The organism is Virgibacillus subterraneus (assembly GCF_900110695.1).
Classification (GTDB): domain Bacteria; phylum Bacillota; class Bacilli; order Bacillales; family Amphibacillaceae; genus Lentibacillus; species Lentibacillus subterraneus.
This window is the reverse complement of the sequence record NZ_FOEH01000002.1, coordinates 57,672-115,342: the sequence shown is the minus strand read 5'-3', so window position 1 is coordinate 115,342 and position 57,671 is coordinate 57,672. Positions and strand designations below refer to the sequence as shown.

The window sequence follows — 57,671 nt, the reverse complement described above, 5'->3', positions numbered from 1 at the left end:
TGCAGCAGCATTAATACGAGTAATCCATAGTTTACGGAAGTCACGTTTCTTCTGTCTGCGATCACGATATGCATATTGACCTGATTTCATAACTTGTTGTTTTGCTGTTTTAAATAAAGCTCTCTTTGAACCATAATAACCTTTAGCTAACTTTAGTACGCGTTTACGACGTCTGCGCGTAACTGTTCCACCTTTTACACGTGGCATATTAATTCCCTCCTAATACAAATAAAAAATAGTGTAATGTCTTTTTGCGATCCGATGCCTCAATGCTTATTTGTACGGAAGCATTGTTTTAATTCGTCTGAAATCACCAGCAGAAACAACTGTAGATTTACGTAGTTTACGTTTTTGCTTTTGGGATTTATGGGCGAACATATGACTTGTATAAGCGTGTGAACGTTTTAGCTTTCCTGAACCAGTTTTGCTGAAACGTTTTTGAGAACCTTTATGGGTTTTCATTTTAGGCATATTGAGTTCCTCCTTGAGTTGTTATTTTTCAGTTACTGGAGCAAGCATCATGAACATGCTACGACCTTCCATTTTCGGTTTGGATTCGATTGTCGCAATATCTTTTACTTCTTCTGCAAAGCGGTCAAGAACTTCCCGACCAAGCTCCTTGTGTGTAATCGCACGTCCGCGGAAACGAACGGATGCTTTTACCTTATCGCCTTTATCAAGGAATTTTCTAGCATTTTTTAATTTTGTATTAAAATCATGCTCTCCAATCCCTGGTGTAAAGCGCACTTCTTTTACATTGATAACTTTTTGCTTTTTACGTGCTTCTTTTTCTTTCTTTTGCTGTTCAAAACGATATTTACCAAAATCCATGATTCGACAAACGGGTGGTTTTGCATTTGGTGCAACAAGAACCAAATCAAGATTCCTTGTTTGAGCGATATCCAATGCTTCATTACGTGATTTCACTCCAAGCTGATCACCGTTTGAGTCGATAAGTCGTACTTCTCTAGCACGAATTTTTTCATTAACGTTCATATCTTTGCTAATAGCCAGCCACCTCCAAATTATTGTAGTGTTGCAGATCCGTTATTGACAAGTGAATTAAAAAACGTGTAGGTACAATATTGCACCCACACGTCTCCATTAGTCTATTAAAAGAGTTCAAAACCAGTCAACTGCACGAATGCGTCAAACAGGTGAGAAGCGGGTGCTTCTACTTGTCTCAGATCATTTAATTTTATTCAACTTTAATAGAATAGCATGTATTTTCTTCTCTGTCAAATCGATAATATAGAAATTACAAGCTTAAATATAATTTATTATAATTTTACTATACTTAGGTGTATCCGGAAATTAACTTATTTTCTGCGCAGTTCTTTGCTTGCTATTTCATCGTTAATTAATATTTCAAATTTATCATAAGCAATAGTCTCAGACTGTTTCTCACCATAACGACGGAAATTAACTGCATTTTCATCAATTTCATTATCTCCAAGAACTAAGGCAAAGGGAATTTTCTGTGTTTGTGCTTCTCTTATTTTGTAGCCTATTTTTTCATCACGTTCATCAACTGAAACACGGATACCTTGGAACCGTAACTTTTCTTCCACTTTTTTTGCATAATCCATGTGGACCTGAGGTGAGACCGGAATGACTTTCACTTGTACTGGTGCAAGCCAAGTTGGAAACGCTCCTTTATATTCTTCTATTAGGAAAGCAACAAATCTTTCCATTGTTGATACAACACCACGGTGAATAACAACTGGGCGATGTTCATTTCCATCCTCACCTATATATGTCAAATCGAACCGTTCAGGTAACTGATAATCAAGCTGAACAGTGGACAGTGTTTCATCTTTTCCTAAAGCTGTTTTTACTTGCACATCAAGCTTCGGACCATAGAATGCAGCTTCTCCTTCCGCTTCAACATAATCAACATTCATTTCTTCCATAGTTTCTTTGAGCATCGCCTGTGCTTTTTCCCACATTTCATCATTGTCAATGTATTTCTCTTTATCCTCAGGGTCGCGGTAAGAAAGGCGGAAGTAATAATCATTAATTCCAAAATCTTCGTATACTTTTTGCACAAGCTCTACAACACGAATAAATTCAGCCTTTAACTGGTCTGGACGAGCAAAGATATGTGCATCATTCAATGTCATTGCACGAACTCGCTGTAGCCCGGCCAATGCACCAGACATTTCATGACGGTGCATCGTACCCAGTTCAGCAATTCTGACTGGCAGATTACGATAGCTGTATAATTGATTTTTATAAACCATCATATGATGTGGACAGTTCATTGGACGCAAAACTAAATCTTCATTGTCCATTTCCATTGTTGGAAACATATCATCTTGGTAGTGATCCCAGTGCCCGCTTGTTTTATATAAATCAACACTTCCGAGTACTGGTGTATACACATGGTCATAACCTAAACGTTCTTCTAAATCAACAATATAACGCTCAATAATACGGCGAATTGTTGCTCCTTTTGGCAGCCATAATGGCAGCCCTTGTCCAACTTTTTGGGACACCGTAAAGATTTCAAGCTCTTTGCCAAGTTTACGATGGTCACGCTCTTTTCTTTCTTCCAGAATACGTAAGTGCTCGTCAAGCTGTCCTTGCTTTTCAAAAGCTGTTCCATAAATGCGCTGCAGCTGCTGATTATTGCTATCACCGCGCCAGTATGCTCCAGAGATGCTTAGTAGTTTAAATGCTTTTATTTTACTTGTTGATGGTACATGAATTCCCCGGCATAAATCAAAAAACTCTCCCTGCTTGTATATTGTTACTTGTTCATCCTCAGGGATAGCATCAATTAACTCAAGTTTAAGGTCGTCGCCAATTTCCTTAAACATTCGCTTTGCTTCATCCCTTGAAACTTCAACTCGTTCTATTTCAAGGTTTTCATCAACAATTCGCTTCATTTCTTTTTCAATCTTTGTAAGGTCCTCAGGAGTTAAGGATTGTTCCATATCTATATCATAATAAAACCCTTCTTCAATTACAGGACCTACCCCAAAATTGACATTTTCATATAACCGTGTAACAGCTTGTGCCAATAAATGTGCTGTTGAGTGACGCATGATGTCTATCCCATCATCACTCTTATATGTAACAACCTCAATCATACCGCCTTGTTGAAGCTTACGTCGCAGATCATATAATTCTCCATCCAATTTAATCGCCAGTGCTTGTTTTTTTAATCCTGACGAAATAGAACTCGCAATTTCTTCGCCAGTTGTCCCTTGGGGAAATTGTTTGTTTGCACCATCTGGGAAAGTTATTGTAATCTCAGCCATTAGTAACACTCCTTCTGTGTTTTCTATTTGAATATCTCTAAAAATAAGGCTCTTTTAATAAGTTTTGTTGCTCTTAGCTTCGCAGTTCGATATAAAATACGACGTAATGTAAAAAATGCTTAAGTGCTAGGATATCGCTCTGGAAATACACTCCGCTGAATTAGTAACAGTTAGTGAGTTTCTCTGACACACAACTGGATATCGTTAAGAATGAACAGGCGAGGAGTCCTGGTGGATGCCAAGTTTTCAAATCAACAACAAACTCTTAGAAAATAGCCAAAATTAAAAACGCCCATCCCTCTGCATTTAAGCAAAGGGACGAGCGTTGGTAACATCGTGGTTCCACCCTATTTCCCGCAGTTTCTGCGGCTCATAAATCTTTAACGCAGATTGTACGCCACTATTTACTTAAGTTCAATAGCAGAGTTTAAAGGTGGTAATCATTTGCATGGGTACGGAAGTTTTCAGCCGGTGACTCCCTTCTCTTATCTATCCAAAAACCAAATGATCTTGTCCTTATCATTACTTTTAGATTCGTTAAAATTATATATAAGTCGTATTATAGCTTCTGCTGACAATAAAATCAAGCTTTAATAATTATTTTTTAAAATAATATTGAAATGGGAAGCTGCTAACTGGCTGAAATTCAACTCTTTCCTGAAAAACATTAATTACAGTTAATGTTTTTGGTTCAGAAGGATGGTCGCCATAAATTTTTATTTTCTTCGGTGCCATCGCTATTAATGGTGCTAAATTCAACTCGTCAGCATCCAATCCCACAATATAAAGTGGCTCTTTTTGCATGAGCATTCTTAGTTCGAGCTTTGTAAACCGTTTTCCGTTCGTTTTATAAAAAGAAAATTGGTTGCCCTGCATTATATGGACTGTATTGTAGGACGGTTCCCTTTTAACAATGTATTCCCGCAGCATATCAACAAACGCTTGATGATCTTCTTCTCGTTTAAACTCATCTATTGCCAACCCAACAAAGTATATAAGCTGGTCTTTAAATACCTTGAACTGAAATTTAACAACTGAATCAAAATGAATTGTTTCAGTGTTTTTAATATTGGCTATAAATAACGACTGCAATAATTGACTTGGATCTTTGTTTTTCCTAACATTAACACTGTCAGCATCATCACCTGAGAATATCCAGTGAGTTATATCTAATATGCGTTCTATTTCATCCATGTTTGTATAGTAATAATAGTCTTTAATTATTCCGTTTATCATGTTTGTAAGTCGATGTGTTACAAATACCTCAACCATTGATTTCGCTATGGATTCCATTGTCTCATTACCAGGTACCTGATAATCAAGTATTAAATGATTCCCCCATTCCTCACTTGTTTTCCAATGCAATTCAATCTGCTTATTATACTGAAATAAATGCTCACAAAAACTAATCACTTCTTTATCCGATTCAAAATAAACTTCCAGCAAATACATCACCCTCACCCAAGAACCAAACTGTTACATTATATGGACATACATGTGAAAAAATGTATAAACCCATGAAACTAGTAAAGTTAGTAAACAACTGGAAGCAAGTACCTGAAATATATCCTTTCTTCTTCACTATTATAATCGAATCTAAAACTTAAAAAGTGTTATAAAAAATATATTTTATTTTAATGACACCACATGCCCGTCTAGATTCGATAGTGGTTATAAGAAGTACTCATTAGAAAAATGGCTTAATGCCAATCCTTAATAGCGAGAGTCAAAGTGAATCTTATGCTCAGAAAGCGAAAAGGAAGAAATTCGTAAGCTGCCGCACTGAAGGTCATGTGGTACGACACAGGGAGGGGGAGTTCACTAGGCGCTGATGGGTGAAGTCCAGTTATCTGTAGCACCTAAATTTTATAGTACGCTAGACAATAAAAAAACTAGCGTAAAAGAACATAATCTTTCATGCTAGTTTAATGATATTCTAAACATCCCGGCGGTTTTCTCCTGACAGCGGAATTTCTTTACTTACTTGTTTAATACGCTCAATAATTCGCCCTGCTTTTACTGTTTCAACACCGCCACGATTGGATCTGCCAAGCTGCTCTTCCAAATGTTCCAAACTGTAATTGGATGTGAAAAACACTGGCAGCTTTTCCATCATGCGATATTGTAAAATAGACCCTAGTATCTCGTCTCGAAACCAGGCTGATTGTGTTTCAGCACCAATATCATCCAGCATTAGCACATCCGCTTTTTTAAAGTAATTTATCTTTTCATTTATCGAATCATCTTTAATTGAACTTTTTATTTCACGAACAAATTCTGGCATATAAATTAACATGGATGATATATTATATTCTTTTAATGCGTTTGCCAGCGCCCCAAGCAGGTATGTTTTTCCAACACCAAACGGTCCGTAAAAGTAAATACCTTTTGAAGGGAGCCCTGATTTCGTTTGTTCTAAAAAGAGGAGTAACTGCCTGATCCCACTACCTCTTTCAGTATCATGATCGATATCGTCTATAGCTGCATTTAATATTTCCTTTGGCATATACAAACTCTCGATTAACTGCTGCTGTTGCTGTTGTTTTTCATGATCCAGTCGAAGGTGACACTTTTCATATGATAGATGAATCTCATTATCTTTAACATGTAATACAGGTGAATATCCTTGTAGCATATTTTGACATTGTTCAAAGGATTTACATTTATCACACTGCTTAGATTGGGATTTATATTCATATAGCTTTATCAGATTTTTTTCAACTTCTTTTTCCGGCAATGTTGGATGATATGACAAAAATTCTTTTATTTCAGGGTCATTTAAAACTTCCTGTTTGATTCGTATATAGTTTTCTTTAAAATTTTTATTTTCTTGCATCCATTTTTTTAATTCCGATTGTACCGGCTTCATTTTTATCATCCTTATAAATGATTATTCTTCTTTTTAGAGTACTTTCGCAATAGTGTTGCTGTTTCTTCCCATTCTTGTTGTGAATCTGTATTATCTTGAGTTGAATTTGCCTGCTGCTTCTTCTTTTTCCGTTCTTTAAACCATTCAGGAACAACCTCATTAGACTGAGGCTTTTTATAGTTTGGTTTATTTGCTTTTCCTTTTTGATATCGGTCCTTCTCACTCTTTGCGAATGCCATAGCTTCTTTTGCTGTCTTCAGATTAGCACGTGACCAATGACTTGCTATCTTTTCTAGATACGCTCTTGATAGCTTCATATTTGATTGCAGCAAAACATAGTGGATAAGTACATTCATCACTGGAGAAGGCAGTCCTTGGGTTGTCATAACTTCACGAATCACCTTCATATCCTGGGCAGATGCCTGACCACCACTTGATAAATCTTCAAGTAGCTGTTTTGGTGATATTTTTTCCAATTCGATGATAAGCTGCTCTTCTTTCGTAGTTGGGTTACTAACCGGTTCATTTATTGGATGTGCTTCTTTTTCAGTAAGCTTAATATTTATTTGATTGTGTTTGTTCTTAAATAAGTCATGACAAGCTTCTTTAAACTCATTACGATTAAGTGAATTTTCATCAGTCAACGCCCATAACACAGATTTTTCTACTTCATATGTTGCTAAATCATATAAAGTCATCATTTGGGAAATTAATTTCCTGTTTGCCGGAGTCAACACTCTATTTGCTGGGATCATACGCTGTTTCAGCATTTGTTCCATCCAGGTGAAATCAATTGCAGCAGTATCTGTAACCGATTCATGTTGATCTTCAGCCACTTCCATCCCTTCTAGATAGGGTTGAAACGTTTTGAAGACTTCACTGAAGGAGGCCGTTATGTTAGCTCCTTCTCTTTTTTCATGTTGGGTATAGTGTTCCTTCAGTAATTCAAATTTATTTTCACCAACATGATGATATAGTAATTGAGCCAGCATTTCATCCGTAAAAAAATTTGCTGGTGAAAACGGACTTTGTAACTCATATATATATGAAATTTGTTCATCTGTTTGATTCTTATATGTTTTAAGCAGTCCAATGCCCTCAAGTTTTAACCTTGCCCGATAAATATCATCTAATGGTAAATTCATATAGTTCATTATTGTATGGTGTGTTTGGACTAATGATCCATGCTGAAATTCAAGTTCGTTCATTAGGGTTTGATATAATGAATATGCTTGAATACCAATTAAAGGTTGGTACAAGTGAGTTAACGACTTTGCATAATCAACTGGCAAATTTCCTTTAAACAAAACACGATAGCCTTCGACTGGCAAAATTTTTCCTATATGATTCATTACTCTAACCCTTTCTTTGTTCCAAACATGATACTGAATTGGTTTTTCAAGTATTATTCTTATCTGTTTTAATTAAGTCTTTTAATTCATCCAAAAATACAGTTAAATCCTTAAACTGTCGATAAACTGATGCAAATCGAACATAAGCTACTTCATCAACTTCTGAAAGTCGATCCATAACCATTTCACCTATTTCTTTACTATCAATTTCTGATACACCAGTATTACGCAATTCCTTTTCAACATCGATGGCAAGTTCTTCAATTTTTTCAAGAGGAACTGGACGTTTTTCACATGCTTTTATTAATCCTCGTATTAATTTTTCTCGGCTATATTCCTGTCTTGTACCATCTTTCTTCACAACAATTAACGGGACCTCTTCAATCCGTTCAAATGTTGTGAAACGAAATCCGCACTTTTCACATTCTCTGCGTCTGCGGATCGAACGAGCCTCTTCAATTGGCCGTGAATCCAAGACTTTTGTACTTTTATAGTGGCAATTTGAACATCTCATGTCGTTCAACCCCATTCATTTCTGCTACCGCCTATTCGTATTATTAATTATAGGTAGCTCTTTATTTACCTGTTGATATAGTTGCTGGATAATTTTTGTACTATAACCTAAATCAAACGGTAATACTGACTCTGTTGTAACTGAGAAATCAATAGCTGTCTGATAAGGTCTAACCATTATCACAGTTGCAACAACAAAGGCTTTTTTTCCTTTGATAATAGTGGCACTAATTTCACCGTGACCTTTGGAAATAGCATTGATGTGATAGCTTTCGTTATTATTAAAATGATTTTCCAACAAACTTAACCCTTTGTCTCTTGTTGTTTTATAGTAATGTGTTTGGAGCGTCGGATCAATATGATTCTCACTAGTTTCAGCATGATTACTAAAATATTTCGCAGTTTTTTGTCTGAACGACATTTCGTACACCCCATCTGAAAATAATACATATGTATAACTTCTTATCGTACACTATATATCTATTTATTTTAACATGTTTTTTGTAAATCGACTAATTATAGAAAACTTGGCTTATCGTCTAGCCTTAATGGTGAAAACCTTAGTTGCACTTATGCATTAAGAAAGTATTTATAGTATCTTAACCACGAAAAAAGGATTAACCAATTATTCTGGTCAACCCCTTCTGTCCATACTATTTATAACATTTTTTGAAATGGTTTTACCTTAACAGGTCCCTTACCTCGTTTAACTTCAACCTGTTCAAATGTTTTTGCCTCTAATGCCTTTATAATATATTCAACAGCTACATTTGGATCAATTGTATTACTGCATGTATAAACATCAATACTTGCATAGCCATGCTCAGGAAAGCTGTGGACTGTTAAATGTGATTCTGCAATAATAACTACCCCACTAACCCCATGTGGTGAAAATTTATGGAAAGCTACTTCGCGTATTTCTGCTCCAGCCTCTAAAGCTGCATCAACAAAAATTTGCTTGATTTGACTAATATTATTTAAAGTATCTATACTACACTCCCATAATTCAGCAATAACATGTCTTCCCATTGTATCCATTTAAAGATTCCACCTTAATATAAGTTGAGTATCTTCTATCTGCAGCTATAATTCCGCTACTGAGGGAAGTTAGTCCAATAAGATTCTAACCCTTTAAGCAGGTATCATTTAATATAGAAGTCATGAGAAATTATAAACTTATTTTAATGTACTTGCAATATTTTAAGAAATTTTCATTTCTAGTTTATTGATATTATTCCCAACATATTTGGTGAGATCTATGACTCGTTCTGAGTAACCCCATTCATTATCATACCAAGCCAACACCTTAATCTTGTTATCTTCCATAACCATCGTTGATAGTCCATCTATAATTGCAGAATACTCCGATGACGTGTAATCAATTGAAACAAGTGGTTCATCACTATATTTTATAATTCCTGCAAGCTCATTCTCAGCAGCTTTTTTGAATACGCTATTAACCTCTTCAATTGATACGGACTCTTTTACATCAATAACCAAGTCTATTAATGAAACATTAGGTGTTGGTACTCGCAGGGCCATACCATGCAGCTTACCATTCATGTTAGGTATTACTTCGCCTAAAGCCTTAGCAGCTCCTGTTGAGGTAGGAATAATTGATTGTGTACAACCTCTAGCCCGTCGTAAATCTTTGTGCGGATTATCTAAATTCTGTTGATCATTCGTAAACGCATGAACAGTTGTCATTAAGCCGTTTATAATTGAAAAGTTATCATCTAATACCTTCACTACTGGTGCAAGACAATTAGTCGTGCATGAGGCATTGGAGATCACGTTATCCTGTTCTGGATTATATGTGGTCTCATTCACACCCATTACAATTGTTTTGTCAACATGTTTTCCAGGTGCCGTTATGACAACCTTCTTGGCTCCTGCCTGTAAATGTAAACCAGCATCTTCTTTTGTTTTAAATTTTCCTGTTGCTTCTACAACTACATCGATATCAAATTCTTTCCACGGTAATTTCCCGGGTTCACGTGCACTTGTTAAAGAAATTTTCTTCCCATCAACTTCCAAACTTCCATGAAGCGCTTTCACTTCTCTGTCAAAAATACCATGAACACTATCATACTTTATCAAATGTGCAAGTGTTTCTGGAGGATAACTTGCATTTACTGCGACAACCTCTATCTGATTATCTTTAATAGCTTGACGAAAGACCATGCGTCCAATTCGTCCAAATCCGTTAATTGCAATTCGGGTTTTACTCATTTGTAGTCCTCCTATATATGTTATACTCTTTTAGTTTTTTATCATAAATAGTATAACATAATTATATGAAAATGTGCTCAAAAGTTGATAAAAGCCTAGGAAAAATTATTCCTAGGCTTCTTTAGCTTCATTTACATTCCATTTTTTTAGCAGGTCTTCCAGCTGCCGATATGACTCTTGCTTTGTTCCATTGTTGTCAATAACAGCATCGGCAAGGTTTGCTTTCTCTTTAACAGAGATCTGAGCATTAATTCGTTGATATGCCTCTTCCTCTGAATATTCATCACGTTCCATTAGCCGTTGCACTTGAACGTCCTCATCCACGTATACAACAACTGTTTTGTCGACAAAATCAGTTAATTTGCTTTCAAATAGCAATGGAATATCAAGTACAACACATTCCGCTCCAGATTCTACATAGCCATCTCTTCTTACCAGCATCTTTTCTCTGACTGCAGGATGTACAATACCATTTAATTGTTTACGTTTTGATTCATCATTAAAGATAATATTTCCTAATTTTTTTCTATCTAGTGCCTTATCATCACGCAATATTTCTTGGCCAAATGTCTCTACGATTTGCTCATAGGCCTTCTCCCCTGGCATTACAACTTCACGTGATAGTTTATCCGCATCAACTACTGGAATATTAAAATCATCGAACATTAATGATATGGTGCTTTTCCCGCTTGCTATACTTCCCGTTAAACCGAGTACTAGTGCCATTGCTATACCTCACTTAAATTTTTGGCAGGATATACAAACGTGTGTACCACGTCCACCGATTTTCATTTTTACAATTGGCTTTCCGCAATTTTTACATGGTTGATTTTCTTGTCCATAAACAAATAGTTCTTGTTGAAACATTCCCATTTGGCCTTGTCCATTAACATAGGAGCGAATTGTTGTTCCACCTTGGCCAACTGCATCACTAAGTGTGATTATTGCTTGTTCTTGTATTACTTTCACTTCTCTTTTCGTTAACCTGCTTGCTTTTTTCAATGGGTGAATATTTGCTCTGAACAGTGTTTCATCAACATAAATATTCCCTAAGCCAGCAACAATATTTTGGTCCAATAATACCGCTTTAATAACGCGTTCAGTTTTTTTGAGTTTTTTATAAAAATAATCAAGTGTAAATTCTTCATCAAAGGGGTCAGGTCCTAATTGATTCAGTGGTTTATGATTGAATTCGTCACCTTTATTAAAAACATGCATAGTTCCAAATTTACGCACATCATTGTAACGAAGCTCTTCCCCATCCGTAAAGCTAAAAATAACGTGTGTATGCTTTTTCATTGGTTCTTCAGATGAGTGGACACTGTACTTTCCTTCCATACGTAAATGAGAGATAAGCACAGATTCATCAAGCTGAAATAACAAAAATTTTCCTTTACGTTTTATATCATAGATTGTTTGTCCAGTTAATAAATGCTTGAATTGTTCTGCATCATCAGGTCTTTTTATAATATTTGGCCATAGAACAGAAACATCTGCAATGGTTTTATTGATAACAAATCGTTTTAATGTTTTTTTTATTGTTTCGACTTCTGGTAATTCTGGCATGTTCCTGATTCTCCTTATTTTGCATCAAACCAGCTATCACCATATTCATAATCTACCTTCAGCGGGACAGACAATTCTATAGTATTCTCCATTATAGCTGGGACTATTTCTTTTAGTTTTTCAATTTCGCTCTTTGGTGCTTCTATAATTAACTCATCATGTACTTGTAATATTATACGTGCTTCCAATTTCTCGTCCATTAGCTTTTGATGTAAATCAATCATTGCTTTCTTAATAATATCCGCCGCACTGCCCTGGATGGGTGTGTTCATTGCCGTCCTTTCAGCGAAAGATCGCAAATTAAAATTTCTGCTCGTTATTTCTGGCAAATATCTTCTGCGCATCATGAATGTTGTAACATAACCCTGATGCTTTGCTTCCTGAACAATTTCATCCATATACTTTCTTACACCTGGATAACTTTCAAAATAGCGCTCAATAAACTGTTTCGCTTCCTTACGTGTAATGCCCAAACTCTGAGAAAGTCCATAATCACTTATCCCATAGACAATACCAAAGTTAACTGCTTTAGCTTGTCTGCGCATATTTGATGTCACGTCATCCTTTTCCACATGAAAAACATCCATCGCAGTTTGAGTATGGATATCGATATCGTTTTTAAATGCAGCAACTAACTTTTCATCTTTTGCAATATGTGCAAGCACACGTAGCTCAATTTGCGAGTAGTCAGCTGCAAACATTATCCAGTCCTCTTTTGCAGGTATAAATGCCTGGCGAATTTTACGTCCTTCCTCCAACCGGATCGGAATGTTTTGCAGATTTGGATCAATTGAGCTCAACCTTCCAGTTTGTGTTAATGCTTGATTGAACCGGGTATGAATTTTATTACTGTTACGATCCACCACTTTTAATAACCCTTCAATATAGGTTGATTGAAGTTTACCAAGCTGCCTATATAAAAGAAGCTTTGGGATAATTTCATGTTCCGATTCCAATTGCTCCAGGACATCTGCAGCAGTAGAGTAACCAGTCTTAGTCTTTTTGATTACTGGGAGTTCCAGTTTTTCAAATAGTATAGGTCCTAATTGTTTAGGAGAATTTAAATTAAATTCTTCGCCCGCAAGTTCATAAACTTCTTTCTCAATATTCTTCAAGCGCTCCTTAAGCGAAACTCCCATTGCCTCAAGTCTTTCTATATCAACCTGAACACCAGTATGCTCCATCTCACCTAAAATTAGTGCTAGCGGCATTTCTAATTCTTTAAGTAGTTCAAATTGCTCGTTCGCTTTCAATTGTTCTTCCATTTTATCTTTTACATTAAATAGTAAATTTGTTTTGCGGACAACATGTTCTGCCAATACATCCTGTTCCGGCACTTTCATTTTTGCACCTTTTCCGTATACTTCTTCATCAAATGAGACATCCGTTTCACCAGTCCGATGTCCAATAGCAGGGATATCATGGTTATTTTCAGATGGATTGAGTAAGTATGATGTCAAAAGCATATCAAAGGAAATCCCCTGAATATGTACACCTTCGTTCAGTAAAGCAACCAAAGTTTTCTTAGCATCAAAGACTATTTTGGATTTTGTTATATCCTCCGCCCATTTTTTAAACGCATTTGAGTTTAACGCTACAGTTGTTGGTATAAAATAGGCATTTGAACCATCAACTAGACCAAATCCTTCAATTGGAGCTTGGTGATAGTTCTCCTTAAGCATTTCCACTACCAATGCTGCATTTTTCTCAGTAAAAATTTCTTCAGTTACCTCGTTAAGGATGGTATAGTTAATTTCACTAAGACCTTGGGTAATATCATTTTCTTCGGTAGGATCACCAGTAAGTCTAGTTAACAAAGAAAGGAATCCCAAATCTTTAAAAATGGCACTTACATCTGATTGCTGATACCCCTCGTATGTAAGATCATCCGTTGAAACTTTTATCGGAGAATCACAATTGATTGTAACGAGCTGTTTACTCATAAATGCTTCAGATTTATGGTCGACTAGTTTTTCTTTTAACTTCTTTCCACTTACTTCATCCACGTGTTCGTAAACATTTTCAAGTGTGTGGTATTGCTTTATTAATTTTGTCGCTGTCTTTTGACCAACACCCGGAACACCTGGAATATTATCTGAACTATCACCCATTAATGCTTTAAGATCTATAATTTGATCTGGGTCTATTTCCATCTTTTCTTTCATGAACGATGGTGTATAAGATTCAACGTCACTTAGCCCCTTTTTCGTAAGGTTAACAGTAACTTCATCTGATACTAGCTGTAACAAATCCTTATCACCGGAAATAACCGTTACATCCCAATTATTGTTCTTACCCTGTTTTGAAAGTGTTCCGATAATGTCGTCCGCTTCATATTGGTCCAACTGATAATGTGGAATCTGAAAAGCATCCAACACTTCTTTTAATACAGGAAACTGTTCTGATAACTCAGGTGGAGTCTTTTGCCGGCCACCTTTATATTCTTTATATGTTTCATGACGAAACGTTGTCTTTCCTGCATCAAACGCAACTAACATATGTGTTGGCTTCTCATCCTCAAGAATTTTTAGCAACATTGTTGTAAATCCATAAACAGCATTTGTATAGACACCTTTATCATTATTTAATAATGGTAATGCAAAAAAGGCACGATATATAATGCTATTTCCATCAATTAAGACTAGTTTATTTGACATAGTAATCCTCCAATCATACCGTGAAATCACTAAACACATTTTATCATGGTACAAGCTTAAATGAAAAATTTACATCCGTTTTCTCATTTCATTCAATTCATCTTCCAATTTCCGAATTCGCTTCTGCATATTATATATAACAGGCAAGTATGCAATAACTATTATAATGATTACGCCAATATTACTTATGTCCAATTATCATTCTCCTTCACGAATCACTTTATGATAATAGTATAACAAAAAGGGACACGATTGTTCTTTAAATAACTTTTACAGGAAGGCTCAAACTGCTGTTACTTTGGCAAATATACATGAAACGTTGAACCATTGTTCGGTTCACTATCTACCGAAATTTTCCCCTCATGCACTTCTACAATATGCTTAACGATCGCAAGCCCTAATCCAGTTCCACCAGTATTTCTGCTTCGTGCTTTGTCAACACGATAAAAGCGCTCAAATATCCTTGGAATAGCTTCCTGATTGATTCCAATACCTGTATCTGATACCTGAATATGGACTTCATCTTCCGTATCTGTAACCGTTAGCTTTACTTCGCCCTCTTCTGACGTGTAACTTATAGCATTTGTAAGCAGGTTGATTACTATCTGCTTAATCCTTTCTTTATCAGCCTGTAGTGAGATACTATCGCCTACTTCGGCCGTTAACGAAATACCCTTTTGTTCAGCAGATTGTTTTATAATAGGTAATACTTCATCAACTAAATCATTCATATTGAGTGTTCTTCTAACTAACTTAAATTCATCTTTTTCCAGCCGTGATAAAGTTAATAAGTCTTCTATTAAACCCTGCAATCTGGTACTTTCATCGTTAATGATAATTAAGAAATTTTTTAGAGTTTCACTATCATTCATCGCACCATCCAGTAATGTTTCAGCAAACCCCTTAATTGAGGTAATTGGTGTTTTAAGTTCATGTGATACATTTGCAACAAAATCTTTTCGCATCAATTCAAGCTTTTTCAAATGTGTTATATCATATAACACTAGAACAGCACCTTTTAACATGTTACGTTCATTAAATATCGGGGCACCTACAATTTCTATGTATTTTTTATCTACTTCAATTACTTGCGTAAACGATTCCTTTACGTTTTTTTCATACAAAAAAGTTTGCTGTACGGTTTGATGGATTTTTTCGTTATCCAGCACTTCATAATACAGGAATCCATTATAATCATGGGGAACTCCGCCGAACATCGATAGGAATTTCCTATTAACTAAGTGTATATACCCTTTTTCATCAAGTAATACTAGTCCACTTTGTGTATTATCAATTACAGTGGATAATTGTTTTTCCTGCATTTGCTCCTGAATGGCAAATTCACTCAGGTTTCTTGCTAATATATTAATCTTATTACTGAGTTCTGCTACACTTCCACTTGAAGTATGGTGAATACGTGCAAGATAATTCCCTTTTACGAGTTCATCAATTGTATTGGATGCCTTTTTTATTGGTTTCATATATTTGTCGTAAACATGAAGCATAATCAACAATAGGATAATATATTCCACTGTTAAGATAGAACCAAGAATAATATATTCATTTGTAAGTTGACTTAAAACAGCTCCCGAAACAAAAACAAGTATTAAAAGCCCCATAATGTATGCAAATAAAGGTCTTGAAAATATAACTTTCATTACTTCGGTTCCTCCAATTTGTATCCCAGCCCCCGAACTGTTTTAATATATGCTGGTTTTTTCGTGTCTGGTTCAATCTTTTCACGTAAATGACTTACATGAACATCGACAATCCGCGTATCTCCAACAAAATCATAGTTCCACACCGCACTTAGCAGCTGATCTCTTGATAAAACTTTATCTTTATGTGCAGCAAGATAATACAAAAGTTCAAATTCTTTCCTGGTAAATGTTAACGTGGTATCATTCATTTCTGCCTCATAACGATCAGGATATATAAATAATTCTCCAATTCGTATTGAAGTAAAATCAGTTTCTTCGGATTTTTGTGATCGTCTCAAGATAGCCTTGATACGAGCTACAACTTCTTTAGGACTGAATGGTTTTGTAAGGTAATCATCTGCACCTAATTCCAAACCTAAAACCTTGTCAAATTCGTCATCCTTTGCCGTTAGCATTAGAATAGGTGTATCGATTTTATTATTACGTAAATGTCTGCAGACGTCCATTCCGTCCATTTCCGGAAGCATTAAGTCCAGCAGAATGAGGTCATAACTAGATTCCTTCGCTTTTTGAATAGCCTGCAGTCCATCATATGCTTCATCTACTTCAAAGCCTGCTTGTTCCACATTAAATTTTAAAAGCGTAACGATTGATGCTTCGTCATCGACAATAAGAATTTTTTTCCTCATCAATAGTCCCCATTTCTATAAAACGTATAATAAATTAATCATACATTGAACTGACAACAATGTGAATATGTTAGCATGTAAAGAATAATTTACAAAGAGCTGTATTTCATTAGGTTCGTTATTCTATTTGATTTTCTGGATAGGAGCTCTATTAAGTTTCTTTTTGGCTGATAAATCCTTTTCATGTTGAAAAGATTAGCCAATTAGAAAACTTAGCATTGTTAATGGGTTCTTTATGAAAGTGTATTTTGCTTTATTAGAACAGCCCTTATACTTTGGAGTGTAAGCCTAAACGGGGGCACTTATGCAATAAGAAAGAATTTATACTTTTTTAACTGCAAAAAAATACTACCACTACAATAGTGATAGTATTCACCTGTTTAAAAGAAGTTTTCAAGAGAAGCACCTGTTATGGATTCAGGCTCGTATGCCGGACATACATGAAGCTTGCCATGTAAAATTTTATCACCTTCAGTATCATATCCGACTACAGATAATGTTATTTGATGGTTTTCCTGATCAATTGCAATTATTTCCAGCGTAATTTTTACTTCCGAGTAATGAAAAACAGGTTTTGGAAATGTCATTTCATGCTGTGTAATATGACTCCCGGGCCCAGGTAAATGCATTGACACAATGGAAGATACTGCTCCAAATAACATAACTGATGGTACGATCGGCTGTTGATAAGCTGTTTGTGATGCATAATCATGTTGAATGTATAATGGATTTGCATCATTTGTTAATCCTAAATATAATAACAAATCTCTATCTTCTATAATATGTGATGCTGTGTAGGAATCACCAATTTGTAAATCGTTAATTTTCTTGCCAAGCTTTCTCTTTTTACCAATCACGTCATCACCCCCATATATGTAAGCGTTTACTATTATACCAAAAAAAAGAAGTTAACGCCATACTATTATAGTTTAACATGGTATTTATAAAAGCGTATTTCACTTTCCTTAATTGCTTAATAACTTGGCTTCTCGCCAAGCTATAATGGCGAAAAGTCTAGTTGCGCTTATGAGTAAGAAAGGATTTATAGCTTACTTAACTGCTAAAAAAACTTCTTTTTACCTTAATATATGCGTAAAAAGAAGCTTTCATCAGAGATTACTCTAATACATTAAGAACATTTTTAACTGATTCTGCTGATTTATTCAATGCAGATTTTTCCTCTTCTGTTAGGTCTAACTCGATGATATCTTCAATTCCTCTACCACCTAATATCGTTGGAACGCCAAGATAAATATCTTTATAGCCATATTCACCTTCTAAATATGCTATTGATGGGAGTACACGACGTTGATCTTTGAGGATTGCTTCAGCCATTACAGTTAAAGAAGCAGCTGGTGCATAATATGCACTGCCATTACCCAGTAGGCCAACAATCTCCCCGCCGCCTTTACGAGTACGTGCAACTATTTCATCAAGACGCTCTTTTGGAATTAATTTTTCTAATGGAATTCCGCCTGCATAGGAATAGCGGATTAATGGAACCATGTCATCTCCGTGGCCACCAAGAACAAACCCTGTTATATCTTTTACAGAAAGGTTTAGCTCCTCGGCAACAAATGTACGAAAACGACCTGTATCAAGTACACCTGATTGACCAATAACACGTTCTTTAGGGAAACCAGATTCTTTAAATGCCGTATATGTCATCGCATCTACAGGGTTTGACAGTACAACAATAATAGAATCTGGAGCATATTTTGCAATATCGCCGGCAACTGATTTCATAATTTTAGCATTTGTATTTACTAAATCATCACGGCTCATACCAGGTTTACGGGCGATACCTGCTGTAATGATTACAAGGTCCGAGTCTTTTGTTTCTTCATAATTTGCAGTTCCGGTAACCTTTGCATCAAAGCCCTGTACAGGACTAGCTTCAAGCATATCCAATGCTTTACCCTTTGTTGGATCTTCCATATCCGGAATATCAACCAATACTACGTCCCCTAGTTCCTTTTGCGCCATCATCAAAGCAGTAGTAGCTCCAGTAAAACCAGAGCCGATAACAGAAATCTTTTTACGTTTGATAGCCATTGTTATTCCCCTTCCAATAAGAAATTTACAATATAGTTACACTTATACAGTATGACAGCAGTTTTACCTTTACAACTGCCAAAATCTATAAACTGCGAACAATACAATAGCCGTACCCGGTCAATAAATATCTGACCGGGTACTTCAACTATTGTTATTAATCCATATTTTTGATTAGTTCATCACCGAATTCAGATGTTTTAACTTCTTTTGCACCATCCATCATTCTGGCGAAATCATATGTTACAACTTTAGAACCAATTGTTTTATCCATTGCTTTTGTAATAAGATCTGCAGCTTCTCTCCATTCAAGATGTTCAAGCATTAATACAGCTGAAAGAATTACTGAAGATGGATTAACCTTATCCATTCCTGCATATTTAGGTGCAGTACCATGTGTTGCTTCAAAAATTGCATGACCAGTATCATAGTTGATGTTCGCTCCTGGAGCAATTCCAATTCCGCCAACTTGTGCTGCTAAAGCATCAGAAATGTAGTCACCATTAAGATTCATTGTAGCAACAACATCAAATTCTTTAGGACGAGTTAGGATTTGTTGAAGAAAAATGTCAGCAATTGCATCTTTTACAAGCAATCTTCCTGCAGCTACGGCTTCATCCTGTGCCTTGTTTGCTGCATCTTTACCATCTTTTTCAACTATACGGTCATATTCTGCCCAAGTAAATACTTTATCACCATACTCTTGTTCAGCAACTTCATATCCCCAAGCCTTAAATGCACCTTCCGTATATTTCATGATGTTACCTTTATGTACTAGAGTAACACTTTTACGTCCCTCATTTAGCGCATACTCGATGCTTGAACGAACTAAACGTTTTGTTCCCTCTTCAGATACTGGTTTCACACCAATTCCTGAAGTTTCTGGAAAGCGGATATTGTTAACATCCATCTCATTTTTCAAAAAGTTAATTACTTTTTTCGCTTCTGCAGACCCTTTTTGCCACTCAATCCCTGCATAAATATCCTCTGTATTTTCACGGAAAATGACCATGTCAACATCTTCAGGACGTTTAACTGGTGATGGAACACCGTCAAAATAGCGCACGGGACGTAAACAAGTGAATAAATCCAATTCCTGACGCAAAGCAACGTTTAACGAACGAATACCGCCACCGATTGGTGTTGTTAGTGGGCCTTTGATTGCAATTTTATATTTATCAATCATGTCAAGTGTGTCTTGTGGAAGCCACTCACCAGTTTTATCATAAGCTTTTTGACCAGCGTAAACTTCAGTCCACTCAATTTCTTTTTCACCGTTATACGCCTTCTTAACGGATGCTTCGATTACTTTTCGTGCTGCAGCCCAGATATCTGGTCCAGTACCGTCACCCTCGATAAATGGAACTATCGGACGGTTCGGAACACTCATCCTTCCGTTCTCAACTGTAATTTTTTCTCCTTGTGTCATAAAAAAATACCTCCTAGTCATCTTCATACATGATTATTTTATCATAAATACACTATGTCTTGGTAACAGCCGATTAGAGTAGCGACCTGTATGATTCAGACCTGACTTAGGGCGTTCACGTACAGGCCCTTATCTCTATCAAGTTCTAGCGATCTTCAATCGGTTTGTAATCTTGTGTTTTTGGACCAATATATTCAGCTCTTGGGCGAATTAAACGGTTGTTATCATACTGTTCAAGAATATGAGCTAACCATCCGGAAACACGGCTTGTAGCAAAAATTGGTGTGAATAAATCATGGTCAATCCCTAGGCTATGATAAACAGAAGCTGAATAAAAATCAACATTTGCCGGGAGACCTTTTTCTTCTTTAATAAAGTCTTCAATTTTCACAGACATGTTATACCATTTTGATTGTCCACTTGTTTTGGTTAATTCTTTTGACATACGTTTCAAGTGTTTCGCTCTTGGGTCACCATTCTTATATACTCGATGTCCCATTCCCATAATTTTCTCTTTGTTTGCTATTTTTTCTTTAATATGCGGAATTGCATTTCCCTCGTCGCCAATATCAGTTAACATTTTCATAACTCGCTCATTGGCACCACCATGTAATGGTCCTTTTAATGCGCCAATTGCAGCTGTTACACCAGAATAAATATCTGATAATGTTGCTACACATACTCTTGCTGTAAATGTAGAAGCATTTAGTTCATGATCAGCATGAAGTACTAAAGCTTTATTAATTGCTTCAACTTCAACATCTTTTGCTTCTTCACCATTTAACATGTACAAGAAGTTAGCCGCAAAGCCTAATTCTTTTTTGGGTTTAACTGGTTCTTTTCCTTGGCGGATACGAGCAAACGCAGTAACGATGGTAGCGATTTTAGCTTGCAGACGCAGTGCTTTTCGCTTATTTGCTGCTTCCTCCATCACATCTGACTCTTCATCATATAATCCAAGTATTGATACTGCAGAACGCAGTGCAGCCATTGGATGAACTGTTGACAAATCATAGGAACGCAAATGATCGATAACAGCTTCAGGTAACTCCATATTGGATGCTAAGTCAGCTTTAAAAGTATCAAGCTCTGATTTTGTAGGTAGTTTTAGATTCCATAATAAATAAACTACCTCTTCAAAACTTGAATTCTCTGCTAAATCGTCAATTCTATAACCAACATATGTTAGTTGATCATCGATAATAGAACTAACCGACGACTGAGTTGCGACAACTCCTTCAAGCCCTTTAGTGGTTGTCATAACAAACCCTCTCCTTTTTCTATTAATTATTCACTGATTTAGAATAAATTAACTATTAATTACATTTGACAATATTCTTACAATATAACATTGTCATCCCCATGAACAATTATAAAGTATTATGAACTCAATGTGAATTGAAACCGATTAAATTCGCCAATAATTTTATATAAGCAAACTATACATCAGCTCCTTATTCTGTTTTACTACCTTAATTAACTGTTCTATGTCTATTTTTCCATTCTTTATCATATGTAACATAGTAAACGTATGAAATGATGTATATGGAGGGTTTGAATTGTACAAGCATAAACTTTATCAGTTATTAAGGTTCTCCATAGTGATTTTTACCTTTGTAGCTATATATTTTATCCTCCAATTAACAGTTCCATCTTTTTATCCATTCCTTCTTGCGATCGTACTATCATTATTTATGAATCCGTTCGTTACATTTTTGGAAGAAAGAATAAGGATACCACGTGTAATTGCTACTCTTATAGTAATGGCTGTTGCCTTTTTAATTTTGATTGGACTCCTAATTTTTATTATTACGGAATTAATTCAAGGAACAACATACTTAGCAGAGAATATTCCAACTCACTTTCGCACATTTATATTTATTATGGAGGATTTAATAAATGAATACCTCTTACCTTTATATCATAAACTTACTTCATTTTTTCATACATTAAATCCCACCCAGCAGGAAACCATTAGTACTAATTTGAAACAGATTATTAATCAACTTGCTTCATTAGGAACAAATTTCCTGCAGAATATATTATTACAGATTCCAGTCACATTAACTTTATTGCCTGGATCCCTTACTTTATTTATATTTACTATAATTGCAACTTTTATCATCACAAACGATTGGAATAATCTTGTTCAATCATTTAAAAAAATGATACCCGAAACTGTACTTGAAACTAGCATGAACATTTGGAATCATTTGCAAAAAGCCATGTTTGGTTTTTTTAAAGCACAATTATTACTCATCTCGATATCAGCCTTCATCATTTTTGTTGGGCTGATTATTCTGAAGGTTGAATATGCATTAACAATTACATTGATAGCTGCACTTGCTGATATTCTCCCACTCGTTGGTACTGGAATCATATTTATTCCATGGATTCTCTATTTATTTTTAACAGCAAACTACTCACTCACTATTTCAATAACAATTTTATATATGATTGTGGTAGTTCAACGGCAACTTTTCGAACCAAAAATATTATCCAGTAATATAGATTTAAATCCACTTGCAGCACTTGTAGCTTTGTTTGCAGGCATACAAATATGGGGTGTTTCAGGGTTATTTATCGGACCCATTCTATTAATTATTGGCAATGCTTTTTACCAAGCGGGCGTTTTTAATCAGATAGGACAGTTTATAAAAGGTCCATAAATTATTCTACCATTTTCGGTAGATGATTTTTCCTTTGTTTATCCGATCCTTGAAGAATCGTTGAAGCATTAACTTAAAAGGTCCTCTTGTAAACGGAAGAACCAGCGTAAATCCAACAGCATCTGTTATAAAGCCGGGTGAGAATAAAAAAACAGCTCCGACAAAAATACAAATACCATCTACTATTTCATGAGCCGGTACCTGACCATAGCTCATTGACTGCTGTGCGCGATTCCAAGTATCAATTCCTTGATTCTTAGCAATTGTCACTCCTACAACACCGGTAAGTAAAATTAAGCCAACAACCCACCAAGGACCAATAATGCCGCCAATCCAAATAAACACTCCAATTTCCATCGCAGGTAAGATTAGAAGTGCCAGTAACAACCAACGCATAGATTTCACCCTTTCTTACATCCTATGTGTAGAAAAAGAAGGGGTAACCCCTTCTTTTTCTACACTCTATTTCATGTAATTATAATATATAAGACCTGTGAAATAATTATCAACCATTTAAACCCCATTCAGCTTCAACGTACATAACGTACTAGTTCCGATTGCGCCACAAGACGTGGCGTTTTCACGATTCACAGCAACTGATGGACTTCCTTCTTAATTTTTACGATAATTCAACGTCGAATCGATTTCTCTCCTCACATATCCTTTGTCTCATACGGATTTAAAGGAGATCGACTAAAACTGCCACTTTGCGTGGCAATGTCGAGGATCGGGCGCAGTCCATATATTGCTTCACCTCTTCAGCTTTTGAGACTACAGTACACTTGCATGTCCTTTGTATATATCGCCTTTTGCGCCGTCGATCGTAATATCTTCACCATCTTCAATTAGATTGAATACATCTTTAACACCGACAATTACCGGAATTCCAAGACTTAACCCGACAACAGCAGCATGAGAAGTCAAACCGCCTTCCTGCGTCACAATTCCACTTGCTTTTTCAATTGCTTCCATCATGTCACGGTCAGTTCCATAAGTTACAAGTATGTCATTTTCACCCAGTCTTTCTATGGCATCCTTAGAATTTTTGGCGACTATTGCTTTACCATATGCGTTACCACGGCCTATTCCTTGTCCTTTAGCCATAACATCACCTATCACATGCACTTTCATTAAGTTAGTTGTGCCACTTTCACCAACTGGAACACCTGCTGTAATAAGAACTCTGCTACCACGCTCAAAGAGGTTAGTACTTAATCCTCTATCAACTGCAATGTCCAGCATTTCATCAGTGGAGCGTGCTTTTTGTCCCATGATTGAATGAACACCCCACACCAAGGCAAGTTGACGGTTAACTGATTCTGAAAAAGTTACTGCAACTATAGGTGACTTTGGACGATACTTTGATATCATTCGAGCAGTGTGGCCGCTTTCAGTTGGGGTTATAATTGCACCAACAGACAAATTCATAGCTGTGTGTGTGACCGACTGACTAATCGCATCTGTTATTGTCATATCAACGGATTTTGAACGATTAGTTAGTATCATTTTATGATCCAGGCCTGACTCAGCCTTTAAAGCGATGTTACTCATTGTTTGAACAGATTCTACTGGGTAATTTCCTGCAGCAGTTTCCCCAGACAACATGATTGCGTCAGTTCCATCAAAAATTGCATTGGCCACATCAGATGCCTCTGCACGAGTAGGTCTAGGATTACGCTCCATCGAATCAAGCATTTGTGTAGCAGTTATTACCGGTTTACCTGCTGTGTTACATTTCCTTATTAAATCCTTTTGTACTAAAGGAACATCCTCAGGCGGTATTTCCACACCCAAGTCTCCACGAGCAACCATTAATCCATCACTTACTTCAAGGATTGATTCTATATTATCTACACCCTCTTGATTTTCTATTTTAGGAATTATTTGAATCTGTGTAGCATTATGCTTTTCCAATAACTCTCTTATTTCTAGAATATCTGACGGACGACGAACAAATGATGCCGCAATAAAATCTACACCCTGCTCAATTCCAAATTCAATATCCTTTGCATCTTTTTCTGTTATACCAGGGAGGTTCACCTTTACATTTGGAACATTGACACCTTTTTTATTTTTTATCGTACCTGAATTCAATGGTTTAGTTTTAATTTCCTTATTTGAGTAGTCAATTCCGAGTACTTCCAACTCAATTAATCCATCATCCAAAAGTATTTTTGACCCAACATGCACATCATCAATTAGACCTTGGTACGTAACTGAAAAACGCTCTGAATTACCCACTATTTCATCCATTGATACATAAACAGGTTTATCCTCAATTAACTCTGCTTCTCCATTTTCAAAAGAACCTGTTCTGATCTCCGGTCCTTTTGTATCTAAAAGAACAGCAGTTGTTTTCCCTAGCTTTTCCGATGTCTCTTTAACACTTCTAATACGATGCCCATGTTCTTCGTAGTCACCATGGGAAAAATTCAGACGCGCAACGTTCATTCCTGATTCTATCAATTGTTCAAGTATTTCTGTCGACTCAGAAGCTGGTCCAATCGTACAAACAATTTTTGTTTTTCGCATTCTGTTTCCTCCTTCACTGTCGTTATATCGATAATTCTTTCGATAATTGGTACATATCATTATTAATTGTATGTTTTTCTGATAATACTCCTACAATATCATGATCGACAATCTGATTGTTTTGAATCCCGACCATTCTCCCACCTTTACCAGATAGTAGTAAGTCCACTGCCATTGCACCAAGTCGGCTAGCCAAAACTCGGTCAGAGGCTGTTGGGGATCCGCCACGCTGAATATGGCCTAAAACAGTTACTCTTGTTTCCAGATTTGTTTCCTCTTGGATACGTTCTCCATATGCAAAGCCGCTGCCAACACCTTCAGCTAATATGATGATACTGTGTTTTTTCCCTCGTTCATGCCCACGATTAAGCCGTAAGATTACATCTTGAAAGTCATCTGATTTTTCAGGAATAAGAATACTTTCGGCACCATCTGCAAGTCCAGCCCATAATGCCAGATCCCCTGCATCCCTGCCCATGACCTCAATAACATATGTACGTTCATGTGAAGTTGCAGTATCACGTATTTTATCAATTGCTTCAATAATTGTATTCAATGCCGTGTCAAATCCAATCGTAAAATCCGTTCCAGGAATATCATTATCGATTGTACCTGGAACACCTATACAAGGGTATCCTTTCTCACTGAGCTTTTGAGCACCTCGAAAACTGCCGTCACCACCAATTACAATCAACCCTTCGATATCATGCTTCCTCAGCTGTTCAATACCTTTTTGCTGGCCTTCATCAGTTTTAAACTCCTCACAACGTGCAGAACGCAATACAGTTCCTCCACGTTGAATTATATCTCCCACAGATCCAACATCCATTTTATCAATATTACCGTCTATTAGACCTTGAAAGCCGTTTTTAACTCCGTATATTTCCATATCATGAAAAATAGATTTTCTTACAACAGCACGAATTGCAGCATTCATTCCAGGTGCGTCACCACCGCTCGTTAATACACCAATTTTCTTCATTCTTTCACCTCATATATTATTTGTTTATTTTTAGAAAACCTGGTATTCGCCAAGCAATAATGGCGAGTGCCTTAGTTGCGCTTTATGCAGTAAGAATGTATTTAAACTTTCTTATCTGCCAAAGATAATTGGAAATAGAAAAATATCAATTATTTAAGCCATATTAAAACAAAAGCGCAAGCACCTGCTCAGCGCTGCGGGTAGTTCGACGTTGCCGCGCAAAGCGGCGGTCTTAGTCGATCTTCCTTTCCCCGAGATTAGATGAACTTGATTGATCGCCAATGATGGCGAAAGTCAAGATGAATCTTATGCTTGGAAAGCGAAAAGGATACATGAAGAGCGTAAGCTGCCCCACAGGACGTGGGGTAGTTCGACGTTGCCACAGGATGTGGTGGTTTTAGTCGAACACCCTTTATTTCTTATCGTAGACACGGGGAGGGAAGTCCACTAGGCGCTAGGCACTGGCCAGTGAGAACGCCACGTCCTGTGTCGTCAACCGCAATAGTACATCCTGTACGTCGAAGCTGGACGTGGCTGATTCGGGAGTCCAGTTATCCACAGCACTTAAATTTTATAGTTTCCTAAACAATGACTAAAAGGTTGACAATTGTCAACCTCATTAATCGTCTATATCTCTTTATATTCACCAATTTGTTTATATTTTTCCCATCTCTTCTCAAGTAATTCATCCGACTGCAGTACTCTTAATTCTTTAAGGGATTTCTCTAATACATGATTGATATTTTCAGCCTGGAGCTTCACATCACGATGTGCACCACCCTTTGGCTCGTCAATTATTTGATCAATAACACCAAGTTTCTTCAAATCATAGGAAGTAATTTTCATCGTTTCTGCTGCTTTCTTCGCAAGACCGGAATCCTTCCACAATAAAGCCGCTGCTCCTTCTGGTGAAATAACCGAATATGTTGAGTTCTCAAGCATATGGATATGATCTCCAACACCTAATCCCAACGCTCCACCACTTCCACCTTCACCAATGACAATGCAGACAATCGGAACAGTAAGTCCAGCCATTTCCATTAAATTGTGAGCAATCGCTTCACTCTGTCCACGTTCTTCCGCTGCTTTACCAGGATATGCTCCTTTTGTATCGATAAAACTAATAATCGGACGGTTAAACTTTTCCGCCTGACGCATATGTCTTAACGCTTTTCGATATCCTTCAGGGTGGGGCATGCCAAAATTTCGATGAATATTTTCTTTTGTACCCTTTCCACGCTGGTGACCAATTACTGTCACAGGATTACCTTGATAAAGTGCTATTCCAGAGACAATGGCAGCATCATCACCATATAAGCGATCGCCATGGAATTCTATGAAGTCTGTAAATATTTCTTCAATATAATCCAACGTTGTTGGCCGTTCCTGATGCCTTGCCATTTGTACACGATCCCATGGCTGCAGATTACCATAAATATCATCTTCCAATATCTCCAGCCGTTTCTCAAGTGTAGTTATTTCTTCCGTTAAATCCATTTCACTATCTTCTGTAAACCCTTTTAACTCAGCAATCTTCTCTTTGAGATTAACGATTGGCTTTTCAAAATCAAGCACTTGTTTCATGAGGTTTCTCCACCCTTTCCATGCATTATAAGTAATGTGGTTAGGAGGGATTTCACTTCATGACGATGAACAACTTTATCAAGCTGGCCATGCTTTAATAAAAATTCTGCCGTTTGAAAATCATCTGGAAGTTTTTCACGAATCGTTTGTTCAATAATTCGTCGACCGGCAAATCCTATTAAAGCTCCCGGTTCTGCGAAATTATAGTCACCCAATGAAGCAAAACTCGCGGAGACACCACCAGTAGTTGGATGTGTCATTACCGAAATCATTAAACCTCCTGCTTCGGAAAATCGCTTAATTGCTATAGAAGTTTTTGTCATTTGCATAAGGCTTAGAACACCTTCCTGCATCCTAGCACCACCAGAAGCAGTAAATATAATTAAAGGCAATGACTCATCTTTAGCATTCTCAATTGCACGAGCGATTTTTTCACCCATTACTGACCCCATACTACCCATTCGAAAACTAGCGTCCATGACGCTGAAAGCTGTAGGTTGTCCGTTAATTGAGCCTTTACCAGTTACCACACCTTCATTAAGCCCTGTTTTAATACGGTCTTTTTCTATTTTTTCCTCATACCCTGGAAATTCTAACGGGTTAGTGGTTGTCAATTGTTTGTCCCATTCTTCAAAAGTACCCTCATCAAATAGACTTCCGATACGTTCCCAGGCTGTTAATGATTGATGATAATCACAATTAGGACAGACATTTACGTTTTTTTGCATTTCTTTTCGATAATATATTTTATGACATCCACTGCATTTCTTCATTAGTCCTTCTGGTACCTCGAGTTTACCCTGTTCACTCGGGATAGAAGCGTATTTTTTTTTCTTCTTGCCAAAAAAATCCTTAAGCAAGGTAATTCCTCCTTTTCTAACAAACCCAGACAACAAGCAGGAAGTAAAACCTTCATGTCGTTTTCATATACTATAACGAATAACATCTAAAAAAGGTGTCATAAATCGTCGATAAAATAATTATTTTCTCATTGACAATTTATCAAATAACTCCTCTATCATCTCATAATTCCTTGTTTTATAGAGTTGAATAAGCTCCAGGTAAAATGCTTCTTCATAAGATAGTTTAGCAATAGTATAAGAAAACTCATCCATTAATTGCCACACCTTTGCAAGCAACAAATTATCTGCTTTCTCAAATAAATAGTTAAAAAATGAAACATGCTTCTCAATAGGCTCTAATTCGCTATCATGAATAAAAGTGTGTAATTGATGTATATCATTGTTATTAATACGATGATATGCAATCTTGGCTACTTCTTTTTCCATTACCTTTTTTGCAACCAGCAGATCCTTTTTCGTGTTGTTCTCCTTTAAGATAAATGATGATAGCAATTCAACTGTTTGATATGGGCGATATGTGCTTAAATAAGTGCCTTCACCACGCCTCGTTTCAATTAATCCTAAAAGCTCCATTGCTCTTAATGCTTCTCGAACGGAAGACCTACCTGCCTGTAATTTATCCGTTAGTTCACGTTCAGATGGAAGTTTATTCCCAGGCTCTAAATCGTTACTGTCAATATACTTACGAATTTCCTGTAAAACGCCTTGATATACTTTTTGTTTAGGTGACATGGACACAGCCATGAACCACTCCCTTAAGCATGTGAATTATTTCGTATTAATGTGTGTCAGCTTTCTTGTCTTTTCGGCCACGCTTTCTGGATCAACATGAATTCTGGCAACACCAGACTCCATTGCAGCACGTGCCACACTGGACGCTACAAGAGGTGCCACCCTCGAATCAAATGGAGCTGGAATGACATAATCAGCATTTAACTCTTCTTCAGTTATTAAAGATGCAATCGCTTCTGCAGCTGCAACTTTCATTTTTTCATTAATGCGGGTTGCTCTGACATCTAATGCCCCACGAAATATTCCTGGGAATGCAAGCACATTATTTACCTGATTTGGAAAGTCTGAACGTCCTGTCCCAATTACTTTCGCACCTGCTTCTTTTGCTTCATTGGGCATGATTTCAGGATCAGGATTCGCCATTGCAAAAATAATCGGATCATCGTTCATCTTTTTAATCATGTCCTGCGATAACAACCCACCAACAGAAACACCAATGAAGACATCTGCACCCTCTAACATTTCTTCTAATGAACCTTCTTTATTATCTTTATTAGTCATTTTAGCAACTTGATCTTTTACATCATTCATTCCATAGGATCTACCTTCAAAGATTGCACCTTTGGAATCACACATAATCATATCACGAACGCCGAAGTTGTATAATAATTTTATAATAGCAATACCTGCGGCTCCAGCACCATTCGCTACAACTTTAATTTCAGAGAATGATTTACCGATTAATTTAAGTGCATTAATTAAACCGGCAACAGTCACTATCGCTGTACCATGCTGGTCATCATGAAATATTGGTATATTCATTTCTTTTTTTAATCTTTCTTCAATAATAAAACAATTTGGTGCAGCAATATCCTCTAAGTTAACTCCTCCGAAAGTTGGTTCCATTAGTTTAACAGTTTGAACAATTTCTTCTACGCTATTTGATGCCAAACAAATTGGAAAAGAATCTACACCAGCAAAGCTTTTGAAAAGTACTGACTTCCCTTCCATTACCGGCATTGCTGCTTCTGGGCCTATGTTACCTAAACCCAGTACAGCAGAACCATCACTTACAACAGCCACCATATTGCCTTTCATGGTATAATCGTATACTGTTTCTTTACGATCATAAATTTCTTTACATGGCTCTGCAACACCTGGTGAATATGCTAAACTTAAATCTCTTGCATTACGAACTGGTACCTTTGATTCCGTGGATATTTTTCCTTTATTCACTTTGTGCATATGCAGTGCTTCGTCTCTTAAGTTAGACACGTGGATCACTCCTTTATGTAGTAGAAATTGTTGTATGTTTATTCATATGGTGGTCTGACCACTTAACTATTTAATTATAACAGATGGGAAAATTGTGTAAAGAAGAAAGAAACGTAACAGCATCCATCAGAAAGCGGTTAACTGTCATACCCTTGCAGTTCATCCAATACTATATTATCATCACCAAAATGGTTGCGTAACAATACTAAACATTGATTATTAGGATTAATCAAGTAATCATTTGATAATTGATACGTTGATTTATTCATTTGATGATAGACTATAATTGATGTTCCCCCTTTGTATTCATTTGCTATTTTTTTAATGGTTGTCAATGCATTCTCACTATTTTGCTCAGTTAGTTTAATAAATAATCTTTGTTTTTCATTTAGTTCCCATGCTTCCTCGTCAAACGCTTCAATCCTGGATATAATACATTGTATCTTATCATTTCTTTTTTCAATTTTTCCAGTAAATGTAATGATTGCTTCTTCAGAAAGCCAACGGTGAACATCTCGGTATAAATCCGGAAAAATAACCGCCTCCATATCACCTGTTTCATCACCAATTGTGACAAAAGCCATCGATTCTCCACGTTTGGTGCGGATAGTTTTAATAGACTGGACAATACCAACACTTTTCAGATTTTTCTTCCCAACCAATTTTTGCGCCCTGGTCACAGATACATGGTCATATGCTGTCAGAATACTGCGGTATTTTTTCAAAGGGTGACTGGAAACATAAATACCAAGCAATTCTTTTTCGTCACTCAGTTTTTTCATTAAACTAAAATCCTCTATATCGACATAATCAGCTTCCAAGTCAAGCTTTTCCTGGAATAGGTTTGATTGGTCAGTAAATTCCTTAAATAACTCTCCTTGCTCCATAGCCTGATCTATCGACGCCAAGAGACTTGCACGATTCCAATGAAATTCATCAAAAGATCCTGCCATGATAAGCGTTTCTAGTGTTTTTCTATTGATTAACTTTAAAGAAACACGTAAACAAAAATCAAATAGACTTTTGAACGGCCCTTCTTTTCTAACCCTAATAATTTCTTTAATAACCTGATTTCCAATACCTTTGATAGAATGTAGTCCCATTCTTACACTGTCTTGCTCGACAACATATTTGCCAAAGCTTTTATTAATTGCAGGTCGTGCTAAAGTTATCTCCATCTCTTTTAGTTCCTTCATATATAGATGTAACTTATCCTGTTGACTGGCAACAGAACTTAACAACTCTGCAAAGAAACTCTCAGGGTAATGCGCTTTTAAATAAGCAAGCTGATAAGAAATCCTGCTATATGCAACAGCATGGCTCCGGTTAAAACCATAATTTGAAAATTTTACAATCCACTTAAATATTTCATCAGCGACATTTTCTGTATAACCATTCTTTAAACATCCCTGAATAAAAGCCTCTCTTTGCTGTTCCATAATTGTTTGTTGTTTTTTACTTACAGCTCTACGTAAAATGTCAGCCTCACCTAATGAGAACCCAGCAATCTGATGGGCGATTTGCATAATCTGCTCCTGATAAATTAATACGCCATACGTTTTTTCTAAAATAGGAGCAAGGTCGGGGTGTGGATAATCAACCTTTTCCTGTCCATGTTTTCGATTAATGTAAACAGGTATATTTTCCATTGGACCAGGTCGATATAAAGCATTTACAGCTACAATATCTTCAAATGATGTTGGACTAAGTCTTGTTAGAACCTGCTTCATCCCCTGTGATTCAAGCTGAAAGACACCATTCGTTTTCCCTCTTTGCAACAATGCATATGTACTAGGGTCTTCATCCGGTATTTCGGTTAACTGGATAGTTTGCTTGGATGTATATTTAATTGTTTTAATGATCCGTTCCAGTAGTGTTAAATTACGCAACCCTAAAAAGTCCATTTTTAATAGACCAATTGCTTCCAAGTCATTCATGGGAAATTGAGTTAAACTTGTATCATTTGCCCCTAATGTTAACGGCACATCTTCAACTAATGCTTCGTCGCTTATTACGACACCAGCAGCATGTGTCGAAATATGTCTTGGCAGGCCCTCCAACTTTGTTGCTATGGCAAAAAGTGCCTTCAGTTTAGTTGATTGCTTTATGTATTGCTGCAAATCAGGTGAATCCTTTACATACTCTACTATGGTGTTTTTGGCCTGAACAGGAATTTCTTTTAACACAAAGTAGGCATCCTGCTGGTCAATTCCTATAGTCTTAATCAGTTCGCGTAACAATGAACGGGCTGCAAACGTACCAAATGTTATAATCTGAGCAACGTGTTCCTCACCATATTTATTTCGCACGTAATCAATCACTTCGTCACGTCGATGATCAGAGAAGTCGATATCAATATCAGGCATTGTTACACGTTCAGGATTTAGAAACCGTTCAAATAATAGATCATATTTAATTGGATCAACTTCTGTAATTCCAAGTACGTAAGCAACTACAGACCCAGCTGCTGATCCACGCCCAGGTCCTACTAAAATGTCATTCATTTTTGCATATGCAATAAAATCCCATACAATTAAGAAGTAATCACTGAACTGCATTGATTGAATAGTATTTAATTCATATCTTAAACGTTCAGCAATTTTGTCTGTAACAAATTCATATTTTTGTTCGGCATTAATCCAACACATTTTCTCAAGATATGTATGAGTATCCAGCTGATCTGGAACCGGATAAGATGGTAACATTCTTCTTTCGAAATCAAACGTAACATTACACTTATCTTTAATTAAATCAGTTGTAGTAAGTACTTCTGGCCAAAACGATTTAAAAAGTTGTTCCATTTCAGTGGCTGATCGTAAATGGCGTTGTTTAATAGTGGGGTCGGTTATTTGAAGTGACCATCCTCTATCCATTTTTATTGCTTGTAAACAATCATATGCAATATCATCTTTTTCATCCAAATACCTAACATCATTCCAGGCCACGACAGGAATATGGTAAATTTCATGGAAAGCTTTAAGTGAATTGTTAAGCTTTCTTTCTTTTTCCAATCCATGGTCTTGGATACCAATATAAAAGTCATCCGAGTGAAACATATTCCAAGTTTCCTCTAAATACGACATAACCTTATCATGTGTTTGTGTTAATAAAAGAGATTCCATCTTGTTATTTACAGTTGGTAAGATGCAAATCAAATTACTGCTGTATAATTCAAGATCAGACTTTTCGATGCTTGCCTTCTTGGATAACTGTATATGTGTGCTAATTTTTGTAAGGTGCTTATAACCTTGGTTGTTTTTAGCCAAAAGGACGCACGTTTCTGTTTCATCTTCGGCAGCAGCTACTTCCACCGTCATTCCAATAATAGGTTTAATTCCATTAGCTATACAAGTCTTATAAAAAGGGATAGTGCCATATAAAACATGCTCGTCTGTAAGTGCTAGTGCATCAAATTGCAGTTCTCGTGCTTTATCAACCAGTTTACTAATTGTTATGGTACTATTCATAAGGCTGTAACCACTTCGTACCTGTAAATGCGTAAATGACATACTATCCCACCTCTCTACCATTATTATAGCTAAACTATTCAGAATCTGCATCAAATTTCAATTGTATCCCATCGTGCATAATAACATATCTTGTCCACACCAATCATACAATGAAAGGAGTAAATTCATAAGGAGCGTAAATAATGGAGGAACGATTTATAGCTCAATTTATACATTGCTTTTTTATAGCCTTTGGCGTAATTATCGGCGGTGCAATTATTGGTAGCATGGGTTCGTTTGCAACAGGAGATGCTCCGTTCACCTCGATAAGCCGTATTGCTAAAAGCTTGCGAATCTGGGCAGTTGTTGCCGCAATTGGCGGAACATTCGACGCAATCGCCAATTTTGAAAAAGGAATCTATGATGGATCCACCCTAGACATGGTAAAACAAGTCTTACTTATTTTATCTGCGATGGGCGGGGTAAAAACAGCTATGATTCTAATTGGATGGCTAATTCAGGAGGATGTAGGCTAATGCATATTCCACCATATCATAAAAGAAAAGGATGGCAGCGATTTCTCGTCGGAACATTCATTGGAGCAATTATAGCTTATTTTATTTTTGTCTATATGCATGGGTATATGTATGAACAGCTACTAGGTGAAAACAGGGAACTTAAATCAAAGGTAAACGAATTGGAAAATCAAAATGAAGCTTTATTAAAGGATAAACAGGATCTGGATGAAAAATCAAAAGAAGCGTTAACAGTTGATTCAATCGAAATTAATATAACAAACAAGGAAGAACTTCGTCTTGATAGACTAATAATACATGACCTAGAAGAATTAATGAAGAAAGAGATTGAAGATATTATTGGACAGGACGTAACCATAGTTTCCGAAAGTTCCGAGCTATTAGAAGCAACAATACAAAACAAGAATTTTAAAGTAGATGATTTCACTTATAATTTTGTTGTACAGAAAACAGTCATTTCACAGACAGTAAAAATAACAGTAGAGGCAAAAATTTCCAATTAACTATGAATATTTAATGAAATATCATAAATTCTGTGGCAATTTCATCAGGAACATAATACAATTATAGTAGAAGTAAAGTCATTTTAAAATCCACTTTCATATAATAACTTACTTTAATGAAAGGAGCTGGATTAAATTGCTTATTATGAATCCTAGACACATTCGCGATGAGAAAATTGCCCAATTAAAAGAAGGACGCACTGCATATGCTGAATCTGATGAGCTTATTCGACTAATGAAACGTTCTATTGAACGAGACAATCTTCATGTACATTACGATCAAACAAATATAGGGTGCTGGTTTATACCATTGCCAGAAAGTAAGAGCAGTTAGAACAAAAGTGCTAATATCAGCACTTTTGTTTTTATTATGTATAAGCTAAGCACGCTTTCTCCAAATCATCGATAACACTTTTCGTTTCATCCCAACTGTTTACAGATGCACCTGCGGCCATAGGATGACCCCCGCCATTATATTTTCCGGCAATCTCATTAATTATCGGACCCTTTGAGCGTAATCTAACACGAATAAGGTCTGTTTCTTCAATGAAAAATGCCCATGCTTTAATTCCTTCAATTTCACCAAGAACACCTACCAATTGACCTGTATCTGAGGGGTCAACTTGAAATTCATTGAGAATATTCCTTGTCAGTTTTATCGTGCTCATACCTGAAGAAGTTAATTGAAAATGTTGCAGGATATACCCACGCAGTCTGGCAATATTGTCTTTTATACTATAGAGACCATCATAAAGACTTGAGCGATCAAAGTTATACGTAATTAGTTCGGCTGCATGCTGAAATGTTTTTTGCGATGTACTTGGAAACAAAAACCTTCCTGTATCACCAACTATACCAGCATATAAGAGACGAGCAGCTTCATCATTTAACTCAAGTCCTTCATTTATCCCATACAAAAACAAATCATAGATCATTTCGCTAGTGGAACTGGAGGTTGTGTCCACCCACATTAAATCTCCATACTCATCAACATTTGGGTGATGATCAATTTTAATTAGCATTGAACCGAGTTCATATCGCTGATCACATATACGAGCTGCATTGGCAGTATCACAAACAATTACAAGTGCGTTATTATATGTCTCATCACTTATTCCATCCATTCTAACCAAAAAGTTTAATGAAGGCTCCTCTTCACCAACAATAAAAACATCTTTCTTAGGAAATGCCTGTAAAATTATTTCCTTTAAACCTGCTTGTGAACCATATGCGTCCGGGTCTGGGCGCACATGACGATGAATGATGATTGTCTCAAATTCTTTAATTGATTGAATAATTTTTTCCAGACTCATTTATTTGGCTCCTATCTTGGCAGCTAAGAAAATATAACTATTTTCTTACTGCATAAGTTCAACTAAGGCTTTCGCCATTATAGCTTGGCGATAAGACAAGTTTTCTAATCACATAAAATATGAAAGTTTATACTTTCTTAACTCTTAAAAACAAGCTACAATAAATAAAGACATTAAATTTAGGAGTAGATTATATGATTATTTTTCCAATTATCATCGTGCTCTCGCTTGTTTTTTATGTATACTACAAAGTCGCTATAATGAAGACTAGCGATAAGTTAACCCAAGCATATTTTAACGCAAAATCGCGTATAAGTCTTGGGAGTTTTCTATTCTTCTTTGGTGTTAACCAATACATATTCTATCAAACACAAATCTCATTGTTTATCGGAATTGTATTTCTAGTACTAGGCGGATTGCAGCTTAATCTAGGTTTTAGAGAAACAAAACATTACCGCAAAGAATGGAAAAGAATAAATGCATAATAATGGAGAAGCTGACTAAGACTTAGTCAGCTTTTTACATTGTCTTGGAAACTATAAAATTTAAGTACTGTGGATAACTGGATTTCCGAATCAGCCACGTCCTGTGGCGTACTCACCGGCCAGCGCCTAACGTCTAGTGGACTTCCCTCCCCGTGTCTACAATAAGAAATAAAAGAATTTCGACTAGAACAACACATCCTATGGCAACTTCGAACTACCCCACGTTCTGCGGGGCAGCTTACGCTCTTCGTGTACCCTTTTCGCTTTCCAAGCATAAAATTCATCTTGACTTTCGCTATTATTGGCGATAAGTCAAGTTCATCTAATCTCAGGGAAAAGGAAGTTCGACTAAGATCGCCTCTTTGCGCGGCAACGTTGACCCATCCGCGATGCGTGGGCGCAGTCCATACCGCGAGCTTGCGCTTTTGTTCTTTAACGGTCAATTAATTGTGCCATTAACAGTCCTTTTCCAACCATTTTCTTTCCATTATAAACTTCTACATCTATTTTAGCATAAATTCTACCTGCTTCTAATAATTCAGGTTTGATTATTAAATTACTGTCTATTTGTACTGGCTTAATGAAGTATACTGTGAGATTCTCAACAACCAAGTCACCTTTTTTAATATATCGCAACACTCTGCTGCTCGCTTCTGTCATTAATGCGGTGAAAACACCATTTGAAAGTGTTCCAAGTTGATTTGTCATCTGTGGGGTGACGTGCGCCTGGAAAATTGTCTCGTCCCCCTCAATTGCCTGTAAATTCCTTGAGACTACATCATCAATAGTTTCGCCAACTTGTGGCTGACGCTGAATTTGCTGTAATGCCTTTAATACATCCTGACGTGACACCACACCTTTAAGTTTTTGGGATGCATCAACAACTGGGACAACTTCTATTCCTTCCCAAACCATCATATGGGCAACATAAGCTAGCGATGTTTTGTCCTGGACGACAATTGGATTTTTAGTCATAACTTTCTCAATTAAGATATTTTGATCCTTTCCAATTATATCTTTGGACGTTATCATTCCAGCTACACGTTCTTTTTCATCAACCACTGGATATCTAGTATGGGTTGACTTGTCGTTTAATTCATACCACCGCTTCAATTTATCTTTAGCATATAAATAATAGGATTGGTTAGATGGTGTATATATATCACCTACGAAAACTATTTCTTTTTTAATCAATTGATCATAAATTGCTCTGTTGATCATCGCTGCAACCGTGAATGTATCATAACTAGTAGACATGATAGGCAATTCTTTTTCATCAGCTAATTGCTTGATATCATCATTCGTATCAAATCCACCAGTTATTAATACAGCCGCTCCTTCACTTAATGCTAATTCATGCGCTTTCACGCGGTTCCCTACTATTAATAGTGACCCTGCTTCAGTATAGCGCATCATGGCATCAAGCTGCATTGCGCCAATAACGAATTTACTTAATGTCTTGTGTAACCCTTTCCGACCACCCAGGACTTGTCCGTCAACGACATTGATTACCTCAGCAAATGTTAACCGTTCAATATTTTCCTTCTTCTTACGCTCAATCCGAATTGTGCCAACACGTTCAATGGTACTAACCAGTCCTTGATTCTCAGCATCCTTTATCGCTCGATATGCTGTACCTTCACTTAGATTCAACGTTTTGGCAATTTGTCTCACAGAGATTTTATGTCCAATTTCCAATGATAATATATGTTGTAAAATCTGTTCATGTTTTGTTGTCATTTCCGTTCACCGACTTTCAACTGTACTAGTCAATAACTATACTAATTATTATACAGTTGATACAATAAAACCTCAATGATTAAGCGTTTGACGATGTCCTAATCTCTCCTGTTCCATAACTGGTGGCTTTGTAATTTGTAAAAGTGTTGCAAAATTAGCTCCGACCACTAGAACTAAAAACAGCAACCACGCTCCCCAAAAAACAAGCTCAACCTGTGATGTTGCGCTTGGAATAGCAGGCCATGCAAAATAAAGAAAGAAACCAGCTAATAATAATCGTAATATCGCATAATGACGCATAAATATCCCTCCTCAAAATACCTTATGATGATTTTAGGTTATTAAGAACAGCTACAAATCCACTTGTCCGACAATGTTCTGGAAGTTAGAAAACTTGGCATTCATTAAAGGGACTCTTATGAAGTTGTATTAACCCCCTATAATCTGGAGCGCAAGCCTTAATGACGAGTGCCTTAGGCTTATGCTAAGAAAGAAAAGAATAGCCTTAAAAAAGGCTATCCAGTGTAATAGGTTTTAAATGATATTGTTAAAAACACCTGGTCTTCATCCTGCTGTATATTGATTGTATCTATTATCATTAACCGCTCACTTTCAAGCACTTTAGAGAGAAAAACATTAATATCACCCAAATTTGCAGCGGTAGCATCTAATGAATAAATATTTTCGCTAAGTTTTTTCGTTTCTTCATCCTCTTGCTGAATTTCCGATACATTTATATTCGATCCAATATAATTAATTGTTACATTCGCAGTGCTTGCAATGTTCTCCAAGTTTACTAATACATCATCTGGTGATTTTTCTGTTGGAACTTGTAAACTAACAGATGAAAACTCTTCGTTCGGTTTGTTTTCACTAATTGCAGATTTTGTAATTTGGTTTTCATACATGGAAACTTTCATATCCATTGTATCTATTTCTGCCTGCATCGGGTTAATTATACTAAAATAAGAAATACCATAGATAATTAAAGTAGCAACTATAACTCCAATTAGGGCATAAGTATATTTTTTTGTCCATTGATTAATCATTTTCACCAAGCTCCTTTACTAAAATTTCACTATCCAAACTTATAGTTAGGGTTGCTTGATATGATGTCTTCATTTTGCTCACACTAGTTAATTCTGTATCTTTGACATAATCCTGTTTCAATAATTTGTTCACATAGATTGAGACATCTTTAAGGGTTACAAATTCCGCATCAATAATAAGCTGATTTACGCTTGTATAATCATAACTAAGTAACTGTTCAGATGACGACAGAAAGGCAAGCATCTCTTTATATAAAATTACATTAGGAATCTTTTCAGCTTTTAAAGCAACTACTTCTTGCTGCAGTTCTTGAAGTTTTTGTTCTTCTGCAAATTCATCTTGTTGCTCAAGTAATTGTGTTTCTAATTGCGATGCCTTATTTTTTTTAACTTCTATTTGATTCTCATAGGTATTTTTTTGAACCAGAAATACAGCAATTGCACAAGCAAGTAATAGAATACACACAATGCCTAATACAAGGGGAGCAATATATTTTTTAGGTTGTTTTTCAAGAAAGTTTATTTCTGTATTCATCATTACTCCCCTTTACGAATCTTGTTTCAGCGCTAAACCTAGAACATCGATATATTTAACCGGCAACTCTTCACCTTTAAAACTATGTATTGGTATCGTTACTGCTGCAGAAAGACTTGTGTATGCTTTTGATAGAAAAGGGAAATCGCCAGATAATAGTATCTGACCTACCTGGGCCTCACCTTTTGTTATCGAATAATGATAAAAGTCTATTATTCTATTAACTTCTATAATATACTCATTGATTATCTGCACTGCTAATTCTTCGTTTACTTCTTCAACAGCATCTTTTTTCAAATACCTGGTGAAGATTGCTTGGTCATTTTGAAATACAGTTAAAACAAGTGCATCGTGATTCCAGTGTACATGTAAAACATGATCTTTTCTCTCTTTATAATTCGACAAATAATAATAACGATAAACAGACAGCGAAGTAAGATCAGCAACTGTCGGTTTTAGACCCGCCTCTTCAAAAATCACTTCAAATGATGTTAATTTTTCTTTTGGATAAGCAAATAGCAGAATGTTTCTATTTGCCTCATCAACGTCTAGGAACTCAATTGCTATTGCAGGATTTGCAAATGGCAAATAGAAACTATTACCAATTTGCGTTTCTACATACCCCATTGCCTCCTGTTTGGTTAGTGACGCTGGGATTTGTAATTGGCGGATAACAACTGTATCATCCGGAACGGCAAAATTAAGCTTTTTACGTTTCCAATTGTGTTCACGGACAAGTTGGTTTATAATTCCCAAAAGAACAGGCTTGTTGTTAATTTTCCCATCCTGAATTGTACCTTTTGGCAACTCTACTTCTCCATGTTCTACAAGCCCATCAATAGATGTGCTTTTATGATATGTATAACGCAATACACGATTTGTAATAACAATATTTACTCTTCCAATATTCATAATCCCCAAACTATCACCTGCTTACAAGAATAAATTGAAATACCAGTTTAATAGAAGTTCTCCGTAAAAAAATGTAATGAGCGTAGCTGCAACAATATATGGACCAAAAGGAACTGGCTGATTTCGCTCAATTACCCTGAAAAGAAGCAGCATCATTCCGATAATTGCACCTATCATACAGGAAAGGAAAAACGCCAGTAATACCTTATCAACTCCTAAAATAATACCTAAGATACCGAAAAGTTTCATATCTCCCGCGCCCATTCCACCACGACTTATTATTATAATCAATGCAAGGATTGTAATTCCGATTATAACACCAAGAATGGATGACCACCATGGATTTAGCGGCTGGATAATACGGATGATAATGAATAATGGCAGAAAGAAGAGGAGGACTCTATTCGGGATTAACATATAGGTTATGTCGGACACTAGTATAATCATGAGCATTGAAATCAATAGTATCGCTGTGATTATTTCTAAATTTAATCCTAATAAAGAGTAGCTTAATGCAAATAGAATACCTGTAAACAATTCAATCACAGGGTAAATAAACGAAATCTCTTTTTTACAGTGGCGACATTTTGCCCCTTGGATAACAAATGAAATAATCGGTATATTCTCAAACCATGACAATTGATGTTTACAATGGGGGCAAATTGAACGGTCGTTTGCGAACGGTATATTTTCTGGCAGACGCAATCCGACAACATTGAAAAATGAGCCAAAGATTAGGCCTAGGAGGAAGAAGAATATTAGCAGAATGTCCATTAGCGTGGCTCCTTGTTACAATCTAGAAACTCTAAATTGAAGAATACGCCCTGCAACTATATGGTGCAAGGCGTAGATTATAATTAAATTCATTTTATATCATATTGTTTTCAGTCAACACTTTCATCTCCGTCATAATTGAATGTCCCATTCTCATTTTTAGTAACAGAACCAGAATATTCGGTTTCTGTTCCTGGAACTTTAGGAGTTTCCTCTAGATACCCTTTTCCCACTAGTTGTGACACCGTTATAGTTCCATCCGTATCATAATCACCACTAACATCTGCTAACCTTGCAGCATTTTCAATCAATTCTACATTTGCCTCATGTGCCTTTTTTTCGGAGTCACCAATAACATTCCCAATTGTCGGTACTGCTATAGCAACAATAATTGCCAAAATTGCAATAACCGCCAACAGTTCAACAAGGGTAAACCCCTTTTCTTTCTTTATCAATTTTTTTATGAGTTCTAGCATAAAAATCCCCGCCCCTCTTAATATATAAGATATAAAGTCTATTAAATTTTGCTGGCCGGTTGCACTACTTACTCCAAACTACCAAAGTGCCCAAAATACAGGTAATTTATCATCGCATCCTACTACCTTCTATATACACTATAATTCAATTTCAGACAAAAATCTACCAAGTTTACTAGATATTTTCAAATAAAGAAAACATTGGAATAATAACTGCTGTAATAATGCTACCTACAATTACCGTCAGGACAATAATCATGAGTGGCTCGATTAATGTTTTGATTCGATTCGACAATTGTTCAACTTCCTCTTCGTAAAATGCTGCAGCTTTTGACAGCATATTGTCTAAAGTCCCCGTCTGTTCACCAATCTGGATCATTTGAACGACTAAAACCGGAAATGCCCAGTGTCCCTTCATAGGAATAGTGATCGATTCTCCTACTTCCATCGACTTCCGGGATTGCTTTAATACATCTTGAATCACACGATTCCCAACGACTTTTTCGGTAATTTCCACCGATTGTAAGATTGGTACAGAACTATTTACTAAAGTACTCAACGTTTGTGTCATACGAACCAACACACCTTTATGAGCAAGCACACCTAAAAAAGGAAACTTCATTTTAACCTTATCGACACGGTAAACAAACGCATCATTCTTCAACAGATACTTATAAATAGCAATACCTAACACAGCTAGGGCAATAAGCACCCACCAAAAAGCAACAACCTTATCACTAAGGTTTAAAATAAATTGGGTATACGCTGGAATCTCTTCACCAAAAGAATTAAACATACCTACAAATTGAGGAACAATAAATACGAGTAAGAACATACTTAATAAAAGCGTAATAACTCCTACAACACTAGGATAAAGTAGAGCTGAAACCACCTTCTGTTTATTGCGATATTCTTTCTCATAATAATCAGCCATCTGGTTTAATATGTCATCAAGTTTGCCACTGGCCTCCCCAGCGCGGATCATGTTGACGAGTAGAGATGGAAAGACTTTTGGGTGACGCTCAACCGCTTTTGAAAGTGCCTGTCCCTGGTCAAGATGTTTATCAATAGCTGTCAGTGCTTGTCTTAATGCATAATTGTCAGTTTGCCTGGACATCGTCTTCGTGGCTTCTGAAATCGATATACCTGCATGAATCAATGTTGCATATTGCCTAAGAAAAATAACAAAATCCTTATTTTTAACTCTTTTATTAATAAATAAATCCTTATTCCATGATTTCGTCTCAGCTATTTCAATTACTATGAAACCATCCTTCTCTAACCATAATAGCGCATCTTTTTTTGAATCGGCCACAATTTTTCCCTTTGCTTTTTGGCCAGATGTGCGTTTTCCGCTATATAGATAGTTCATTAATTAAAAACCCCCTTCCTGCATAAAAGGAGCCGCAGCTTCATAAGATATTTGGTCTTCTTTAAGTAACCTTTTTAGATCCATTTCAAGCGTGTGCATCCCTTGTTCTTTCGATGTTTGCAGTACATTTTGAACTTGATGCAGTTTTTCATTGCGAATTAAGTTTTTAACAGCGGGTGTATTAATAAGAACTTCCGTTACTGCACGACGCCCCGTATTGTCCCTTGTTACCAGTAACTGCTGAGAAATTATAGCTTTTAAAATTGATGATAATTGAATACGTATTTGCATTTGCTGCTCAGATGGAAATACATCAATAATCCTTTCGATTGTTGATACTGCATCTGTTGTATGGAGGGTACCTAAAACTAAATGCCCTGTTTCTGCAGCAGTAATCGCAGTTGAGATTGTTTCCAAGTCACGCATTTCCCCAACTAATATTACATCAGGATCTTGTCGCAGGCTTGCTCTGAGTCCATTAACAAAGCTATTTGTGTCAAAACCAATCTCTCGTTGGTCAATAACTGACTTGTTGTGTGTATGCATATATTCAATCGGATCTTCTAAAGTAATAATATGTTTTTGCATTGTTTGGTTTATATGATGAATCATGGAAGCAAGCGTCGTACTCTTGCCACTTCCGGTTGGCCCTGTTACAAGCACTAGTCCCTGTGGCTTGTGTATGATTTCCTTGGTAATATTTGGGAGATGTAGTTCCTCAATTGATGGGATGCTAGTTGGAACAATTCGAATTGCCAATGACAACTGATTGCGTTGATAAAATGCATTAATCCGAAACCTTGAAACTCCACTAATTCCATAAGAGAAATCTAGCTCGCGTTTCTCCTCCAGCCATTGCAAAAGATCATTTGGAATAATTGCCTTTACAATTTGTTGCGTATCAGATGGCCTAAGCTTTGGCTCATTCTGCTCAATCAAGTTACCATTTATGCGAAATATAGGGGCTTTCCCAATCGTTAAATGCACATCGGATGCTTGTCTGTGAAAAGCTTCTGTTAACCATTTTTCAAATTTTTCACTCATACGAATAACCCCCTATATATTGATTGAAACTTGCATAATTTCTTCCATGGAAGTCAATCCCTGTTTAATTTTTTCTAACCCATCCTGAATTAGAAAATTCATGCCTTGCTGTTTGGCATAGGAACGAATTTCTGCTATTGATTCATTATTCAGCAACATACTTTTAATTCTTTCATCAACTACCAGCACTTCTTGTACTGCTATTCTGCTGCGATAGCCTTGCTGGTGACAGCTGCTGCAACCTTTCCCATAATAAACAACATCTGCTTCCATATTATTTTGATTAAAAATCTCTTTCTCCATTTCAGTCAGCTCGCGTTCTGTGATACAATCCCGGCAAATTTTACGAACTAATCGCTGTGCAACTATACCCGATAAGGATGAAACTACCAAATACGGTTCAATTCCCATATCGATTAATCGTGGCACCGTGTCAATTGCACTATTTGTATGGACTGTGCTGAATACTAAATGACCTGTTAAGGAAGCCCTAATAGCAATCTCCGCTGTTTCCTGATCCCGAATTTCACCAACCATGATAATATTCGGGTCCTGTCTTAATATCGAACGCAATCCATTTGCAAAGGTAAGTTCAATAGAACTTTTAACTTGTACTTGATTAATACCATCCAGCTGGTACTCCACAGGGTCTTCAACCGTAATAATATTCACATTCTCTTGATTCAGCTGATTGATTGACGCATATAATGTTGAGGTTTTTCCTGATCCTGTTGGTCCTGTTAACAAAACAAGTCCTGATGGTTGTGTAATTAACTGCTTATATTTCTTATAATTATCTTCGGAAAAATTCAACTCACTTAATTGCATCAGCGCATTATTTAGGTCTAGAATTCGAATCACAATCTTTTCACCATGTACTGTAGGAAGGCAAGATATTCGTAAATCTACTGGCGTTTCACCAACATTCGTTTTAATCCTCCCATCCTGTGGCAGCCTTGTTTCCGTTATATTTAGATTTGCCAATATTTTAATTCTTGCAATTAAAGCATTTTGCATTTGTTGTGGTATTATTTTCTCGGTCTGAAGTCTGCCGTCTATTCGATAACGGATGTTTACATTCTTTTCTTGCGGGTCTATATGGATGTCACTTGCTTTAAGCTGAATTCCTGTATGTAATAGTTGATCAAGTAGCTGAATAACTGGTGCCTCATCATCATTTTTGGTATTAGTCTCTATTGGTAGCTTAGAGTCATTTTTAAAATAATATTTATTAATGGCAAATAGAATGTCGTCTTTTGCTGCGATTACTGGTGATATACTAAATCCTGTTGCCATTTCTAAATCATCAATGATATAATAATCCATTGGATTCTTCATTGCTATTGTCAAAGCATTGTCCTGGACTTTCAGAGGCATTATATAATTTTGCTGCGCCATTTCCTTTGATACATAGCCTAGTACATATTGATCAATTGGGTATTGATATAACGAAACATGTGGAATACCTAATTGAAATTCCAGAACTTCGATCAGTTGGCGTTCCGTAATTACTCCTCGTTCAAGTAAAGCGTCACCAAGCTTTTGATCTTCTTTTTTGTTTTCCAGTGCCTGGTTTAAATGATTTTCCGTTACAAGACCAGCCTCTTGTAAAAGGTCCCCAAGTCGCTTTCGTGTTTTCAAAGTCATCCCTCACTTTCAAATGTAATGATTATGGTATCCTTAATTTCTTTTTCTTTGTTAAATGCAGTTCCAATGCTAATAAATTTAATCGTTACTTTCTCTTCAGTTCGTTCTTCTATATGCGAATCATTAATAGAAAACTTGTGATCCTTTGAGTCCAATTTCACAGGATTTTGCGGTAGATTAATTTCAGTTATATACACTTCACCTGGATCTGTAATTCCTTCGTCATCAATATAGTTTTGTACAAAACTCCTATAGTAATCGACCCCCATCTCGGCAATGAGTCGTGCATCAATTTGCTTTTCCATAGTAGTTACTTGTTTTGTTGTATTTGTAATTTGGTAAAATTGAGTCAAGATGAAAACAAGAAATAAAGTAATGATCACCAATGTAAGTATCAGTGCCGCACCTTTCTCACTTTTAAAATTAATCATTTCAAGTCCCCTAGAATATATGTATACGATTCACTTACCAATCTATCATCATTAGCGTATATTTTAATATGAGTACGGTATAAACTCACATCATATTCTTCACAAATATTTATTCTTGCCTCGTAATTTTCACTATTTAATTGATAGTCTTTTAAAAATACATCTTCTGATGAACCATTCTCACATCCAATGATATTTTCACCAAATAAACTAGCAACATCTACTTTTTCCGTTTCGTTAGCTACTTCACTTAATAGATTGCTAGCCACTAATTCCTCATCCGTCTTCTGTGTCCAGCTCATTATTTGTGGGAAAATTGGTAATAAAACCGCAATAACCATTCCTAAAATTGCAATTGATGCTATAATTTCAACAAGGGTAAATCCGCTACTATTTATTTTTTTGAATCTAGTATACAATAGAATTCACACCTTACTCGAGACTTTTATCCTATTATAGCATTTATTGGATGTGTAGACATGAAACTTCGACAATTTTCAACTCAAAAGGGTATGACTTTAGTTGAGCTATTAGCTTCAATTAGTTTATTTGCAGTTCTTATCGCCCTTTCTTCCACTGTTATTATTCAAATGATTAATAGTGAAGATAATACAAGTAGACAAATCTCTTTAAATCAGGAAACTAATGTTTTAGTTAGTGAATTACGAAACGAATATACTGAAAAAAGTGATGAAGTTGAAGATGCAGAAAAATTTAATATTTGCTATCAGAAAATTGATGGATTAGATGTAAAACAAGTCATTACTTTTTTAGATGATAAACAACAAACGAAACAAGTAAATAACGATTGCATAATAGGAATAACAAAGCAAGAAGTTCTACCGATAGAAATAACAACAGCAAATGAGGCTGATCAGACCCTTACAATTAAAACATCTTGGAGAAATAATGACGAATATGTAATAGAGCTAAAAAATGAAGAAGATGAAAAATACGAGTTCACTGAAGATGGAAAGTTTGCTAACTGTGATTATAATCAAAACACTCGGTTTAAAAATGCTGATGATTATAAGAAAGTAATGTTCATAGATGATTGTAAAGTTAATGGCAGTGCATGGATAGCTGGGGATATTGAAGTGAAAAATAAAACAAAATTAGTGGTAGAGAAGAACCTTTACATTAGTGATAACGTTAGAATAGTTGGGAAAGGTGGAAACGATAAAGCAGGACATCTTTGTGTTAAAGGAGAAATACACTTTCCAGATGGCAAATCAGAAAGTGACTATGATATAGATTTTAAATGCAATTAGACTAAGACTAATAGGGTTAAAAGAAAAATTTTAAGATGTTATACTCTTGAAAACAAAAAAACGTGAGCATTAGCAGCAAATGCTCACGTTTTTTAACATTACAGATTTATTGAATCTCCTATCTTCATTGCTAATCCTTTACCTGTCTTCACTTTAGCAGCAAATGAATCTGGGTCCTGTTCTATTACCGGGAACGTATTATAATGAACCGGTACAACCGTCTTTGCATTAATCCAATCAGCTGCTATTAATGCATCTTCAGGTCCCATTGTAAAATTATCTCCAATTGGAACGAAGGCAATTTCAATATCATTCATGTCTCCAATCAGCTTCAGGTCACTAAATAACCCAGTATCGCCTACATGGTAGATTGTTTTTCCGTTGATGGTAAGTAAAATACCACCTGGCATTCCAGTATAAATAATTGTTCCATCCTCTTCTGTATAGGATGATCCGTGAAAGGCTTGAGTGAATTTCACTTTTCCAAAGTCAAATACATGGGCGCCACCGATATGCATTGGGTGTGTGTTCAAACCTTTAGAACCGAGGTATCCAGCCAGTTCATTTGGTGCGACAACTAATGCATCATTTCGCTTAGCAATTTCAAACGTGTCACCAACGTGATCATTGTGCCCATGTGTCAACAGAATAATATCTGCTTCAACGGTTGATGGTTCTAAGTCACATGCTTCATTCCCCGAAATAAATGGGTCAATTAAAATAGTATGGTCCTCTGTTTCAACTCGGACAACGGAATGTCCATGATATGATAATTTCACTATTATCGCTCCTTTTACATTTAGTCTACACCCTATACATTCGATAGAGCTTTTCATATTCCTTTACCCGATTAATAATTTTTCCATGCATTCTCATATAGTTGAATTAATTTTGGATCAATTAACGTATTAATTTCCAAGTCAAATGTTTCCCCATCTTCTTCAACTATCCGACTGTCTTCGTCTTTACCAAATTTAGCCAAACTTGTCAGCATATCAGTTGTCAGAAATCTCGTAGATTTATTAATCGTAATCGTATCAAGCTTAATTGGTTCTCTGCTTGCCATTACAAATCCCCAGTTTCCAAAACTTGGGATATCAGCATGAAGATTTTCAATATCCATTCCAGTTGATTCTACAGTTTTGGAAATAGTCCAATATACTTTTGTTGCAAAGACAGGGCTTGTACCCTGAATCATTGCTGCACCACCCGGGAGCAAATGATTGCGAATAAGTGAATAGAATTCTTTTGTGTAAAGCTTATTCAGACTTTCGTTATTGGGATCCGGCAGGTCGACTATAATAGCGTCATACCATTCTTTATTGTTCTCTAAGAATTTAAAAGCATCATCATGAATAACATTCACTTTTTCATTGCGTAATGAGCCATCATTTAATCGAAGAATTTGCCGGTTTGAATTAGCAAGCTTAGTCACTGCCGGATCAAGATCGACGAGTGTAACATCCTCAACACTTTCATATTTGAGCACTTCTTTTGCGGCTATTCCATCTCCTCCACCTAAAATTAATACTTTTTCAGGATTTTTTGAATATTCCATAGTAGGATGAACCAGAACTTCATGATACCGATATTCATCAGTTGAACTAAATTGTAATGAACCATCCAAATATAAACGTGTATCCCCCTGATCCTGTGTGAGTATTATTTTTTGATAGCTGCTTTCTTCCATGTATATTATGGGATCCTTGTATAGTTTTTGTTCAAAACTAAACGCCATCGCTTCTCCAAAAAACAACCCGATAACAAGCAACAAACCGATTAACACTCCGATAACAGCATGTACAGCAAAACGTCGTATCTCTTTACGGAATAACCATAATACAATTAAAGCTACTGCCAAATTGATACAACCAACTAAAAATGCTGATTTAACCATGCCAAATTGAGGACGGAGCAAAAATACAAATAACAGACCACCAACAAGACCACCGGCATAGTCTGAAAATAATACTCTCGCAGTACTTTTATTTAGCGTAACACCTATCTCATTAGCCTTCCGTATAAGTATTGGTAATTCAACACCCGTTAATGCACCAACTAACAATGTAATAAAGTATAAGTAAAAAGCATCCGTACCCGCAGGAGCAAATGCTGTAATACCAAACATCGTAAAACTGGAGAATCCTCCGATAATTGCTACACCGAACTCGATATAGACAAAAGATATGATTAGGTTTTTCGTTACTCTTTCACTAATACTGGCACCTATTCCCATACCCGTTAAGAATAAGGATATAGTCAATGTATATTGTTTAACACCATCACCCAATATGTATGACCCTAACGCACCAAACAATACCTCAAAAATTATGCCACAAATGGATACAATTCCAGATGCCCAGTAAATAAAGTTGCTTTGCCGAATGGATTTTTCGTTCATTTAACCACCCCAAAATATAAAGCGACCTAGCTTCATGCTGGTCGCTTTAGTAAATTCTATGTAATGGATGCACCAATTACAAATCCTAGCCCTATTGAAACAGCCATGGAGATAATACCGACTGCGCGGTTATCTTTTAACAGCTGATCCTCAACTGAAAATTTACGGGTTAATAGTTCAAATAAAACATATGCAACCATTTGAAGTACCACACCGTACGCACCCCAAATTATTGTTTCGTAAATAACATCACTATTATAAATCGCAAATGCTAGTATGATACCAATACCCATAATTTTTCCAGCAATGGACAATGCTATCGCCTGGTTACCTTCTTTAACCTGATCCATATCCTTATATTTTCTTGTTATATTTGCAAATAGAACTAAGCCAATCAATATAATTGCAATAGAGATTGCAAAATAGACAAACGTTGCTATAAATGGTCCCATTCTAACACACTCCTTTTATTTTCCTGAACCTGGTCCACCACCACGAAAAATTGAACCTCCACGGTTTGGTGTACCATTTGGGTAGTATCCTTTACCAGTATATCCCCCATAACAATTTCCTGATCTACACCCCCAATTATTTGAACCAAAGGTGTTGTTTAAAAGACTCATAGCAAAAAATGTACTTAAAAAACTTGGTGAATAATTTTGTCTAACGAATTCATCGCTTGCAACTTCAAGAAGCAGTACATCTTTATCATCTTCACTTTCCTTTAATGTTACAAATGAATCATCATATATCAATATTTGCTGATTATCTTTAACTTCACTCTCATTTTTAGGTTTCTTGGCTGAGGTCAAGACAGATGATAACTCTGTTAAATCAAATTGATTAGTTGCATATATCTCTGCTTTATTTGATTCATTTGATATGACATCCATTAATGGAAAATTAGCCTCAATTAAATCATCTATTTCATTATCTTTATTCGAATTCAATTCATTAACTATAGATTCCTTATCAGGCTCTTGTGGAACATCATCTTTCGTGATAATAACTTCTTCTTGCATTCCTCTATCTGAAAACGGCCCTAGTTGTGCACACGATGTCATAATAAGCATGATTAGTATTAGGCCTGTAAATATGAGCCACTTTTTCAACAAGTATTCACCCCCTTTCTTAGAAAACTTAGCTTATCGCCAAGTCTTAATGGCGAAAGCTTAGTTGCACTTATGCAGTAAGGAAGTAGTTATACTTTCTTAACTGCTCACAAATCTTTGGGACAGCTCTTATTGTTATTAAACTTGGCTTTTCGCCAAGTTTAATGGCGAAGGCTTTAGTTGTACGTCTGCAGTAAGAAAGGATTTGTACTTTCTTACTGCTAAAATGAGTCTGTCCCATTTTCCCACTCTTATTTATTCTTTATTCATTTTCTTTTTAAGCGCTGCAAGTTCGTCATCAACGTTAGATTTATCTTCTAATTCTTCAAATTCATCATCCAATGTACGGCTTTCCTGAGATAGATCCTCACTCGTTTCAGCCTCCGCTTCAAACTGCATGACCTTCTCTTCCATTCTTTCAAATCCTTGTTTGGATTCATCATTGCCAATTGAAGACATTGTCCGATTCATCTTGGTTCTCGTTTTGGCTGACTCTGCACGGGCTTTAAGTGAATCTTTCTTCAATTTCATTTCTTGATATTCTTTTTTCATTTCATCTAATTTATCACGTAATGCATCAGAATCTCTTTTTGCACGTTCCCATGATTCATTAAGCATTGTTGCCTGACCTTCATGGTCACTTTTATCCTGAAGCGCACGACGAGCCAGGTCTTCATTACCTGATTCTATTGCTTGCTCTGCTTGTTTTTGGCGCTTATCGACCATTGCCTGAGCATCATCTGCTTTACGTTTCAGCATTTTCTCGTTAGCAATTTGTTTAGAAACGGATGTTTCGACTTCTCGAATATCTTCAGCCATATCCCGCATAAACTGTTCCAGCATTTTCACCGGATCTTCAGCTTTGTCAAGCATTGCATTCATTTCCGAACCAACCACAGTTGTTACACGTTTAAAAAATTTAAACATATTTATCCTCCTCTATTTTGTTCCAGCTAAGATTTTTAATTCATATGATTCAATCGGATAACCATAACTAGCTTCAATTTCTGTTCCCCAAGATTCAAAGCTTAAGAAATGGGATCCATCATCTGCACTATAATCAGCGTAATTTGTTTCGGTATCTTTAAGGTTAGAACTTCTCCCTTCACCTTGTACGCTTGCAGTTCCTTTTTCCTCAAGATAATACGTTTTATTATCGTAGGTTAATTCCTTAGGATATGGTTTAGAAATTGGATATTGTATTTTTTTGTAGATACCCAACTCTAATTCATCGTCCATTTCCGCTGAAAGCCAAAGAGTATCTCTTCCTTCCAATAATTGATAGCCATACCATTCATAGCTTCCATCACGATAAGTGATTTTTCCCACTACTTCATAGTCCCTTAAGTCGTATGTCACAATATCACCGACTGCAATGGACAATGTTGTTCGCTCTTCAGGTGCAGAACGTTGTTTTTCCTTTTTTGAAAAAAGCTTTGAAAATAGACCCATAGCTTCACCTCACATACCAACTAAAGTGGTTATTCTTTATGTTATACGATTCGATTTTAAAATAGTTTCATCAAAAAACCTTAATTTATATTGTAACACGTTTTAACTGTATTTACTTTTGTTATAATATAAGTATTAACTAAAATGAGGTGCTTATATGACGAACAGATTAGACACATTATTAAATGAACTAAAAAAGAATAACCTTGACAGTATGCTTGTCACATCTAAGGCAAACTTTTACTACTTAAGCAACTATTATACAGAACCACATGAACGTGTTATTGCTGTCTATGTCAGTCAATATCATGATCCCTTATTAATGGTACCCTCAATGGAAGTAGAAGATGCAAAAAATGCTGGCTGGAGTTACGAAATAATCGGATATCAGGATCATGAAAATCCCTGGAGCCTATTTCATGATTTTCTAAAACGAAATAATAGTATTCCACATTCAATTAGTCTTGAGCATAATCAGCTTACTTTGGATCGTTACCATCAAATAATGGAAGTTCTTCCTGAAGCAGTTGTTTCAGATGGACAGGAAATATTAGCAAACTTGAGAGTTATTAAAAGCAAGAAAGAATATTCACTTTTAAAACAAGCGGCTTCCCTGGCTGACTTTGGAATAGAGACAGGAGTGAAAGCAATTAACGAAGGAGCTGGTGAGCTCGAAGTTATTGCAAAGATAGAATTTGAGTTAAAGAAACAGGGAATTCAGCATATGTCGTTTTCAACAATGGCCTTATCAGGCGCTAAAACAGCGTCACCACATGGAACACCCTCCATGAAGAAAATTGAAAAAGGAGATATGGTTCTATTTGATCTTGGTGTTATTTTTGAAGGCTATTGTTCTGACACAACACGAACAGTTGCATATAAATCAATTACACCAGAGCAAGAAAAAATCTATAACACGGTGTTAGAAGCTGAAAGAAAGTCAATCGAAGCATCCAAAATTGGGACATCTGTTGGGGAAATTGATTTAGTCGCACGAAATCACATTGAACAAGCTGGATATGGCACGTATTTCACACACAGAATCGGTCATGGTTTAGGAATTGAAACACATGAATATCCCTCCATGCATAGTAAAAATCAGCTGCCATTAAAAGAAGGAATGTGTTATACAGTCGAACCAGGAATTTATGTTCCAAATACAGGCGGCGTTCGAATAGAGGACATGATATTCATGACCCAAAAAGGACCTGAAACGTTAACGAAATATCCAAAAGAATTACAGATTATCGGCTAATATAAGAAGGTGCCCCTTGTTTTAACTATTGGGCACCCTCTTTTCATTTTATTTGTTCAATAACGTATGAACGTCATCATAGTGCAGGTCATGAGATTCAGCTACAGCTTGATATGTCACATACCCCTCTAATGTATTAATTCCCTTTAATAATGCTTCGTTATCTAAGCAAGCTTTTTGATAACCTTTTTTTGCTAATTGAAGTGCATATGGAACAGTAACATTTGTTAACCCAATTGTCGATGTACGAGGTACTGCTCCGGGCATATTCGCAACAGAATAGTGCAATACGCCGTGCTTTGTGTATGTTGGGTTATCATGCGTTGTGATACGGTCACTTGTTTCAAAAATTCCACCTTGATCAATTGCAACGTCAACAATAACTGAGCCTTCTGACATAGCCTGTACCATGCCATCTGTAATTAATTTTGGCGCTTTTGCACCAGGAATTAATACAGCACCAATAACCAGGTCAGACTCTGCGATTGCCTCACTGATATTTAATGGATTGGACATCATCGTATTTATAGATGATCCGAAAATGTCATCCAACTGGCGTAAACGTTCTGGGCTTAAATCAATAATAGTAACGTCAGCTCCTAAGCCCATCGCAATTTTTGCTGCATTTGTTCCAACTACTCCACCGCCAATCACCGTTACTTTACCACGTTTAACACCAGGAATACCAGCTAGCAGTATGCCTTTACCACCTTTTGATTTCTCTAAGAATTGTGCACCAATTTGCGAAGCCATTCGACCAGCTACTTCACTCATCGGTGTTAGAAGTGGCAATGAGTTATTTTCCAATTGTACTGTTTCATATGCAATTCCAACAACCTTATTATCAATTAATGCTTTTGTTAATTCTGGTTCGGCTGCTAAATGTAAATAAGTAAACAAGATCAAACCTTTATAAAAATAGTCATATTCCTCAGCTAGGGGTTCTTTCACCTTCATGACCATTTCCTGTGCCCAAGCTTCTTTAGCCGTGGGAACAATAATCGCTCCAGCTTCAGCATATTGATCATCGGTAAAACCAGAACCTAATCCTGCCTCTGTTTCTACATAAACCACATGTCCAGCTTTCTCCAGCGTCAACACTCCAGCTGGCGTCATTGCTACACGGTTCTCGTTATTTTTCAGTTCTCTAGGTACTCCTATTTTCAATGATAAACCCTCCTTTATTAAACTGCTTTAATATGTATTAATATAGTAATTGCAAACACTTTAATTGTAACAAATACTATATAAAAAAGCACTACAACTTTAACGGTATCGATGAATTACATCAAGCCCTCCAGTAACATCGAAAATAGCCCCTGTAATCATGTCTGAATTTTCATCACATAAATACATGATTGTACGTGCAATATCCTCACCTGTTCCTGACCTGCCAACAGGGGTTGCGTCATCGGGCACCTGCCTGCTCTCTGCAATACTTGCTTCTTTCATATCACCAACTATATTGCCTGGGCAGACCATGTTCGAGGTGATTTGATATTCTGCTTCTTCAAACGCAACTGTTTTAGTCAAAGATACTAACCCACTTTTAGCTGCTGAGAAAGCAGAGCGATACGGCCAGCCTGATGCGCTGTTAGCCCCTTGAAAGCCATAATTAATTATTCTGCCAAAGCGTTGTTCTCGCATATATGGGACGGTTAATTTTAATAAATTAAAAACGGCATCAAGATTTCCTTTTATCATCTTATTCCATTCATCATCAGTATAATCAAGTAATTTTTTACGCTCAAAAATAAAAGGACCAGCATTGTTAATAAGGTAATCAATACCACCATAGCGTGTTACAGCTTTTTCTACAAGACTTTCAATATTCTTTTTACTGGTTACGTCAGCTTGCTCAATATGTAATAAATGATTATATTGTACCAGTTCCTGTCTAACTTCTTGTGCTTTCTCATAACCGCTGTGATATGTTGTCGTAACGTAATGACCCATTTTCAAAAATTCTTCGATCACTTTTCTTCCTAATCCTGATGTACCTGCTGTGATTAGTGCATGTCCCATCATTTGTTCCTCCTTGAACTACTTATCATGATTGGAATTATATCATAATATACTAATGGAAAGAACTAAAGTAATCCATCCCTTTTAAGGGATGGATTGAAAACAGCACTAATTTTTTTGATTATTGTACTTGTGAATTCCTCGGTTGTTGGAGAGTTTTTCCTTGTCTTCAATAACCCCGCTTTGGTAGCTTTCGATTAGTTGATTTTTCACAGTTGAGACACCTTTTTTATCTTCAAAGAATTTTTCTTTACTTGACAATTAAATCACCTCCATCTTTAGTATGTTCACTTTGGTGACACATTACTGGAGATTTTTATTTCCAACTGTTTTAAAAAGAGTTATAGTAGGTAGTAGAGAGGGTATATACCTAATAAGAAGAAGGGGAGAGATTCTTATGGATTTCGAATACAAAAATATTGTAGTTGCTGTTGATGGTTCTGAGGCTTCCGAAAAGGCATTTAAAAAATCATTGGATATAGCAAAGCGAAATGATGCGCGGCTTATTCTGGCACATGTTGTTGATTCAAGAACCTTTGCTACAGCTGAGGCTTATGACAGAACATTAGCTGAACGAGCAGAAGAATATGCAAGAGAGCTGCTAGATAGTTATGTAAAGAACGCTAAAAATGCAGGCATAACAAATTTAGTCAGATGTGTTGAATACGGATCTCCAAAAGTAAAAATCGCTAAAGATATCGCTATTGATTTTAATGCTGATTTAATAATTTGTGGCGCTACAGGTATGAGTGCCGTTGAACGCTTCCTTATTGGCAGTGTCTCGGAAAGTATTACGAGATATGCCAACTGTGATGTGCTTGTTATACGATAAATAACGCCCCCAATTCATTTGAGAGCTTTATTATCTTTATCTGTAATATCTTTTTTAATCTCATGTGCTATATGTGACAATTCAGGGAGAATTAGTCTTTCCATTGCAAGTTTCACTGCACCTGATGATCC

The 57,671-nt window shown here is 36.3% G+C and carries 60 protein-coding genes, 1 riboswitch and 1 other annotated feature (2 of these 62 cut by a window edge); of the genes, 8 read left to right on the top strand and 52 right to left on the bottom strand.

Annotated elements, in window-relative coordinates:
• From rplT to citZ, 21 genes are all read right to left on the bottom strand, one after another.
• Window positions 1–207: the 5' portion of a 50S ribosomal protein L20 gene (gene rplT, locus BMY13_RS06985; protein ID WP_092492363.1), read on the bottom strand. It extends 150 nt beyond the left edge of the window; only the first 207 of its 357 coding nucleotides appear in the window; its start codon is at window positions 205–207; the stop codon falls past the left edge of the window.
• A gap of 66 nt (window positions 208–273) precedes the next feature.
• On the bottom strand, window positions 274–471 hold the full coding sequence (rpmI, locus tag BMY13_RS06980; protein ID WP_092492362.1) for a 50S ribosomal protein L35: 198 nt from the start codon (window positions 469–471) through the stop codon (window positions 274–276).
• A 21-nt stretch (window positions 472–492) separates the two neighbouring features.
• Complete coding sequence (infC, locus tag BMY13_RS06975) at window positions 493–996, bottom strand: translation initiation factor IF-3 (RefSeq protein ID WP_139180779.1); 504 nt, start codon at window positions 994–996, stop codon at window positions 493–495.
• Window positions 997–1,059: 63 nt separating this feature from the next.
• Window positions 1,060–1,186 (bottom strand) — a sequence feature (ribosomal protein L20 leader region).
• A gap of 133 nt (window positions 1,187–1,319) precedes the next feature.
• Complete coding sequence (gene thrS, locus BMY13_RS06970) at window positions 1,320–3,266, bottom strand: threonine--tRNA ligase (RefSeq protein WP_092503582.1); 1,947 nt, start codon at window positions 3,264–3,266, stop codon at window positions 1,320–1,322.
• Window positions 3,267–3,863: 597 nt separating this feature from the next.
• Window positions 3,864–4,712, bottom strand: coding sequence for a putative sporulation protein YtxC (gene ytxC / locus BMY13_RS06965; protein WP_092503580.1), 849 nt, complete (start codon window positions 4,710–4,712; stop codon window positions 3,864–3,866).
• 490 nt (window positions 4,713–5,202) lie between these two features.
• Window positions 5,203–6,135 (bottom strand): primosomal protein DnaI, encoded by a 933-nt coding sequence (dnaI, locus tag BMY13_RS06960; protein ID WP_092492358.1) that lies wholly within the window; start codon window positions 6,133–6,135, stop codon window positions 5,203–5,205.
• 11 nt (window positions 6,136–6,146) lie between these two features.
• A complete protein-coding gene (locus tag BMY13_RS06955; protein WP_092503578.1) occupies window positions 6,147–7,487 on the bottom strand; it encodes a replication initiation and membrane attachment family protein in 1,341 nt (446 codons plus the stop codon).
• A 46-nt stretch (window positions 7,488–7,533) separates the two neighbouring features.
• Window positions 7,534–8,001, bottom strand: coding sequence for a transcriptional regulator NrdR (gene nrdR, locus BMY13_RS06950; RefSeq protein ID WP_092503576.1), 468 nt, complete (start codon window positions 7,999–8,001; stop codon window positions 7,534–7,536).
• 24 nt (window positions 8,002–8,025) lie between these two features.
• Entirely contained in the window at window positions 8,026–8,421 is a 396-nt protein-coding gene (locus BMY13_RS06945) for a cytosolic protein (protein WP_092492355.1), read from the bottom strand.
• 236 nt (window positions 8,422–8,657) lie between these two features.
• Entirely contained in the window at window positions 8,658–9,038 is a 381-nt protein-coding gene (speD, locus tag BMY13_RS06940; RefSeq protein ID WP_092503574.1) for an adenosylmethionine decarboxylase, read from the bottom strand.
• A 162-nt stretch (window positions 9,039–9,200) separates the two neighbouring features.
• Window positions 9,201–10,232 carry a glyceraldehyde-3-phosphate dehydrogenase gene (locus BMY13_RS06935; RefSeq protein WP_092503572.1) on the bottom strand — a complete coding sequence of 344 codons (1,032 nt, stop codon included), beginning with the start codon at window positions 10,230–10,232 and terminating at the stop codon, window positions 9,201–9,203.
• Window positions 10,233–10,343: 111 nt separating this feature from the next.
• The gene (coaE, locus tag BMY13_RS06930) at window positions 10,344–10,958 is read right to left on the bottom strand and encodes a dephospho-CoA kinase (protein ID WP_092503570.1); all 615 of its coding nucleotides are present in this window, start codon (window positions 10,956–10,958) and stop codon (window positions 10,344–10,346) included.
• Between the two features lie 9 nt (window positions 10,959–10,967).
• Window positions 10,968–11,798 (bottom strand): DNA-formamidopyrimidine glycosylase, encoded by an 831-nt coding sequence (gene mutM, locus BMY13_RS06925; protein ID WP_092492351.1) that lies wholly within the window; start codon window positions 11,796–11,798, stop codon window positions 10,968–10,970.
• A 14-nt stretch (window positions 11,799–11,812) separates the two neighbouring features.
• Complete coding sequence (gene polA / locus BMY13_RS06920) at window positions 11,813–14,455, bottom strand: DNA polymerase I (RefSeq protein ID WP_092503568.1); 2,643 nt, start codon at window positions 14,453–14,455, stop codon at window positions 11,813–11,815.
• A gap of 69 nt (window positions 14,456–14,524) precedes the next feature.
• Complete coding sequence (locus tag BMY13_RS19905) at window positions 14,525–14,650, bottom strand: hypothetical protein (protein WP_281243667.1); 126 nt, start codon at window positions 14,648–14,650, stop codon at window positions 14,525–14,527.
• 98 nt (window positions 14,651–14,748) lie between these two features.
• On the bottom strand, window positions 14,749–16,113 hold the full coding sequence (gene pnpS, locus BMY13_RS06915; RefSeq protein WP_092503566.1) for a two-component system histidine kinase PnpS: 1,365 nt from the start codon (window positions 16,111–16,113) through the stop codon (window positions 14,749–14,751).
• Window positions 16,113–16,805: a response regulator transcription factor gene (locus tag BMY13_RS06910; RefSeq protein ID WP_092492348.1), complete on the bottom strand. Its 693-nt coding sequence runs from the start codon at window positions 16,803–16,805 to the stop codon at window positions 16,113–16,115. The genes pnpS and BMY13_RS06910 overlap by 1 nt, the downstream gene beginning before the upstream one ends.
• A gap of 380 nt (window positions 16,806–17,185) precedes the next feature.
• Window positions 17,186–17,662, bottom strand: a complete 477-nt coding sequence (locus tag BMY13_RS06905) for a MaoC/PaaZ C-terminal domain-containing protein (RefSeq protein WP_092492347.1) — start codon at window positions 17,660–17,662, stop codon at window positions 17,186–17,188.
• Window positions 17,663–17,921: 259 nt separating this feature from the next.
• On the bottom strand, window positions 17,922–18,860 hold the full coding sequence (mdh, locus tag BMY13_RS06900; RefSeq protein ID WP_092503564.1) for a malate dehydrogenase: 939 nt from the start codon (window positions 18,858–18,860) through the stop codon (window positions 17,922–17,924).
• A 157-nt stretch (window positions 18,861–19,017) separates the two neighbouring features.
• Window positions 19,018–20,289, bottom strand: a complete 1,272-nt coding sequence (gene icd, locus BMY13_RS06895; RefSeq protein WP_092503562.1) for an NADP-dependent isocitrate dehydrogenase — start codon at window positions 20,287–20,289, stop codon at window positions 19,018–19,020.
• A gap of 145 nt (window positions 20,290–20,434) precedes the next feature.
• The gene (gene citZ / locus BMY13_RS06890) at window positions 20,435–21,550 is read right to left on the bottom strand and encodes a citrate synthase (protein WP_092503560.1); all 1,116 of its coding nucleotides are present in this window, start codon (window positions 21,548–21,550) and stop codon (window positions 20,435–20,437) included.
• Between the two features lie 298 nt (window positions 21,551–21,848).
• Here citZ and ytvI point away from each other — a divergent pair, with 298 nt between their 5' ends.
• Window positions 21,849–22,958, top strand: coding sequence for a sporulation integral membrane protein YtvI (gene ytvI, locus BMY13_RS06885; RefSeq protein WP_092503558.1), 1,110 nt, complete (start codon window positions 21,849–21,851; stop codon window positions 22,956–22,958).
• A gap of 6 nt (window positions 22,959–22,964) precedes the next feature.
• Here ytvI and BMY13_RS06880 read toward each other — a convergent pair whose 3' ends face one another.
• From BMY13_RS06880 to dnaE, 8 genes are all read right to left on the bottom strand, one after another.
• Window positions 22,965–23,354 (bottom strand): FxsA family protein, encoded by a 390-nt coding sequence (locus BMY13_RS06880; protein WP_092492342.1) that lies wholly within the window; start codon window positions 23,352–23,354, stop codon window positions 22,965–22,967.
• 375 nt (window positions 23,355–23,729) lie between these two features.
• Window positions 23,730–25,490 (bottom strand): pyruvate kinase, encoded by a 1,761-nt coding sequence (gene pyk / locus BMY13_RS06875; RefSeq protein WP_092503556.1) that lies wholly within the window; start codon window positions 25,488–25,490, stop codon window positions 23,730–23,732.
• A 22-nt stretch (window positions 25,491–25,512) separates the two neighbouring features.
• A complete protein-coding gene (gene pfkA, locus BMY13_RS06870) occupies window positions 25,513–26,472 on the bottom strand; it encodes a 6-phosphofructokinase (protein WP_092492340.1) in 960 nt (319 codons plus the stop codon).
• A gap of 627 nt (window positions 26,473–27,099) precedes the next feature.
• Window positions 27,100–28,056 (bottom strand): acetyl-CoA carboxylase carboxyl transferase subunit alpha, encoded by a 957-nt coding sequence (gene accA, locus BMY13_RS06865; protein ID WP_092492339.1) that lies wholly within the window; start codon window positions 28,054–28,056, stop codon window positions 27,100–27,102.
• Window positions 28,053–28,916: an acetyl-CoA carboxylase, carboxyltransferase subunit beta gene (gene accD, locus BMY13_RS06860; RefSeq protein WP_092492338.1), complete on the bottom strand. Its 864-nt coding sequence runs from the start codon at window positions 28,914–28,916 to the stop codon at window positions 28,053–28,055. The genes accA and accD overlap by 4 nt, the downstream gene beginning before the upstream one ends.
• 120 nt (window positions 28,917–29,036) lie before the next feature.
• Window positions 29,037–29,663 carry a FadR/GntR family transcriptional regulator gene (locus BMY13_RS06855; protein ID WP_245736057.1) on the bottom strand — a complete coding sequence of 209 codons (627 nt, stop codon included), beginning with the start codon at window positions 29,661–29,663 and terminating at the stop codon, window positions 29,037–29,039.
• 24 nt (window positions 29,664–29,687) lie between these two features.
• Window positions 29,688–30,926 carry an NADP-dependent malic enzyme gene (gene ystJ, locus BMY13_RS06850; protein ID WP_281243666.1) on the bottom strand — a complete coding sequence of 413 codons (1,239 nt, stop codon included), beginning with the start codon at window positions 30,924–30,926 and terminating at the stop codon, window positions 29,688–29,690.
• A gap of 137 nt (window positions 30,927–31,063) precedes the next feature.
• Window positions 31,064–34,435 (bottom strand): DNA polymerase III subunit alpha, encoded by a 3,372-nt coding sequence (dnaE, locus tag BMY13_RS06845; protein WP_092503554.1) that lies wholly within the window; start codon window positions 34,433–34,435, stop codon window positions 31,064–31,066.
• Between the two features lie 143 nt (window positions 34,436–34,578).
• On the opposite strand from dnaE, the gene ytrH reads away from it, so the two are divergent.
• From ytrH to BMY13_RS06830, 3 genes are all read left to right on the top strand, one after another.
• Complete coding sequence (gene ytrH, locus BMY13_RS06840; protein WP_092492336.1) at window positions 34,579–34,911, top strand: sporulation membrane protein YtrH; 333 nt, start codon at window positions 34,579–34,581, stop codon at window positions 34,909–34,911.
• The gene (gene ytrI, locus BMY13_RS06835) at window positions 34,911–35,414 is read left to right on the top strand and encodes a sporulation membrane protein YtrI (RefSeq protein WP_092503552.1); all 504 of its coding nucleotides are present in this window, start codon (window positions 34,911–34,913) and stop codon (window positions 35,412–35,414) included. The genes ytrH and ytrI overlap by 1 nt, the downstream gene beginning before the upstream one ends.
• A gap of 145 nt (window positions 35,415–35,559) precedes the next feature.
• Window positions 35,560–35,748, top strand: coding sequence for a YtzJ family protein (locus tag BMY13_RS06830; protein WP_342728793.1), 189 nt, complete (start codon window positions 35,560–35,562; stop codon window positions 35,746–35,748).
• Between the two features lie 34 nt (window positions 35,749–35,782).
• Here the strand turns inward: BMY13_RS06830 and BMY13_RS06825 are convergent, their stop codons facing one another.
• The gene (locus tag BMY13_RS06825; RefSeq protein ID WP_092503549.1) at window positions 35,783–36,727 is read right to left on the bottom strand and encodes a DHH family phosphoesterase; all 945 of its coding nucleotides are present in this window, start codon (window positions 36,725–36,727) and stop codon (window positions 35,783–35,785) included.
• 194 nt (window positions 36,728–36,921) lie between these two features.
• On the opposite strand from BMY13_RS06825, the gene BMY13_RS06820 reads away from it, so the two are divergent.
• Window positions 36,922–37,212, top strand: a complete 291-nt coding sequence (locus BMY13_RS06820) for a YtpI family protein (protein ID WP_092492332.1) — start codon at window positions 36,922–36,924, stop codon at window positions 37,210–37,212.
• Window positions 37,213–37,644: 432 nt separating this feature from the next.
• Here BMY13_RS06820 and BMY13_RS06815 read toward each other — a convergent pair whose 3' ends face one another.
• The 12 genes from BMY13_RS06815 to BMY13_RS06760 form a co-directional block, all read right to left on the bottom strand.
• Window positions 37,645–38,952, bottom strand: coding sequence for a DRTGG domain-containing protein (locus BMY13_RS06815; protein ID WP_092503547.1), 1,308 nt, complete (start codon window positions 38,950–38,952; stop codon window positions 37,645–37,647).
• A 72-nt stretch (window positions 38,953–39,024) separates the two neighbouring features.
• Complete coding sequence (locus BMY13_RS06810) at window positions 39,025–39,252, bottom strand: hypothetical protein (protein WP_092492330.1); 228 nt, start codon at window positions 39,250–39,252, stop codon at window positions 39,025–39,027.
• A gap of 215 nt (window positions 39,253–39,467) precedes the next feature.
• Window positions 39,468–40,001, bottom strand: coding sequence for a hypothetical protein (locus tag BMY13_RS06805; RefSeq protein WP_092503544.1), 534 nt, complete (start codon window positions 39,999–40,001; stop codon window positions 39,468–39,470).
• Window positions 39,994–40,536, bottom strand: a complete 543-nt coding sequence (locus tag BMY13_RS06800) for a hypothetical protein (protein WP_092503542.1) — start codon at window positions 40,534–40,536, stop codon at window positions 39,994–39,996. Before BMY13_RS06800 ends, BMY13_RS06805 begins: the two co-directional genes overlap by 8 nt.
• A gap of 12 nt (window positions 40,537–40,548) precedes the next feature.
• Window positions 40,549–41,448, bottom strand: a complete 900-nt coding sequence (gene pilM, locus BMY13_RS06795) for a type IV pilus biogenesis protein PilM (RefSeq protein WP_245736074.1) — start codon at window positions 41,446–41,448, stop codon at window positions 40,549–40,551.
• A 21-nt stretch (window positions 41,449–41,469) separates the two neighbouring features.
• Window positions 41,470–42,222 (bottom strand): prepilin peptidase, encoded by a 753-nt coding sequence (locus BMY13_RS06790; RefSeq protein ID WP_092503538.1) that lies wholly within the window; start codon window positions 42,220–42,222, stop codon window positions 41,470–41,472.
• Between the two features lie 110 nt (window positions 42,223–42,332).
• On the bottom strand, window positions 42,333–42,698 hold the full coding sequence (locus BMY13_RS06785) for a prepilin-type N-terminal cleavage/methylation domain-containing protein (protein ID WP_092503536.1): 366 nt from the start codon (window positions 42,696–42,698) through the stop codon (window positions 42,333–42,335).
• Between the two features lie 44 nt (window positions 42,699–42,742).
• A riboswitch (cyclic di-GMP riboswitch) is annotated at window positions 42,743–42,827 on the bottom strand.
• Window positions 42,828–42,873: 46 nt separating this feature from the next.
• Window positions 42,874–44,070: a type II secretion system F family protein gene (locus BMY13_RS06780; protein ID WP_092503534.1), complete on the bottom strand. Its 1,197-nt coding sequence runs from the start codon at window positions 44,068–44,070 to the stop codon at window positions 42,874–42,876.
• A 3-nt stretch (window positions 44,071–44,073) separates the two neighbouring features.
• Window positions 44,074–45,114 carry a type IV pilus twitching motility protein PilT gene (locus BMY13_RS06775; protein ID WP_092492323.1) on the bottom strand — a complete coding sequence of 347 codons (1,041 nt, stop codon included), beginning with the start codon at window positions 45,112–45,114 and terminating at the stop codon, window positions 44,074–44,076.
• Window positions 45,115–45,126: 12 nt separating this feature from the next.
• The gene (locus BMY13_RS06770; RefSeq protein ID WP_175476739.1) at window positions 45,127–46,761 is read right to left on the bottom strand and encodes a GspE/PulE family protein; all 1,635 of its coding nucleotides are present in this window, start codon (window positions 46,759–46,761) and stop codon (window positions 45,127–45,129) included.
• Entirely contained in the window at window positions 46,758–47,192 is a 435-nt protein-coding gene (locus BMY13_RS06765) for a hypothetical protein (RefSeq protein WP_092492321.1), read from the bottom strand. The genes BMY13_RS06770 and BMY13_RS06765 overlap by 4 nt, the downstream gene beginning before the upstream one ends.
• Complete coding sequence (locus BMY13_RS06760) at window positions 47,189–47,611, bottom strand: type II secretion system protein (protein ID WP_175476738.1); 423 nt, start codon at window positions 47,609–47,611, stop codon at window positions 47,189–47,191. The genes BMY13_RS06765 and BMY13_RS06760 overlap by 4 nt, the downstream gene beginning before the upstream one ends.
• Before the next feature lie 60 nt (window positions 47,612–47,671).
• On the opposite strand from BMY13_RS06760, the gene BMY13_RS06755 reads away from it, so the two are divergent.
• Window positions 47,672–48,463: a PulJ/GspJ family protein gene (locus BMY13_RS06755; RefSeq protein ID WP_092492319.1), complete on the top strand. Its 792-nt coding sequence runs from the start codon at window positions 47,672–47,674 to the stop codon at window positions 48,461–48,463.
• 98 nt (window positions 48,464–48,561) lie between these two features.
• Here BMY13_RS06755 and BMY13_RS06750 read toward each other — a convergent pair whose 3' ends face one another.
• The 6 genes from BMY13_RS06750 to BMY13_RS06725 form a co-directional block, all read right to left on the bottom strand.
• Window positions 48,562–49,242: a metal-dependent hydrolase gene (locus tag BMY13_RS06750; protein ID WP_092492318.1), complete on the bottom strand. Its 681-nt coding sequence runs from the start codon at window positions 49,240–49,242 to the stop codon at window positions 48,562–48,564.
• Window positions 49,243–49,313: 71 nt separating this feature from the next.
• Window positions 49,314–50,864 (bottom strand): polyamine aminopropyltransferase, encoded by a 1,551-nt coding sequence (locus tag BMY13_RS06745; RefSeq protein ID WP_092503528.1) that lies wholly within the window; start codon window positions 50,862–50,864, stop codon window positions 49,314–49,316.
• Window positions 50,865–50,920: 56 nt separating this feature from the next.
• Entirely contained in the window at window positions 50,921–51,316 is a 396-nt protein-coding gene (locus tag BMY13_RS06740) for a DUF350 domain-containing protein (RefSeq protein ID WP_092492316.1), read from the bottom strand.
• Between the two features lie 15 nt (window positions 51,317–51,331).
• Window positions 51,332–51,976 carry a DUF4247 domain-containing protein gene (locus tag BMY13_RS06735; RefSeq protein WP_245736056.1) on the bottom strand — a complete coding sequence of 215 codons (645 nt, stop codon included), beginning with the start codon at window positions 51,974–51,976 and terminating at the stop codon, window positions 51,332–51,334.
• A 255-nt stretch (window positions 51,977–52,231) separates the two neighbouring features.
• On the bottom strand, window positions 52,232–52,903 hold the full coding sequence (locus tag BMY13_RS06730) for a PspA/IM30 family protein (protein ID WP_092492314.1): 672 nt from the start codon (window positions 52,901–52,903) through the stop codon (window positions 52,232–52,234).
• A 12-nt stretch (window positions 52,904–52,915) separates the two neighbouring features.
• Complete coding sequence (locus BMY13_RS06725) at window positions 52,916–53,428, bottom strand: DUF4178 domain-containing protein (protein ID WP_092492313.1); 513 nt, start codon at window positions 53,426–53,428, stop codon at window positions 52,916–52,918.
• Window positions 53,429–53,585: 157 nt separating this feature from the next.
• Here BMY13_RS06725 and BMY13_RS06720 point away from each other — a divergent pair, with 157 nt between their 5' ends.
• Window positions 53,586–54,683, top strand: a complete 1,098-nt coding sequence (locus tag BMY13_RS06720; RefSeq protein ID WP_092492312.1) for a M24 family metallopeptidase — start codon at window positions 53,586–53,588, stop codon at window positions 54,681–54,683.
• 48 nt (window positions 54,684–54,731) lie between these two features.
• Here BMY13_RS06720 and ald read toward each other — a convergent pair whose 3' ends face one another.
• The 3 genes from ald to BMY13_RS19440 form a co-directional block, all read right to left on the bottom strand.
• Entirely contained in the window at window positions 54,732–55,850 is a 1,119-nt protein-coding gene (ald, locus tag BMY13_RS06715; protein WP_092503526.1) for an alanine dehydrogenase, read from the bottom strand.
• 99 nt (window positions 55,851–55,949) lie between these two features.
• Window positions 55,950–56,708 (bottom strand): SDR family oxidoreductase, encoded by a 759-nt coding sequence (locus BMY13_RS06710; RefSeq protein WP_092492310.1) that lies wholly within the window; start codon window positions 56,706–56,708, stop codon window positions 55,950–55,952.
• Window positions 56,709–56,816: 108 nt separating this feature from the next.
• Complete coding sequence (locus BMY13_RS19440; protein WP_175476737.1) at window positions 56,817–56,969, bottom strand: hypothetical protein; 153 nt, start codon at window positions 56,967–56,969, stop codon at window positions 56,817–56,819.
• A gap of 136 nt (window positions 56,970–57,105) precedes the next feature.
• Between BMY13_RS19440 and BMY13_RS06705 the strand changes: the two genes are divergently transcribed.
• Entirely contained in the window at window positions 57,106–57,540 is a 435-nt protein-coding gene (locus BMY13_RS06705; RefSeq protein ID WP_092492309.1) for a universal stress protein, read from the top strand.
• Between the two features lie 14 nt (window positions 57,541–57,554).
• On the opposite strand, the gene BMY13_RS06700 is transcribed toward BMY13_RS06705, so the two are convergent.
• A protein-coding gene (locus BMY13_RS06700; protein ID WP_092503524.1) for a MogA/MoaB family molybdenum cofactor biosynthesis protein crosses the window boundary here: on the bottom strand, window positions 57,555–57,671 show its end. 420 nt of this gene lie beyond the right edge of the window; 117 of the gene's 537 nt are visible here — the last part of the coding sequence; its start codon lies beyond the right edge, outside the window; its stop codon occupies window positions 57,555–57,557.

Excerpts from the sequence above, each read along its gene's own strand:
- BMY13_RS06910 (WP_092492348.1), bottom strand. The coding sequence starts at position 16,805 with ATGAGGAAAAAAATTCTTATTGTCGATGACGAAGCATCAATCGTTACG.
- BMY13_RS06830 (WP_342728793.1), top strand. The coding sequence starts at position 35,560 with ATGAATCCTAGACACATTCGCGATGAGAAAATTGCCCAATTAAAAGAA.
- dnaE (WP_092503554.1), bottom strand. The coding sequence starts at position 34,435 with ATGTCATTTACGCATTTACAGGTACGAAGTGGTTACAGCCTTATGAAT.
- BMY13_RS06725 (WP_092492313.1), bottom strand. The coding sequence starts at position 53,428 with ATGGGTCTATTTTCAAAGCTTTTTTCAAAAAAGGAAAAACAACGTTCT.
- nrdR (WP_092503576.1), bottom strand. The coding sequence starts at position 8,001 with ATGAGATGTTCAAATTGCCACTATAAAAGTACAAAAGTCTTGGATTCA.
- BMY13_RS06790 (WP_092503538.1), bottom strand. The coding sequence starts at position 42,222 with ATGGACATTCTGCTAATATTCTTCTTCCTCCTAGGCCTAATCTTTGGC.
- BMY13_RS06765 (WP_092492321.1), bottom strand. The coding sequence starts at position 47,192 with ATGATTAATTTTAAAAGTGAGAAAGGTGCGGCACTGATACTTACATTG.
- pilM (WP_245736074.1), bottom strand. The coding sequence starts at position 41,448 with ATGAATATTGGAAGAGTAAATATTGTTATTACAAATCGTGTATTGCGT.
- infC (WP_139180779.1), bottom strand. The coding sequence starts at position 996 with ATGAACGTTAATGAAAAAATTCGTGCTAGAGAAGTACGACTTATCGAC.
- BMY13_RS06820 (WP_092492332.1), top strand. The coding sequence starts at position 36,922 with ATGATTATTTTTCCAATTATCATCGTGCTCTCGCTTGTTTTTTATGTA.
- pyk (WP_092503556.1), bottom strand. The coding sequence starts at position 25,490 with ATGCGAAAAACAAAAATTGTTTGTACGATTGGACCAGCTTCTGAGTCG.
- pfkA (WP_092492340.1), bottom strand. The coding sequence starts at position 26,472 with ATGAAGAAAATTGGTGTATTAACGAGCGGTGGTGACGCACCTGGAATG.
- BMY13_RS06855 (WP_245736057.1), bottom strand. The coding sequence starts at position 29,663 with ATGGCTGTGTCCATGTCACCTAAACAAAAAGTATATCAAGGCGTTTTA.
- pnpS (WP_092503566.1), bottom strand. The coding sequence starts at position 16,113 with ATGAAAGTTATATTTTCAAGACCTTTATTTGCATACATTATGGGGCTT.
- BMY13_RS06805 (WP_092503544.1), bottom strand. The coding sequence starts at position 40,001 with ATGATTAATCAATGGACAAAAAAATATACTTATGCCCTAATTGGAGTT.
- BMY13_RS06780 (WP_092503534.1), bottom strand. The coding sequence starts at position 44,070 with ATGAACTATCTATATAGCGGAAAACGCACATCTGGCCAAAAAGCAAAG.
- mutM (WP_092492351.1), bottom strand. The coding sequence starts at position 11,798 with ATGCCAGAATTACCAGAAGTCGAAACAATAAAAAAAACATTAAAACGA.
- BMY13_RS06710 (WP_092492310.1), bottom strand. The coding sequence starts at position 56,708 with ATGGGACATGCACTAATCACAGCAGGTACATCAGGATTAGGAAGAAAA.
- thrS (WP_092503582.1), bottom strand. The coding sequence starts at position 3,266 with ATGGCTGAGATTACAATAACTTTCCCAGATGGTGCAAACAAACAATTT.
- BMY13_RS06880 (WP_092492342.1), bottom strand. The coding sequence starts at position 23,354 with ATGCGTTGGTTGTTACTGGCACTTCTAATCTTACCTGCGATGGAAATT.
- BMY13_RS06745 (WP_092503528.1), bottom strand. The coding sequence starts at position 50,864 with ATGAACGAAAAATCCATTCGGCAAAGCAACTTTATTTACTGGGCATCT.
- BMY13_RS06720 (WP_092492312.1), top strand. The coding sequence starts at position 53,586 with ATGACGAACAGATTAGACACATTATTAAATGAACTAAAAAAGAATAAC.
- BMY13_RS06935 (WP_092503572.1), bottom strand. The coding sequence starts at position 10,232 with ATGAGTAAAACCCGAATTGCAATTAACGGATTTGGACGAATTGGACGC.
- BMY13_RS06775 (WP_092492323.1), bottom strand. The coding sequence starts at position 45,114 with ATGAGTGAAAAATTTGAAAAATGGTTAACAGAAGCTTTTCACAGACAA.
- BMY13_RS06800 (WP_092503542.1), bottom strand. The coding sequence starts at position 40,536 with ATGAATACAGAAATAAACTTTCTTGAAAAACAACCTAAAAAATATATT.
- BMY13_RS06810 (WP_092492330.1), bottom strand. The coding sequence starts at position 39,252 with ATGCGTCATTATGCGATATTACGATTATTATTAGCTGGTTTCTTTCTT.
- BMY13_RS06705 (WP_092492309.1), top strand. The coding sequence starts at position 57,106 with ATGGATTTCGAATACAAAAATATTGTAGTTGCTGTTGATGGTTCTGAG.
- BMY13_RS06770 (WP_175476739.1), bottom strand. The coding sequence starts at position 46,761 with ATGACTTTGAAAACACGAAAGCGACTTGGGGACCTTTTACAAGAGGCT.
- polA (WP_092503568.1), bottom strand. The coding sequence starts at position 14,455 with ATGTCAAATAAACTAGTCTTAATTGATGGAAATAGCATTATATATCGT.
- BMY13_RS06815 (WP_092503547.1), bottom strand. The coding sequence starts at position 38,952 with ATGACAACAAAACATGAACAGATTTTACAACATATATTATCATTGGAA.
- accA (WP_092492339.1), bottom strand. The coding sequence starts at position 28,056 with ATGAAACAAGTGCTTGATTTTGAAAAGCCAATCGTTAATCTCAAAGAG.
- icd (WP_092503562.1), bottom strand. The coding sequence starts at position 20,289 with ATGACACAAGGAGAAAAAATTACAGTTGAGAACGGAAGGATGAGTGTT.
- coaE (WP_092503570.1), bottom strand. The coding sequence starts at position 10,958 with ATGGCACTAGTACTCGGTTTAACGGGAAGTATAGCAAGCGGGAAAAGC.
- BMY13_RS06740 (WP_092492316.1), bottom strand. The coding sequence starts at position 51,316 with ATGGGACCATTTATAGCAACGTTTGTCTATTTTGCAATCTCTATTGCA.
- dnaI (WP_092492358.1), bottom strand. The coding sequence starts at position 6,135 with ATGAAGCCGGTACAATCGGAATTAAAAAAATGGATGCAAGAAAATAAA.
- BMY13_RS06730 (WP_092492314.1), bottom strand. The coding sequence starts at position 52,903 with ATGTTTAAATTTTTTAAACGTGTAACAACTGTGGTTGGTTCGGAAATG.
- BMY13_RS06945 (WP_092492355.1), bottom strand. The coding sequence starts at position 8,421 with ATGTCGTTCAGACAAAAAACTGCGAAATATTTTAGTAATCATGCTGAA.
- mdh (WP_092503564.1), bottom strand. The coding sequence starts at position 18,860 with ATGGCTATCAAACGTAAAAAGATTTCTGTTATCGGCTCTGGTTTTACT.
- rpmI (WP_092492362.1), bottom strand. The coding sequence starts at position 471 with ATGCCTAAAATGAAAACCCATAAAGGTTCTCAAAAACGTTTCAGCAAA.
- ytrH (WP_092492336.1), top strand. The coding sequence starts at position 34,579 with ATGGAGGAACGATTTATAGCTCAATTTATACATTGCTTTTTTATAGCC.
- BMY13_RS06755 (WP_092492319.1), top strand. The coding sequence starts at position 47,672 with ATGAAACTTCGACAATTTTCAACTCAAAAGGGTATGACTTTAGTTGAG.
- ytrI (WP_092503552.1), top strand. The coding sequence starts at position 34,911 with ATGCATATTCCACCATATCATAAAAGAAAAGGATGGCAGCGATTTCTC.
- BMY13_RS06785 (WP_092503536.1), bottom strand. The coding sequence starts at position 42,698 with ATGCTAGAACTCATAAAAAAATTGATAAAGAAAGAAAAGGGGTTTACC.
- speD (WP_092503574.1), bottom strand. The coding sequence starts at position 9,038 with ATGGATACAATGGGAAGACATGTTATTGCTGAATTATGGGAGTGTAGT.
- BMY13_RS06825 (WP_092503549.1), bottom strand. The coding sequence starts at position 36,727 with ATGAGTCTGGAAAAAATTATTCAATCAATTAAAGAATTTGAGACAATC.
- BMY13_RS06955 (WP_092503578.1), bottom strand. The coding sequence starts at position 7,487 with ATGAATCATATAGGAAAAATTTTGCCAGTCGAAGGCTATCGTGTTTTG.
- citZ (WP_092503560.1), bottom strand. The coding sequence starts at position 21,550 with ATGACAACCACTAAAGGGCTTGAAGGAGTTGTCGCAACTCAGTCGTCG.